The 49,544-nt window shown below is 43.4% G+C and carries 49 protein-coding genes and 1 tRNA gene (1 of these 50 only partly in view); 42 read left to right on the forward strand and 8 right to left on the reverse strand.

Translation table 11 applies throughout. From position 1 onward, the window contains the following. From LZG73_RS20515 to LZG73_RS20535, 5 genes are all read left to right on the forward strand, one after another. Positions 1 to 1,585 carry the 3' end of a DUF2126 domain-containing protein gene (locus LZG73_RS20515; RefSeq protein ID WP_233854117.1) on the forward strand. Its footprint begins 1,844 nt before the window's first position, so 1,585 of the gene's 3,429 nt are visible here — the last part of the coding sequence; its start codon lies beyond the left edge, outside the window; the stop codon is at positions 1,583 to 1,585. Between the two features lie 28 nt (positions 1,586 to 1,613). Next, a complete protein-coding gene (locus LZG73_RS20520; protein ID WP_233854118.1) occupies positions 1,614 to 4,169 on the forward strand; it encodes a circularly permuted type 2 ATP-grasp protein in 2,556 nt (851 codons plus the stop codon). Continuing rightward, complete coding sequence (locus LZG73_RS20525) at positions 4,159 to 5,034, forward strand: transglutaminase family protein (protein ID WP_233854119.1); 876 nt, start codon at positions 4,159 to 4,161, stop codon at positions 5,032 to 5,034. Before LZG73_RS20520 ends, LZG73_RS20525 begins: the two co-directional genes overlap by 11 nt. 173 nt (positions 5,035 to 5,207) lie before the next feature. Further along, positions 5,208 to 6,188, forward strand: coding sequence for a pyruvate dehydrogenase complex E1 component subunit beta (locus LZG73_RS20530; protein ID WP_233854120.1), 981 nt, complete (start codon positions 5,208 to 5,210; stop codon positions 6,186 to 6,188). Positions 6,189 to 6,380: 192 nt separating this feature from the next. Beyond that, entirely contained in the window at positions 6,381 to 6,767 is a 387-nt protein-coding gene (locus LZG73_RS20535; RefSeq protein ID WP_233854227.1) for a TraR/DksA C4-type zinc finger protein, read from the forward strand. A gap of 57 nt (positions 6,768 to 6,824) precedes the next feature. Here LZG73_RS20535 and LZG73_RS20540 read toward each other — a convergent pair whose 3' ends face one another. After that, positions 6,825 to 8,048 carry an exonuclease subunit SbcD gene (locus LZG73_RS20540; RefSeq protein WP_233854124.1) on the reverse strand — a complete coding sequence of 408 codons (1,224 nt, stop codon included), beginning with the start codon at positions 8,046 to 8,048 and terminating at the stop codon, positions 6,825 to 6,827. 118 nt (positions 8,049 to 8,166) lie between these two features. Here LZG73_RS20540 and LZG73_RS20545 point away from each other — a divergent pair, with 118 nt between their 5' ends. Further along, positions 8,167 to 8,919, forward strand: coding sequence for a polysaccharide deacetylase family protein (locus tag LZG73_RS20545; protein WP_233854131.1), 753 nt, complete (start codon positions 8,167 to 8,169; stop codon positions 8,917 to 8,919). A gap of 3 nt (positions 8,920 to 8,922) precedes the next feature. On the opposite strand, the gene LZG73_RS20550 is transcribed toward LZG73_RS20545, so the two are convergent. From LZG73_RS20550 to LZG73_RS20565, 4 genes are all read right to left on the reverse strand, one after another. Next, positions 8,923 to 10,059, reverse strand: a complete 1,137-nt coding sequence (locus LZG73_RS20550; protein WP_233854133.1) for an acyltransferase — start codon at positions 10,057 to 10,059, stop codon at positions 8,923 to 8,925. Continuing rightward, positions 10,038 to 10,559 carry an HAD family hydrolase gene (locus LZG73_RS20555; protein ID WP_233854135.1) on the reverse strand — a complete coding sequence of 174 codons (522 nt, stop codon included), beginning with the start codon at positions 10,557 to 10,559 and terminating at the stop codon, positions 10,038 to 10,040. Before LZG73_RS20555 ends, LZG73_RS20550 begins: the two co-directional genes overlap by 22 nt. A 64-nt stretch (positions 10,560 to 10,623) precedes the next feature. Next, the gene (locus LZG73_RS20560) at positions 10,624 to 11,427 is read right to left on the reverse strand and encodes a Rossmann-like and DUF2520 domain-containing protein (protein WP_233854140.1); all 804 of its coding nucleotides are present in this window, start codon (positions 11,425 to 11,427) and stop codon (positions 10,624 to 10,626) included. Between the two features lie 52 nt (positions 11,428 to 11,479). Further along, positions 11,480 to 12,208: a DUF1080 domain-containing protein gene (locus tag LZG73_RS20565; RefSeq protein WP_233854142.1), complete on the reverse strand. Its 729-nt coding sequence runs from the start codon at positions 12,206 to 12,208 to the stop codon at positions 11,480 to 11,482. A gap of 138 nt (positions 12,209 to 12,346) precedes the next feature. Here LZG73_RS20565 and LZG73_RS20570 point away from each other — a divergent pair, with 138 nt between their 5' ends. From LZG73_RS20570 to ftsZ, 14 genes are all read left to right on the forward strand, one after another. Beyond that, entirely contained in the window at positions 12,347 to 13,051 is a 705-nt protein-coding gene (locus tag LZG73_RS20570; RefSeq protein WP_233854144.1) for a hypothetical protein, read from the forward strand. 164 nt (positions 13,052 to 13,215) lie between these two features. Beyond that, a complete protein-coding gene (rplM, locus tag LZG73_RS20575) occupies positions 13,216 to 13,659 on the forward strand; it encodes a 50S ribosomal protein L13 (RefSeq protein WP_233854153.1) in 444 nt (147 codons plus the stop codon). 3 nt (positions 13,660 to 13,662) lie between these two features. Continuing rightward, positions 13,663 to 14,049 carry a 30S ribosomal protein S9 gene (gene rpsI, locus LZG73_RS20580; RefSeq protein ID WP_233854155.1) on the forward strand — a complete coding sequence of 129 codons (387 nt, stop codon included), beginning with the start codon at positions 13,663 to 13,665 and terminating at the stop codon, positions 14,047 to 14,049. A gap of 158 nt (positions 14,050 to 14,207) precedes the next feature. Next, a complete protein-coding gene (gene rpsB, locus LZG73_RS20585; RefSeq protein WP_233854157.1) occupies positions 14,208 to 15,038 on the forward strand; it encodes a 30S ribosomal protein S2 in 831 nt (276 codons plus the stop codon). A gap of 184 nt (positions 15,039 to 15,222) precedes the next feature. Continuing rightward, positions 15,223 to 16,059, forward strand: coding sequence for a translation elongation factor Ts (tsf, locus tag LZG73_RS20590; RefSeq protein WP_233854159.1), 837 nt, complete (start codon positions 15,223 to 15,225; stop codon positions 16,057 to 16,059). A 135-nt stretch (positions 16,060 to 16,194) separates the two neighbouring features. Then, positions 16,195 to 16,791: an RNA polymerase sigma factor gene (locus tag LZG73_RS20595; protein WP_233854161.1), complete on the forward strand. Its 597-nt coding sequence runs from the start codon at positions 16,195 to 16,197 to the stop codon at positions 16,789 to 16,791. A gap of 83 nt (positions 16,792 to 16,874) precedes the next feature. Further along, entirely contained in the window at positions 16,875 to 17,207 is a 333-nt protein-coding gene (gene mscL / locus LZG73_RS20600; RefSeq protein ID WP_233854169.1) for a large-conductance mechanosensitive channel protein MscL, read from the forward strand. Positions 17,208 to 17,356: 149 nt separating this feature from the next. After that, a complete protein-coding gene (gene murD / locus LZG73_RS20605) occupies positions 17,357 to 18,706 on the forward strand; it encodes a UDP-N-acetylmuramoyl-L-alanine--D-glutamate ligase (protein ID WP_233854170.1) in 1,350 nt (449 codons plus the stop codon). Positions 18,707 to 18,730: 24 nt separating this feature from the next. Next, entirely contained in the window at positions 18,731 to 19,885 is a 1,155-nt protein-coding gene (locus LZG73_RS20610) for an FtsW/RodA/SpoVE family cell cycle protein (RefSeq protein WP_233854171.1), read from the forward strand. A 1-nt stretch (position 19,886) separates the two neighbouring features. Continuing rightward, positions 19,887 to 20,984, forward strand: a complete 1,098-nt coding sequence (gene murG, locus LZG73_RS20615; RefSeq protein WP_233854173.1) for an undecaprenyldiphospho-muramoylpentapeptide beta-N-acetylglucosaminyltransferase — start codon at positions 19,887 to 19,889, stop codon at positions 20,982 to 20,984. Positions 20,985 to 21,017: 33 nt separating this feature from the next. Beyond that, positions 21,018 to 22,409 (forward strand): UDP-N-acetylmuramate--L-alanine ligase, encoded by a 1,392-nt coding sequence (gene murC, locus LZG73_RS20620; protein WP_233854175.1) that lies wholly within the window; start codon positions 21,018 to 21,020, stop codon positions 22,407 to 22,409. A gap of 25 nt (positions 22,410 to 22,434) precedes the next feature. Further along, positions 22,435 to 23,211 carry a cell division protein FtsQ/DivIB gene (locus tag LZG73_RS20625; protein WP_233854177.1) on the forward strand — a complete coding sequence of 259 codons (777 nt, stop codon included), beginning with the start codon at positions 22,435 to 22,437 and terminating at the stop codon, positions 23,209 to 23,211. Between the two features lie 15 nt (positions 23,212 to 23,226). After that, the gene (gene ftsA / locus LZG73_RS20630) at positions 23,227 to 24,582 is read left to right on the forward strand and encodes a cell division protein FtsA (protein WP_233854179.1); all 1,356 of its coding nucleotides are present in this window, start codon (positions 23,227 to 23,229) and stop codon (positions 24,580 to 24,582) included. Positions 24,583 to 24,619: 37 nt separating this feature from the next. After that, a complete protein-coding gene (gene ftsZ / locus LZG73_RS20635) occupies positions 24,620 to 26,050 on the forward strand; it encodes a cell division protein FtsZ (RefSeq protein ID WP_233854181.1) in 1,431 nt (476 codons plus the stop codon). Positions 26,051 to 26,084: 34 nt separating this feature from the next. Here the strand turns inward: ftsZ and LZG73_RS20640 are convergent, their stop codons facing one another. Continuing rightward, complete coding sequence (locus LZG73_RS20640; protein ID WP_255697311.1) at positions 26,085 to 26,627, reverse strand: NADPH-dependent FMN reductase; 543 nt, start codon at positions 26,625 to 26,627, stop codon at positions 26,085 to 26,087. Positions 26,628 to 26,867: 240 nt separating this feature from the next. Between LZG73_RS20640 and accD the strand changes: the two genes are divergently transcribed. Then, positions 26,868 to 27,710, forward strand: a complete 843-nt coding sequence (accD, locus tag LZG73_RS20645; RefSeq protein ID WP_233854182.1) for an acetyl-CoA carboxylase, carboxyltransferase subunit beta — start codon at positions 26,868 to 26,870, stop codon at positions 27,708 to 27,710. 1 nt (position 27,711) lies between these two features. Further along, a complete protein-coding gene (locus LZG73_RS20650) occupies positions 27,712 to 28,689 on the forward strand; it encodes a radical SAM protein (RefSeq protein ID WP_233854183.1) in 978 nt (325 codons plus the stop codon). 1 nt (position 28,690) lies between these two features. Here the strand turns inward: LZG73_RS20650 and LZG73_RS20655 are convergent, their stop codons facing one another. After that, positions 28,691 to 29,170, reverse strand: coding sequence for a nuclear transport factor 2 family protein (locus LZG73_RS20655; RefSeq protein ID WP_233854184.1), 480 nt, complete (start codon positions 29,168 to 29,170; stop codon positions 28,691 to 28,693). A 61-nt stretch (positions 29,171 to 29,231) separates the two neighbouring features. On the opposite strand from LZG73_RS20655, the gene smpB reads away from it, so the two are divergent. From smpB to LZG73_RS20755, 20 genes are all read left to right on the forward strand, one after another. Further along, positions 29,232 to 29,690: an SsrA-binding protein SmpB gene (gene smpB, locus LZG73_RS20660; protein WP_233854187.1), complete on the forward strand. Its 459-nt coding sequence runs from the start codon at positions 29,232 to 29,234 to the stop codon at positions 29,688 to 29,690. A 77-nt stretch (positions 29,691 to 29,767) separates the two neighbouring features. Further along, entirely contained in the window at positions 29,768 to 30,277 is a 510-nt protein-coding gene (locus LZG73_RS20665) for an HNH endonuclease (protein ID WP_233854189.1), read from the forward strand. A 198-nt stretch (positions 30,278 to 30,475) separates the two neighbouring features. Next, a complete protein-coding gene (rpsA, locus tag LZG73_RS20670; protein WP_233854190.1) occupies positions 30,476 to 32,302 on the forward strand; it encodes a 30S ribosomal protein S1 in 1,827 nt (608 codons plus the stop codon). Between the two features lie 82 nt (positions 32,303 to 32,384). Next, positions 32,385 to 32,455 (forward strand) — tRNA-Cys (locus tag LZG73_RS20675). Between the two features lie 275 nt (positions 32,456 to 32,730). Next, positions 32,731 to 34,029 carry a c-type cytochrome gene (locus tag LZG73_RS20680; RefSeq protein WP_233854191.1) on the forward strand — a complete coding sequence of 433 codons (1,299 nt, stop codon included), beginning with the start codon at positions 32,731 to 32,733 and terminating at the stop codon, positions 34,027 to 34,029. Between the two features lie 47 nt (positions 34,030 to 34,076). Beyond that, complete coding sequence (locus LZG73_RS20685) at positions 34,077 to 37,151, forward strand: TAT-variant-translocated molybdopterin oxidoreductase (RefSeq protein WP_233854199.1); 3,075 nt, start codon at positions 34,077 to 34,079, stop codon at positions 37,149 to 37,151. Positions 37,152 to 37,201: 50 nt separating this feature from the next. Next, entirely contained in the window at positions 37,202 to 38,635 is a 1,434-nt protein-coding gene (gene nrfD / locus LZG73_RS20690) for an NrfD/PsrC family molybdoenzyme membrane anchor subunit (RefSeq protein WP_233854201.1), read from the forward strand. 32 nt (positions 38,636 to 38,667) lie between these two features. Then, positions 38,668 to 39,198, forward strand: coding sequence for a DUF3341 domain-containing protein (locus LZG73_RS20695; RefSeq protein WP_233854203.1), 531 nt, complete (start codon positions 38,668 to 38,670; stop codon positions 39,196 to 39,198). Beyond that, positions 39,198 to 39,824 (forward strand): cytochrome c, encoded by a 627-nt coding sequence (locus LZG73_RS20700; protein ID WP_233854205.1) that lies wholly within the window; start codon positions 39,198 to 39,200, stop codon positions 39,822 to 39,824. Before LZG73_RS20695 ends, LZG73_RS20700 begins: the two co-directional genes overlap by 1 nt. 33 nt (positions 39,825 to 39,857) lie before the next feature. Continuing rightward, on the forward strand, positions 39,858 to 41,213 hold the full coding sequence (locus tag LZG73_RS20705) for a quinol:cytochrome C oxidoreductase (protein WP_233854206.1): 1,356 nt from the start codon (positions 39,858 to 39,860) through the stop codon (positions 41,211 to 41,213). A gap of 21 nt (positions 41,214 to 41,234) precedes the next feature. Next, positions 41,235 to 42,338 (forward strand): cytochrome c oxidase subunit II, encoded by a 1,104-nt coding sequence (locus LZG73_RS20710; RefSeq protein WP_233854207.1) that lies wholly within the window; start codon positions 41,235 to 41,237, stop codon positions 42,336 to 42,338. 27 nt (positions 42,339 to 42,365) lie between these two features. Further along, positions 42,366 to 44,246 carry a cbb3-type cytochrome c oxidase subunit I gene (locus LZG73_RS20715; protein WP_233854208.1) on the forward strand — a complete coding sequence of 627 codons (1,881 nt, stop codon included), beginning with the start codon at positions 42,366 to 42,368 and terminating at the stop codon, positions 44,244 to 44,246. Further along, a complete protein-coding gene (locus tag LZG73_RS20720) occupies positions 44,224 to 45,249 on the forward strand; it encodes a heme A synthase (protein WP_233854209.1) in 1,026 nt (341 codons plus the stop codon). The genes LZG73_RS20715 and LZG73_RS20720 overlap by 23 nt, the downstream gene beginning before the upstream one ends. Positions 45,250 to 45,264: 15 nt before the next feature. Next, the gene (cyoE, locus tag LZG73_RS20725) at positions 45,265 to 46,158 is read left to right on the forward strand and encodes a heme o synthase (RefSeq protein WP_233854210.1); all 894 of its coding nucleotides are present in this window, start codon (positions 45,265 to 45,267) and stop codon (positions 46,156 to 46,158) included. A gap of 19 nt (positions 46,159 to 46,177) precedes the next feature. Continuing rightward, a complete protein-coding gene (locus LZG73_RS20730) occupies positions 46,178 to 46,765 on the forward strand; it encodes a cytochrome c oxidase subunit 3 (protein ID WP_233854211.1) in 588 nt (195 codons plus the stop codon). Positions 46,766 to 46,775: 10 nt separating this feature from the next. Next, a complete protein-coding gene (locus LZG73_RS20735) occupies positions 46,776 to 47,546 on the forward strand; it encodes a cytochrome c oxidase subunit 3 (protein ID WP_233854213.1) in 771 nt (256 codons plus the stop codon). A 29-nt stretch (positions 47,547 to 47,575) separates the two neighbouring features. Beyond that, entirely contained in the window at positions 47,576 to 47,905 is a 330-nt protein-coding gene (locus LZG73_RS20740) for a cytochrome C oxidase subunit IV family protein (protein ID WP_233854215.1), read from the forward strand. Between the two features lie 9 nt (positions 47,906 to 47,914). Beyond that, positions 47,915 to 48,541, forward strand: a complete 627-nt coding sequence (locus tag LZG73_RS20745; RefSeq protein WP_233854216.1) for a hypothetical protein — start codon at positions 47,915 to 47,917, stop codon at positions 48,539 to 48,541. 1 nt (position 48,542) lies between these two features. Then, complete coding sequence (locus tag LZG73_RS20750) at positions 48,543 to 49,082, forward strand: DUF420 domain-containing protein (protein WP_233854218.1); 540 nt, start codon at positions 48,543 to 48,545, stop codon at positions 49,080 to 49,082. Beyond that, on the forward strand, positions 49,079 to 49,360 hold the full coding sequence (locus LZG73_RS20755; protein WP_233854220.1) for a hypothetical protein: 282 nt from the start codon (positions 49,079 to 49,081) through the stop codon (positions 49,358 to 49,360). The genes LZG73_RS20750 and LZG73_RS20755 overlap by 4 nt, the downstream gene beginning before the upstream one ends. 74 nt (positions 49,361 to 49,434) lie before the next feature. Here LZG73_RS20755 and LZG73_RS20760 read toward each other — a convergent pair. Further along, positions 49,435 to 49,544: IS3 family transposase (locus tag LZG73_RS20760; RefSeq protein ID WP_233854229.1), on the reverse strand; the 110-nt coding region annotated here is incomplete at its 5' end.

The raw sequence follows: 49,544 nt of genomic DNA on the forward strand, positions 1-49,544 counted from the left end.
AACGGCGCTTTGCGTAGAAGAGCGCGATGGCATTATATATGTCTATCTGCCGCCAACCGATTATCTGGAACATTATCTGGACTTGATGACGTCAATTGAAGCAACTGCCGAAAAACTCAAAATGCCGGTTCGGATAGAAGGTTATGCAGCGCCAACCGATTCTCGGGTTCAAAAACTGATCGTTACGCCGGATCCAGGCGTAATTGAGGTGAACATTCATCCTGCAAAAAACTGGCAAGAGTTGGTTGATAATGTAAGTGCACTATATGAAGAGGCTTTCTTTTCAAGATTGGGCACCGATAAATTCATGGTTGACGGCCGTCACACCGGAACAGGCGGCGGGAACCACGTCACCATTGGCGGTGCTAAACCTGCGGACAGTCCAATTTTGCGTCGTCCCGATCTGCTAAGGAGTTTATTGACTTACTGGCAGCATCACCCGGCATTGAGTTACCTTTTTGCCGGTCCATTCATTGGTCCTACAAGCCAGGCACCACGCATTGACGAGGGGCGGGATGAAAAGCTTTATGAGGTTGAAATTGCTTTTGACCAAATTCCCGAAGGCGAGGAAGTGCCATTCTGGATGGTGGACCGCATTTTCAGGAATTTGCTGGTGGATATCACGGGCAACACGCACCGCTCCGAATTTTGCATGGACAAGCTTTATTCTCCCGATTCTGCAACGGGACAATTGGGGATTCTGGAATTCCGCGCATTCGATATGCCGCCGCACAAGCACATGAACCTTGTTCAAACATTGCTTGTCCGTGCATTGATCGCCAAATTTTGGAAACAACCTTATAAGCATAAATTGATCCGCTGGGGAACAGAATTGCACGACCGCTTCCTGCTGCCGCATTTCGCTTATTTGGATATGGTGGACGTTGTGAATGACCTGAAAGATGCGGGTTATAACTTCGATATTTCATGGTTTGATCCGTTCTTCGAGTTTCGCTTTCCGCATTATGGAGGCATTACAGTCGACAACATTCAGCTCGATCTGCGACTGGGCATTGAACCGTGGCATGTTTTGGGAGAAGAATTGTCTAACAGCGGCACGGCCCGTTTTGTGGATTCTTCATTAGAACGATTGCAGGTGAAGATCAGCGGATTTATCGAAGGAAGGCACATTCTGGTTTGCAATGGCTGCCGCGTTCCTTTGCGAAGCTCGGGGATTAAAGGGGAATTCGTATCAGGAATTCGCTACAAAGCCTGGAACCCGCCTTCCGCATTGCACCCGACAATCGGGGCTGATGCGCCGCTGGTTTTTGACATTGTTGACACGTGGAATAACCGTATCTTGGGTGGTTGCACTTATTTCGTTTCTCACCCTGGCGGGCGCAGTTTTGACACTTATCCTGTGAATAGTTTCGAGGCAGAATCGCGTAAAATAAGTCTTTTCCAGGGTTTCGGACACACGCCTTCTGCCAAGCAGGAAGTGCCTATCTTGGAAAAAAACACAGGAAGCGTTTCGCGGTTTATCGCTGAGACTAAAAAGGAGATGAAAAGTGACACGCCGATAGAATTAATCAATCCCGAGTATCCAAATACGCTGGATTTGCGTAAATACTGGAAATCGAAATAGATTTCCTGACAAACCTACTGATTGAATTATGCTTACCGAGGCTTCCGTGAATCTTTTACAATCCTATCAAAGCGGGCTCAGCTCTTACGACGAAGTGCTGGATTTGAATGGGAAAATAAAGCCGTATTGGAAAGCGCTTTTTTCGAATTTGGAAAAACTGGGGCTCGACGAAATGAAAAGCCGCAACCAGGAAGTGATCAGCAAACTCCGTGAAAATGGGGTTACTTACAATGTTTACGGAACGCCAGACGGCTTAAACCGTCCCTGGCAACTCGATCCGATTCCTTTTCTGATTGAACAAAAAGAATGGAAAGGCATAGCAAAAGGCTTACAGCAGCGCGCAATCCTGCTCGATTTGGTCTTAAAAGATCTTTACGGGCCAAGAAATCTGGTTAAGGACGGGATCATTCCCGCAGAACTGGTTTTTGATAACACCGGATTTTTTCGTCCATGCATGGACATTAAGCTTCCTGCCAATAAACAACTCACCATGTTCGCCGCCGACATGTCGCGCGGGCCTGACGGGCAAATGTGGATTGTAGACAACCGGACACAGGCGCCCTCGGGATCGGGTTATACATTGGAAAACCGTGTGGTGATGAGTAAGCTCCTTCCCGAACTTGCTGAGGGAATGTATGTTAGCAAATTGTCGCCGTATTTCAACAGTCTGCAAAACACCGTTTTAAAAATATCGGATAAAAGCAAAGAAGCCCCCAACATTGTCTATCTGACGCCCGGGCCAAATAACGAAGCATACTTTGAACACGCATATCTGGCTTCCTATCTTGGTTACACGCTTGCCCAGGGCGACGACCTGCTTGTGCGCAATGGTTGCGTATGGCTGAAATCCATTGACGGTCTCCAGAAAGTTGACGTGATCATTCGCCGCATTGACGATGACTGGTGCGATCCATTGGAATTGCGTGAAGATTCTCGGTTAGGCGTTCCGGGATTGTTGCAGGCGATTCGGCTGGGGAATGTGCAGGTGCTGAACCCGCCGGGAACAAGTGTTCTGGAAAACCATGCTTTTCATGCCTTTATGGGCAACATTAGCAATTATTTTTTGGGTGAAAAGCTGCTGATGCCTTCCGTTGCAACCTGGTGGTGCGGGCATGTGAAGGAATTGAGATATGTTCTGGATCACATGGACGAGCTTATCATTAAAAAGGCAAACCGAAAAACGCGGTTTAAATCCATTTATGGCAGGCTGCTGAGCTCTTCTGAAAAAGAAGAGCTGAAACAAATGATCATGCACCGGCCGCACGAGTTCATTGCGCAGCAGGAAGTGAGCTTGTCAACGACACCGTCCTTTGTAAATGGCAACATTGAGCCGCGTTATGCAGCTTTGCGTGCTTTCATGGTTGCCGACGAAAACGGTTATCACGTGATGCAAGGCGGGTTAACGAGAAGTTCTGCGGTCAAGGATCGGTTTGTTATTTCAAATCAGAATGGCGGCTTATCGAAAGACACCTGGATTGTGTCTGATAAAACGGAGGAAATTCAGGAAAAGATTGTGTTAACATCGCCGATTTCGGTGAATAAGCACGTTTCGTTGCCGAGCCGCAGTGCTGAAAATCTCTTCTGGATCGGTCGTTATTGCGAGCGGACGATGGCGGTGATCAAGTTTATGAACATTACGATCAATGTCCTTAACCTCGACAGAAACTTTGGAGGCTCGGCTAAGCAGGAGCACATTAAGATCTTGCTGCAATCGCTCACGCATCTTTCGTCAACTTATCCCGGCTTTTTAGACGAGGAAGATCCTTTGTCAGATCCTTATCATGAGATTATTGACCTGATTTCCAATACAAGTCGACCCGGAACGATCGCAACAAATATCGGCTCGTTTCTGAATGCAGTAGGAGCGGTGAGGAACCAGTGGGACCAGGAAATCTGGCGCATTGTCGATCTCATTGACAATGGTTATCACGAGATCCGCAATGCCTCGTCTATGCATAACAACAACATTCAAAAGACGCTGGACGGGCTTTTTAATAACATGTTTACATTTTTGGGTGTGATCGCCGAAAGCATGCCGCGGGACAACAGTTTCTTATTACTTGAAACGGGAAAACTGATAGAACGAATTTTGTCAAGGGTAAGCGTTATCCAGTCCAATTTTGGTGTAAAAAATGCGCCGGGTGTTGAAAATGAATTGATAGAGGCGACTTTGATCAATCATCACTTACTGGTGAATTATCGTCAGATATATAAGTCGCATTTGAGCGTGGAAGCAATGCTGGATATGGTTTTATTGGAAAAAACATTGCCTTACTCGCTCGTTTATATGCTCGATGAACTTAAAAGTAACATTGGCAGATTGCCGGTTACGACCAGAGGCGAAAGGCTTAACGAAGCGCAGAAATATATTTTAAAAGCATCAACATTGATCAAGCTTGCCAATGTGCAGGATTTGAGCAAATGCAATGCGTCATCTGAAAGAGCAGAATTATTCGACCTGCTTTCAGAAATCTCAAAGCTGATCAGTTCAGTTTCCGTAAACCTGACCAACATGTATTTCAGCCACACGCTGATGCAACATTCCTTTTACGAACCTGTGGATTACGACACCGATGAAGTATAATCTGATCCACAAAACCGAATACAAATATGCGGAGGCTGTGAACAATTATCACAGTTTGCTATGTCTTGCACCGCGGTCTCTATCCAACCAGCTTTGCCGGAATTTCTCGATCAAAGTCTCTCCCGAACCGTCACAGATCATTGCGCGAACGGATTTTTACGGCAATACAACGCATTATTTTTCGCTCCATTCACCGCATAAAACGCTCACCGTGCTCACAACAGCGACTGTTGAACGGCTTGTTGATGCGACCGGATCATTGTTTTCACCTTCGGACATCAGCTGCCAAAATGCGCGGGAACGTTTAACAGGCGACCGGGCGCTCAAAATATCGCTGCTCGAATTCATGCTGCCAAGTCCTTCGGTTAAGTGGGATCAGGAAATCAGAAATTATGCAGCCGATTGTTTTCAGGAAAACCTGCCGCTTTATGACTGCGTGGCAGCATTATGCCGCAAGATTTACACCGAATTTGATTTCGTCCCGGATTTTACAACCGTGAATACGCCGATTAGGGAGGTGCTTGCAGCGAAAAAGGGCGTTTGTCAGGATTTTTCACACTTAGCCATCGCTTGCATCCGCAGTTTTGGTTTTGCAGCAAGATATGTCAGCGGATATTTGGAAACATTGCCTCCGCCTGGGAAACGCAAGCTGCAAGGCTCAGATGCATCGCACGCGTGGATTTCAGTTTACATTCCCGACTACGGCTGGTGCGATTTTGACCCGACTAATAACATTGTTCCCGGCGAACGGCACATTGTCACCGCCTGGGGCCGCGATTACAGTGATGTGCCACCATTGAAAGGCATCATTTTCAGTTATGGAAAGCACACGCTGACAGTTGAAGTGGATGTGATTCCGGTGTGAAGAATACTTCGGATAAAGAATTTGAGAATTGGCCTCCTTTCTCTAATTTTACCAGATCATTTTGAGATAAGTATACCAAACGTCTTTTAATGTAACCGATGAGCGTGAATCCAGGACAAAGATTGGATTGGCGATGGTTTCCTTCTAAGAATTAAATAATTATAAAATTACGAATGAAAGAATTAGCATTCAGAGATGCCATTCGCGACGCCATGTCGGAAGAGATGCGCCTTGACAAGAGTATTTTTCTAATGGGAGAGGAAGTTGCGGAATACAACGGAGCCTATAAAGCAAGTCAGGGAATGTTGGACGAATTCGGTCCTGAGCGCGTAATCGACACGCCTATTGCCGAGCTTGGTTTTGCAGGGATCGCAGTAGGAGCAGCCGGAAACGGACTTCGCCCCATCGTTGAATTCATGACTTTCAACTTTTCTCTGGTTGCAATTGATCAGATCATCAACAGCGCTGCCAAAATCCTTTCCATGTCTGGCGGGCAATACGGCTGTCCAATCGTTTTCCGCGGACCAACCGGGAACGCAGGACAATTGGGCGCACAACATTCTCAAAACTTCGAGAACTGGTTTGCCAACACGCCTGGTTTAAAAGTGGTTGTTCCTTCTAATCCATATGACGCAAAAGGGCTCCTGAAATCATCTATCCGTGACAATAATCCGGTTATTTTCATGGAATCTGAGGTGATGTATGGCGATAAGATGCAGGTTCCGGAGGAAGAATATCTGATTCCATTGGGCAAGGCAGATGTAAAACGTCAGGGAAAAGATGTTACCATCGTTTCTTTTGGTAAAATGATCCCGCGCGTTGTTATGCCTGCCGTTCTGCAATTGGAAAAAGAGGGCATTGATGTGGAAGTTGTGGATTTGAGAACAGTCCGTCCGATTGACTATGCGACTGTCATTGAATCCGTTAAGAAAACCAACCGCTGCGTTGTTGTAGAAGAAGCCTGGCCATTGGCATCCATTTCAACTGAAATTACATATCACATTCAGCGTCACGCATTTGACTATATGGATGCACCGGTAATTCGCATTACAAACCGCGATGTACCGCTTCCATATGCACCCACATTGATTGAGGAGATCTTGCCAAGCTCCAAGCGCGTAATTGAAGCTGTAAAGTCGGTGCTTTACAAATAATGAACTGACAATATTGACAAAGCCATTTCCTTCCCCGGGTAGTGGCTTTGTTGGTTAAGATGCCCGATGTCACCTAAGTTAAATTTTTTCGACAGGAAGCTTGTTGTAGTTTAAATAATTCCAAAATAGGCAGATTACTAGTACTTTTGTACTTGAAAACGCTCCTTAATATAGATTTACAAATCAATTAAGATTATGCAAGAAGAACGCACAAGATATTCCGAGGAAGAACTTAGGGAATTTGAAGAGCTCATTCGTGGAAAGCTGGAAGCAACAATGAGTGAGTTAAATTATATCAAAGGAGGTTTAAGCAAGAAGAACGACAGCGGCACGGACATCACAGCCGGTTCAGCCAAACTTGTAGAAGACGGCGCAGACGCAAGCGAGCGCGAAAACCTGAGCCAATTGGCAGCCAGATTGCAGAAATATTCCATCCAATTGGAAAATGCCCTGGTTCGCATTAAAAACGGCACTTACGGCATCTGCATCGACACCGGAAAACTAATTCCAAAAGAAAGACTAAGAATCGTCCCCCATACACAACAAACGATTGAAGCGAAGCTGAGAAGAGCGAGTTGAAATGCAGAATTACATAATTAACGACAAGTGATCGAAGGATTGCTTGTCGTTTTTTTGTTACCCTTCATCCTCCGTTCCTAAAACCTCTCTAAAAACTTCCATTAATCCATCGGACGGCTCCTGCCCTTTGTTTTTTGTTTTGAAATATTCCTGAAAGAGCTTTTCCATGCTGAGCGAGAGGTCGATTTCGGTATTGGCGGTCGAGAGTTCGCTTTTTTTAATTTGTGGAATGATCTGAATGATGCCTGAATGTGCTTCGTTAAGGCGCTTCTTGTCTGTGGCTTCCAGATAATTATCGGAAACGATTGTCAGTTCGATGAGATCCTCTTTGTGCTCGGCGAGCCATTCTATCGCTTTGTCAATGTCGTTGAAGCTTTTTCTGCGCAGTTTTTTACCGTTTTTAAGTTCAATCGGCCGAAAAGAAACCAATTTGCCAGCTTCTGCTTCGATCAAAACCACATATTTCGTCTGGTTCGACTCTGAAAAGCTGTAAGCAAGCGGGCTGCTCGAATAAACTGAGGGCGCAGGATTTTTGTCCACAACATGATAACGGTGCAAATGTCCGAGCGCAATGTAATGCACCTTACTTGGGAAATTTTCAGTGTAAATAGCCTGCGCGCCGCCGATGTGCAGGATTGGACGCTCTTCTTCGGGCTCTTCGGGCATAGGGCCGCCTTTTTGCATGACAAACAAATGTGCCATTAAAAGGTTGAATCCTTTATCATCCAGATATTGGTCTGCCAGATCCTGCCAGTGTTTTTGCAAGTGAATGCGGAGCGCTTCTTCGGAATCTTCAACGTCCAAAAATGTCTTCAAACGCTGCTCATTGGCATAAGGCGTATGCAAAATGCGGAGTGGAAAACTTGCATTCGGGAGTTCTATTTCAATAAATCCTTTTGCCGTACGCAAGATTTCAACTTTTGCCTGCGTGCAAAATTGAGAGATTTCCGTGTTTGGAAAACCTACAAATATAATCCCGCAAACTTTCGCCAATGCATCCGGCACCTGGATCCGCTCGGGGGAATCATGGTTTCCTGCAATGGCAATGACGGCTCTGCTTCCGTTGGCAGACAAGCGGTGCAATGTGCTGTATAAGAGTTCGGTGGCTTCGGACGATGGATTGAAATTATCGAAAAGATCACCCGCTATGACAACTGCATCAACATGCTCGTTTTCCGCAATTTGACAGATTTCTTGCAGCACAAGCCGTTGCTCTTCAAGTCTGGAATAATTATCCAGCTTTTTGCCAATGTGCCAGTCAGCGGTGTGGAGGATTTTCATTTTGTGTGATTAATTTAGCGAAAATAACACTTTCATCCGGTAAGTATTGAAATATTCAGCCTCGGCAATTTTGAGTCATTTTCTTCATAAAAGCATTTTTCTATTGGTTGGAATGCTCATGATTCATTGCCAACCGGATGCAGAAACGCAACAAAAAGCAGGCTTAGCAATCTCTTTTGACGATCATTTCATTGACGAATGGTTTGCATTGAGGCCAATGTTTAATCAATATGGTGCCAAAGTTACTTTCTTCATCACCTGTCCGGACAGTCTTTCCGCAGACGAGGTTGCCAAACTCAGACAACTGCAAAGCGACGGACACGAGATCGGTTTCCACGGAACAATTCACGGCAAGTCAACCGAGCTGATCATAGCCGGACCCGATGAATATAAGAAAATAGAATTAACACCAGGCATGTCCAATATGGCGAAGGCGGGTTTCAAACCCACATCTTACGCACATCCGGGCGGCAACCACAACGAGCAAGTCGACTCGGTTTTACGGGCCAATGGTTTCAAAATCCTGCGTGACGTCTCGATTTCGAAGCGTAAATTCAAGGGATTTCAAATGTATGCGCTCGCTCCTCGCTTAATGCCTTGGATTTATTACTCGTTTGATAATGAACGTATTGTTGACGCGCTGCTTATTGACGAAGATGCGGGACTGACAACTGTCGCAATGAACGAGGCATTGGCAAAAGCGACAAGTACAAACAAAGCGCTAATGCTTTTCGGCCATGAACCCTTGTATGGAAAGCCGAAAAATGGTGAATACGGCTTTTATGTGCCGTTTTTGGAAAAAATATTAAGAGAGGCAAAGCGGCAAAATTTGAAATTCTATACCATGTCCGAGCTGCCGGAAATTAACTGACATTTATCGCCCGAAACGCTTGTCTTTGTAGGCTAGCAATGGCTTTTCAAAATAGGAATAGGAAAGCGACGCAACAGCGACAGACCCAACAAAGGTCAAAATGTATAAGCCCAACTGATACGAATCGCCACTCCATGCGGGAAAATATTTATTTAAAATATTGATTATCAAAACAATTACGACAACGTGGTAAATGTAAAGTCCATAGGAGATTTTTCCTAAATGGTTCATCACAGCATTATCCAGGCTTATAATTGAATTGGGATTGCAGGATACATTCAGAATAAAAAAGGCGAAGAAAACCGCATAAATTTCTAAAAAGCCGTAAAAATGAATGCCTGAAAAGAACAATGCGAGAAGCAACGTGTACACGACCACTTGCAGATCTTTCCTGAATATGATTTGCAGAATGTGCGTTTTTTGTTTGTAAACCAGCCACGCGCACAGTCCGCCCAATGCCATGGTTTGAATGCGAAATTGTCCCACAAATGTGCCGATCATTTCTTTTCGCGTCGCCTCATCAACATTGACATAATGCAGTCCGATGAATAAAAGTGCAGCCGTTATACCCAGAAAAAGCAATATGATCGGAATGCGTTTTTTTGGATATTTGATCAGCCAGGGCCAGAGATAATAAAATTGCTCTTCCACGCCGATTGACCAGGTTTGCGCGCACCAGTAAGGCAGGTCATAAAGGACAAAAGCAAAATTGGGCAACACCAGCAAAAGCAGCGTAAGTCGCTCTGTTGCATGCACGGAAAGCTTTTCAGCCGTTCCGGGATAATTTAAAATTTCAATGTGTGGAAATACAAAAAAGGAAAGTCCTATGATCAGAAAGTAAATGGGCCAGATCCGAAAAACCCTGCGCAGATAGAATTTCTTGGCGTCAACATCTCCAAAGCGCCCACGCTCTTCAAGCAATAAATAAGTAATTAGAAAGCCGCTTAACACGAAAAAAAGTCCCACGCCAAGTCGGCCGGCGTGCTGAATAATGGAATGTTCGTAAAGATTTGCGATTCCCAATGCATGCTTCGCTTGTTCCAAATGGTGAAAAACGACCAAAAGGGCTGCTATGCACCGGATTCCATTGAGATTTGGGAAATATCTTTTTTGACCGATCATTGAAACCACGACATCCATTTGCCCTGCGCCTTCATTACTTGTTCAATCAAATCGCGCACAGCGCCGTAGCCGCCTATTTTCGGGGAAATGTAATCTGATATGGCAAGAATTTCATCCACCGAATCTGCCGGACAAGCGCTCAGAACGTTGGTGCGCATGACTTCATAATCAGGCAAATCATCGCCCATATACACAATTTCGTCCTCGGTGAGATTGGTTTCAGCAATGTATTTTTTAAAAATCGGCAGTTTCCCGTCCGGTGAAGTGCCAATAAAAATATCCGTTACACCCAGATATTCAAGGCGCTTGCGCACACCCAGCTGATTTTGCGCAGAAATAATTGCTACGCGATATCCCATTCTGACTGCCCGGTTGATCCCGTAACCATCTTTTACATTGAAACTTCGTGGCTGCTCACCGCTTTCCAGCGCAATTACACTGCCGTCAGTCATGACGCCGTCAATGTCAAAAATGAATGTGGTTATGCGTTTTAGGCGCTCATTTACTGCTGGATCCATGAAAATCAGAATAATGAAGTTCGCAAATATAGCCTAACTTTTCAGGAGACAGCGCCGGTTAGCATTATTTTGAAATATAGAAGTTGCGGATTTTGTCGGTTAGCAGTCGGTAAATTTCCGTCCAATCCTCATTGGTTTCCTGCAAATATTCCAAATGCCGGTTTGTCGTTTTCCAATCGCCGCGCCGCGCCGGACCGGTTTGTCCAAGGGAGGGATCATTAGAAAGCAGCGCTTTGTAAATGGTGGTTTGGATCAGCGGTTTTAACAAATCAAAATTTAGCTGTTCGCGTTCCAGCATGTTTTGAGAAACAGTAAGCATATAATTGGTAAAATTGCTCGCAAAAACCGCCGCCACGTGCAGGATAAACCGCTCGTCCGAATCCATCCGGCTGACATTGTCGCTAATGCTCTGCGCAAGCTGAATAAGCTTATTTTCAATCAGTTCGTTTTTTGATTCGATACAAAAAGGCAATTCCTTATAATCCATTTCAACTCCTTTTGTAAAAGTTTGAAGCGGATAAAAGACGCCGGTGTGCACATATACGTCGCTATAAATCTCAACCAGGTTTTGAAATTCGGCCAAAGATCTTGTGCCAGAAGTGTGGATCAGAATGACGCCTTCCGGAAGCACAATGCGTTCAATGATGCTTTCCAATGCATCGTCAGAAACGGCAATAACAATCACATCTGCCTCGCTATCAGAGAAATTGAGGTCAGGCTGAATGTTGGTGTCGTAAAGGGAAGAAGCAAGTTGACGCGCTTTTTGCGTGTCGCGGCTGTAAACTTCGCAAATCCAATGACCGGCATCTTCGAAAGCCTGCGCAAGATGCCAGGCCACATTTCCGGAACCAACAAAGGAGATTTTCATGCAGCAAACGTTATAACCGCCCTAAGTTATGGCATAAAGTTAATTTCGCAAATCAATTGACAACCGGGGCAGTTTGAGCTTCACTCGTAACGCCACCGGGCAATTCCATGATGCGCATGTTACGAAAATGGATTTCGGCGCCTTCCGCCTCGAGGCAGATGTAGCCTTTTTTCCTTTCTGAATTTCTCAAACCATTCACAAACTTGCCATTAACCGAGAGTTTAACTGTTCCATCCACGCACACCACGACATATTTATTCCATTCGCCTTTGCCCTTCGCGCGCTTTTCGATCGACTTACTTCTTGGGCCGCGCGGATTATCCGGAACGGCCGTTAAGCCCATGGTCGGGAAGAGTTCTCCGTGCACATAATCCTCCGTTGCATTGTGTTGTCTTGCATAATCGAGTTCAAGCATCTGCACTTCAATGGCTTTTGTGAGCGGATCGTGCTCCTGCGGCGTGCCTTCGCTCCAGATGAAGATTCCGGAATTGCCGCCCGCTTCCATATGCTTCCATTCCACTTCCAAAATGAAATTCTCATATTGCCGATCCGAGCGCATGACGCCAATGGGTTTTCCTGAACAAATCAATGTGCCGTTTTTCACTTTCCAGGTTTCCTTGGAAGTGTTTACATCCACCCAGCCTTTTAGATTTTTTCCGTTAAAAAGGGGCCTGAAAGCCAATGTTTCCGGTTCTTGAGCATGACTTTTGAAAAACAAAAGGAGAACCAGCAAAAGGGCTGTTATCACTGAAAAGAACAAGCGCGCAGATTTGTCTTTCATAGGACGAATGTTAAATCGTGGATGAAACAGGGTTGGGAATGCTGCAATATCGCAATTCTTCGGGCTCCATAACTATCTTTGCCGAAGTCCACTTTTCACAACCAATTCTCACACTAATCACATCAAAAAATGCTTCGAATGAAACGGCTCTACGCACTTGTGGTTGCAGCAACACTTTTTATGGCTGTAAAAGGATATGGTCAAACGCAATCTCAGGCAAGCGCAGCTATTGACGTAGGAACGGGTTTTAGCAATGATAATTCCTGGGCTCCGTCGGTGTTATATTATGAACAGGTGAGCTTGAACCGGGCGCCATGGTTTAGGTTTGGATTGGGAATCAGGGCCTGGGGATATTATGCAGACCGTACGAACCTTTACACCCGGACCGATTCTCCGCAGGATTATCTTGAATATGATAAGGTTTCGGTAAATGGGTTGAGTTTTGTGGTCGGTGCGAATCTTCGGTTTTGGAAAATTGATCTGGGTGTAAATACGGATCTTATTGGCGCATCTTTTGGCTCAAAACGCAGTGGGTTTTATGAGAAAAGCACCAACACACCCGGGGTTGGGGCACCTAATTATAATAAGTGGCTGAAAACTTCTCCGGTCATATTCAATGCAGTGCCGCTGTTTGTAGAAAATTACAATGGACAATCGGAAGCTTATGCGCGGATTTATATAGGCAGGCGCATTGGTGTGAAAATTGGTTATTTATATGGTCACGTCGCTTATCGCACGAGAAACAAAAACGACAGCAAGGTTTTCCTGGATAACAATCAGCGACGCATTTCACAGAACTACGGTGTGCCGTATGCAGCCGTGAGTTTTCCCCTATTTCAGTGACCATTGCCCAATTTTGAATATGTGCTGATAACCCGCAGCAGCGCGAAATTCAAAAACATACTTGTTATTCAATTTGTTAAACTCTATATTTGCACTCCCATTTTGCGATGGGACTGTCTTGTTACAGTGTAATTTATTGAAAATCAATTAAAATTTTGTTAATCGTGGATACGTTAAGCTACAAAACCATCTCGGCGAACAAAAACACAGTGAACAAGGAGTGGGTTGTTGTGGATGCTCAGGATGCAATTTTAGGCCGTTTGGCTAGCGAAGTTGCTAAAATTATCAGAGGCAAACACAAAGCAAGCTACACTCCTCATGTGGACTGTGGTGATAATGTTATCATTATCAACGCCGATAAAATTAAGTTGACAGGAAAGAAGATGTCGGACAAAATTTATGTTCGCCATACCGGATATCCAGGAGGTCAGCGTTTTCAAACTCCCCGTGAGTTGCTCGAAAAACACCCAGAGCGTGTAATCGAGAAAGCCGTAAGAGGCATGCTTCCAAAGAACCGTTTGGGACGTCGTTTGTTTACTAATCTGTTTGTTTACGCTAAGCCGGAACATCCGCACAGCGCGCAGCAACCAAAAGAAATCCAGTTGTAATTCATGGAAGTTATCAACACAATAGGTAGAAGAAAAACAGCCGTGGCTCGTATTTATATGTCGCCAGGAAAAGGAGACATTAAGGTTAACGGACGCGACTACAAGGAATATTTTCCTTTTGAAGTGCACCAAATCGTTCTTCAGCAGCCTTTTGCTGTTATCAGCGGAGGCAATGGTTATGATCTTAAAGTGAATGTAAGAGGTGGCGGAATCACTGGTCAGGCGGAAGCAATCCGTATGGCTATTTCCCGTGCACTTTGCGAATATAATGGAGAGTTCCGTGGCGCTTTGAAAAAAGAAGGATTCCTTACCCGTGACCCTCGTATGGTTGAGCGTAAGAAATACGGACGCGCTAAGGCTCGTAAGAAATTCCAGTTCTCGAAACGTTAAGAGTTCAGGGTTTAGAGTCCATAAGTTTAAAGTTCAATATTCTTTTAACTCTAAACTCATAAACTTTAAACTAAAAAAGGTCCAGGCAGTACTTATCGTGCCCGATGTGCTGTGCTGCGTAATCTAAAAATCATTTTATTTTTAAAACATTATCTGTAATGGCACAAATAGAATATAAGGAATTATTGGATGCAGGTGTCCATTTTGGTCACCTTACCCGCAAGTGGGATCCACGTATGGCTCCATACATCTTTATGGAGAAGAACGGGATCCACATCATTGACCTGAACAAAACTTTGAGCTGCGTCGATCAGGCGGAAGCCGCATTGAAGCAGATCGTTCGTTCAGGACGTAAGATCATGTTTGTTGCTACTAAAAAACAAGCACAGGAAATCGTAACGGAAGAGGCGAAACGCCTTAAAATGCCTTACGTAACTGATCGCTGGTTGGGTGGTATGCTTACAAACTTCGGCACAATTCGCAAGTCTTTGAAAAAAATGCAGACTCTTGAGAAGATGCTAAAAGACGAAACCACGGTTAGCAATATTGCGAAAAGAGAACGCCTGATGCTTACACGTGAAAAGGATAAATTGGAAAGAGTGTTGGGTGGTGTAGCTGACCTAACGCGCCTTCCTGCTGCCCTTTTCATCGTTGATGTAAAACGCGAGCACATTGCAGTTTCAGAAGCAAAAAGATTGAACATCCCCATTTTTGCAATCTGTGACACAAACTCAAACCCAGAACTGGTTGACTTCCCGATTCCAAGTAATGATGATGCTTACAAAGCCATCTCATTAATCACTTTGGCAATTGGAAAAGCAATTGAAGAAGGTTTGATGGAACGCAAACAAGATAAAGACGATCAGCGCCTTGTAGAGGAAGAAGAAGCAAAACGTCAGGTTGACAAAGGCAATGAAGAAGCTGCACCCGCAGCGCCTCGCGCCGAAGTTGCCACAGAGACTAGTGCCGCTGAAAGTGATGAAGCGTAATCAGGGCAATAAGGAATAGGTTTCTGACCTTTCCTGTCTGAACAGATAAAGTAGCCCATGGCCTAATTGCTATGGGCTACAGTTTTTTAAAATTCAATCGGAACCGGATTTGTTAACGATTTCATCATTCAAAAGTAACAGCCGTTTCCACTCAAATCAGTAATAATTAATACTAAAATAAATCATGGCAATTACCGCACAAGATGTAAACAAACTCCGCCAAATGACTGGCGCAGGCATGATGGATTGTAAAAAAGCACTTCAGGAAGCTGATGGTGATTTTGACAAAGCCGTTGATATTCTTCGTAAACAAGGTCAGAAAGTAGCAGCCAAACGTGCTGATAATGCTGTTTCAGAAGGCACAGTGGTTGTAAAAATCAGCGCTGACGGAACAAACGGAAAGCTGATCGCATTTGCTTGCGAAACTGAACCAGTTTCCAATGTAGAGGATTTCAAAAATCTGGCGCAAAGCATTTTGGACAAAGCAGTTGCAGACAACATTGCTGATAAAGATGCATTGCTTTCAGCAACATTGCCTGATGGCCGCCCAGTGAGCGAGCACATTGTTGACCTTGTTGGTAAATTGGGTGAGAAGCTTGAAATCACTGCTTACGAAAATGTAACAGCTGATCAGGTTGTTCCTTACATTCACTCCAATGGCAAATTGGGCGTTCTTGTAGCGTTTGAAGGCGTTAACGGAACGGATGTTAATGAGCTTGGAAAAGATGTTGCCATGCAAATCGCGGCCATGAAGCCAATCGCTTTGGACAAAGACGAAGTGGATTCTGCAACCGTTGAGCGTGAAATCGAAGTGGGTAAAGAACAAGCAAGAGCGGAAGGCAAACCAGAAGCAATGCTGGAAAAAATTGCGCAGGGTAAATTGCAGAAATTCTATAAAGACAACACGTTGCTTAACCAGGAATTCGTAAAGGATTCTTCGCTAACAATTCGCCAGTTATTAGAGAAAACTGCGAAAGGATTAACTGTAAAATCTTTCAAAAGAGTTGCAATAGGCGCTTAAAAAGCACTTTTCTTAAAATAATGTCGACAACGCCTGGTATGTATTTGTATACCAGGCGTTGTTTTTTAATATTTACAAAAAATTGATTAATCTATTAATTTTTTGGACACACATTATAAGTGATATTGCATTAAAATGATTGAAGGAATCGCTGATTGTGCATGGCATAATTGCACAGACGAGAAATTGGTTAAGCTCTTTTTAAAAACCGGTGAAAACCGATATTTTGAAATTCTTTACGATCGATATTCCTTTAAAGTTTTTCAAAAGTGCTTTACAATCACACGTGACGCAGGCATTGCCGAAGACCTTACCCACGACATTTTTCTTAAACTGGTTAATAAGCTCGATACATTTAAGAAAGATGCGAAATTCTCCACCTGGCTGTTTTCTGTTACTTACAACCATTGCATGGACCTAATTCGGTCCAACAAGAAAAAAATAGTTACCATTCACCGAGAAAGTGCTGACGGGATTGACCACATGAACCTGGACGAAATGTTCGGCGTGGAAGAGGTTAATACAAAGATTTTGAGGCTCGCGCTCGAACGTTTGAATCCCGAAGAAAAGACATTGCTTTATATGAAGTATATGGATGACCGGAGCATTCGTTATATTGCAGGATCAGCTCAATTGACCGAAAGTGCAGTGAAAATGAGGCTTATGCGCTCCCGTGAAAAGTTGCGGCGAGCATATCTGGAAATTGCGTATTTGGCTAAGCTGCGCAAATAGCTTTATATTTTGGAAAGCAACCCCGATGTAATGCAATCGTGGGATGTATATTTTTTGATTCAAGTAACTAACCTCAACTTCTTATGCTTCAGGAATTCAAAACGTTCATTGCCAAAGGAAACGTCCTTGATTTGGCTGTCGGTGTCGTAATTGGTGCTTCATTTGCAAAAATAACCACTTCACTTGTCGAAGACATTATTAATCCCATTTTAGGTTTGCTGATCGGTGGAGTTGATTTCACCCAGCTTAAAATTGTATTGAAAGAAGCAGTTGGAAAAACGCCGGAAGTTGCCATTAAATATGGCAATTTCATCCAGGTGCTTATTCAATTCCTGATCATTGCATGGGTGATTTTCATGGTTGTTAAGCTGGCCAATCGGCTGAGAATTTCAGAATCCCTGGCTGCCAAAGAATAACAAATGCTGATAGAATAATTTTGACAACGAGATACAACTAATGTGTCTCGTTTTTTATTGCACTTATTAATTCAATAGGCAAAAATCTTTTCTGGAAAAGATTTACCTTCGTGTTCAATGCTGTTTGTTCAACGTTTAAAAGAAGTCTTGTGCAAAAAAAGGTCGTTATTTTGGGTGGAGGAGAAAGCGGCACGGGAGCCGCAATCCTAGCCAAATCCAAAGGTTTTGATGTTTTTCTATCAGATCGGGGCCAATTAAATCAAAAGTACATTGACATTCTTAACAGAGAAAATATTCCTTTTGAACAGGGAGCACATTCCGAAGAAACAATTTTAGACAGCGTGCTTGTCATTAAAAGTCCCGGAATTCCTGACACCGTCCCGCTGGTGGTCGCACTAAAAGAAAAAGGCATTCCCGTTATTTCTGAAATTGAATTTGCGTCCAGCTTCACCGATGCACAACTGATTGCAATTACAGGCAGCAATGGAAAAACCACTACGACGCTGCTCACTTATCATTTGCTTAAAAATGCAGGATTGAATGTAGGGCTGGCCGGAAATATCGGTGATAGCTTTGCATGGCAAGTTGCCGAGAAGCATTTTGATTATTATGTTTTGGAAATAAGCAGTTTTCAGTTGGATAACATCATTGATTTTCATCCCAACATTGCTGTTTTACTCAACATCACGCCTGATCATCTAGACCGTTACGCTTACAACTTCCAGAATTACATTGATTCAAAATTTAATATCATACAAAATCAGACCGAAAATGATCATTTCATCTTCTTCGAGGATAGCGAAGTGATTATGTCGGAATTGTCAAAGCGGAATGTTGATTCGAAAAAAGTTCGCATTTCACTCACGAATGAGCCTGAGAACGGAGCTTATTTGAAAGGCAATAAGTTGGTGTCTAATGTTGGCACAAATGCATTTGAGCAACCCTTTGATGAGTTGCCAATAAAGGGCCCGCATAATGCGATTAATGCAATGGCCGCCATCGCGGTTGCACAACTTGTTGGCCTGAATGCACAGCAAATCAGTGAGGGATTGAAATCTTTCACCAACGCCCCGCACCGCCTAGAGCAAGTGCAAGTAATTGATGAAGTAACTTACATTAACGACTCCAAAGCAACCAATGTCGATTCGGTTTTTTATGCATTGGGAAGCTTCGATCAACCTGTTGTTTTGATAGCTGGTGGCGTTGATAAAGGCAATGATTACAGCCAAATAGAATCGCTGGTGCGTAATAAAGTGAAGGCATTAATAGTTTTAAGCAAGGATATTGAAAAGTTAGTAAGTTATTTTTCGGGCATTGTTCCGCAAATATATACGACTCAGGACGTTCAGGATGCTGTTAATAAGGCGCAGGAGTGGAGTGTTCCGGGTGATGTGGTGCTGCTTTCTCCGGCCTGTGCAAGTTTTGATTTATTCAAAAATTACGAGGACCGGGGCGAAAAATTCAAAGCGGCGGTCAGAAATCTTACCAGTCAAAATTAGTCAATCATTACTTCGGTCATCAATATGGATTTCTTGTTAAAATCAAGAGAAGACACGCAGGCATGGTTCAGTAAAAATCTCAAGGGCGACCCATGGATTTGGGGCATTTGCATTGTAATGCTTCTGTGGAGCATTGTGGTCGTGTACAGCGCGAGTGTAAAGGACGCTTACAGTCAAATGGACGGCAACACCGAATATTATCTTTACAAACACGTTTTGTTGTGCTTCCTCTCGCTGATGGTCATGTATTTTGTCCATCGCATTCCTTATATCAAATTTGTCTACGTCACCCGCCTCGCGGTTTGGAGCTCCATATTGCTGCTGATTTTCACCATGTTTTTCGGAACATCTGTCAATGATGCGGCTCGGTGGATAGAAATTCCAGTAATTGGCCAGCGTTTTCAGCCATCCGAATGGGCGAAAGTCGCACTGATTGCGCACTTATCACTCATTTTGGCAAGACACATCAAAGGCGGCTGGAACACACGTGAGCTTTTTATGGAGCCGCTGGCATTAGTCGGTGTGGTTTGCGGACTGATTTTTACAAGCAATGTGTCAACCGCTGTAATGCTTGCTGGGATTTGCTTTCTGTTAATGTTCGTAGGAAAAGTGCCCTTGCATTATTTGATCTTCACCGCAATGGGGCTTGTCTTTTTTGGCACGATTGCCATTTTGCTCAATTCTACACAACGGTCCGGAACGGCGCAGAACAGGATCTCCGCTTTTTTTGATAAGGACATTGTGGTTTACCAATCGCAGCAATCCTATATGGCCATGGCGAGAGGCGGACTTTATGGAGAAGGTGTTGCCAAAAGCCGCCAGCGACGGTTTCTTCCCGAGCCGCAAAAAGACTTCATATTCGCTGTTGCCGTGGAAGAATATGGCACATTGGGCGGAACAATCCTGATTATTCTTTATCTCATTCTTTTATACAGAGGCTTAAAAGCCATTGAGGCAACCAAACGGCCTTTCGGGGGATTGCTTTCGGCGGGCCTGACATTTATCGTCGTCAGCCAGGCATTTTCGGCTATGGCGGTTACGGTTGGTTTGGTGCCGGTTACAGGGCAAACATTGCCATTTTTTAGTCAGGGCGGGACTTCTTTGCTCTTTACCGGCATTGCAATGGGCATGATCCTCAGCGTAAGCCGCGGCGAAACAGTGGAAGAGAAAAGAATTTAGGATGTCGAAAAAAGTGATTATAAGTGGCGGAGGAACCGGGGGGCACATTTATCCCGCGATTGCAATTGCCAATGCTTTACAGAAAAACGATCCGGACCTCGAAGTCCTGTTTGTTGGCGCTTTGGGTAAAATGGAAATGGAAAAAGTGCCGCGTGCGGGTTATGAAATTGTTGGTCTGCCCATCGCAGGCATTCAGCGCAAATTGTCGCTGGATAACCTGTTGCTGCCCTTCAAACTCATTAACAGTTTGTCAAAAGCAAAAGCGATCATCGCTGATTTCAAACCAGATGCCGCGGTTGGAGTTGGTGGATTTGCAAGTGGTCCTTTGTTAATGATGGCTTCATTGGCCGGAATCCCAACATTGATCCAGGAGCAAAATTCCTATGCTGGGATTACAAATAAGTTTCTTGCCAAAAAAGCAAAGAAGATTTGCGTTGCTTATCCTGGAATGGAGTCGTTTTTTCCAAAAGACAAGATTGTCATCCTGGGAAATCCGGTCCGGAGCGACATTGTGGACGTTTCGGCCAGGAATAAAGAGGCGCTCATTGAGTTTGGATTAAATGGCGCTGCCAAAACTTTGTTCGTGATGGGCGGAAGTTTGGGCGCGAGGTCAATCAATGAAAGCATTAATGCAGGACTCGAACGCTTGCTGGAAGCGGGTTATCAGGTCTTGTGGCAAACCGGAAAAAGTTACATTGATACAGCCAAACAAACCATTGCGGCGCTTGGAACGGACAAGGTTAAGGCCTTCGACTTCATTTATACGATGGATTTGGCCTATGCAGTCGCAAATGTGGTGATTTCAAGGGCGGGCGCATTGTCCGTTTCAGAACTTTGTCTGGCTGCGAAACCTTCCATTCTGGTTCCCTATCCGGCTGCGTCCGAAGATCACCAGACCAAAAACGCTTTGACATTGGTGGAGCAGGATGCTGCATTGATGATCAAAGATTCGGAAACGGGTGAGAAACTCGTTACTGAGGCACTTGCGCTTTTGCAGGACATTGGAAGACAGGAAAACCTAAAAGCCAATATCCGCAAACTGGCCAGGCCCAATGCCGCCGATGATATAGCAGCAGAAGTTTTGAAATTGATTAAGTAAATATACTCAGGACAAGATCTTATGTCATCATCTATGACAAATTGGAAATTCATATATTTTGTTGGAATCGGCGGCATAGGCATGAGCGCATTGGCAAGATGGTTTGCTGCAAATGGATTTGCTGTGGCGGGTTACGATAAAACTTCAACAACATTGGTGCAAAAACTAGTGGAGGAAGGCATTCCGGTTACATTAGAAGATGAGATTGAAAGCATTCCCGCCGAGTTTCTGAAAGAGCCAAACGACACGCTTGTGATTTATACGCCAGCTGTTCCTGTGCAGCACAAGCAAATGCATTATTTCCGGGATCAAAATTTCCTGATTCTGAAAAGGTCACAGGTTTTGGGTTTGTTGACAAAAAATTTAAGAACAATCGGCGTTGCAGGAACGCATGGGAAAACAACAACTTCCTCGATTGTCGCGCATATACTAAGGCATGCGAACGTTAATAGCACCGCTTTTTTGGGCGGAATTACCCAAAATTATGGAACAAATTTGCTTCTGAACGAGCCGACGGATAATCTGGAAGCGGTTTTTTGTGTGGTTGAAGCAGACGAGTTCGACCGGTCGTTTCTAACACTTTTTCCGGAGATCGCGATTGTAACTTCCACGGACGCGGACCATTTGGACATTTACGGAGCGCACGAGGCAGTGCTAGAATCGTTCAGAGATTATGTAAGTCAAATTGATGACGACGGCGTGCTTTTCATGCGCGACGGACTCGGACTTGCTGCGGCCACCAAGGCAAAAGTTTTGACTTATTCACTGAAAACAGGAGCTTATCATTCCGACAACATTCGGATTGCCAATGCACGTTTCGTCTTTGATCTAATCCATCCTGATGGAAAAATTGAAGCGATTGCAATGAAAATCCCGGGTTATCATAACATTGAAAACGCCGTTGCGGCCAGCGCTGTGGCTTTGTATGTGGGCGTGAGTGAAGAGAAAATTAAAGAAGCATTGGAAAATTATGGCGGTGTGAAGCGGAGGTTTGAATATCAGGTTGAGGAAGAAGGACATATTTACATTGACGATTATGCGCATCATCCTACTGAAATTGAAGCATTCCTTTCTTCGGTGAAGGGATTATATCCAGGAAGACACATTACAGCCATTTTTCAGCCACATTTGTTCTCCCGGACGCGCGATTTTGCAGATGGTTTTGCAGAGAGTCTTTCGCTGGCCGACAGGCTTTTGCTATTGGAAATTTATCCGGCCAGAGAGTTGCCGATTGAAGGCGTGACTTCTGAAATGCTGATCGAAAAGGTGACTTTGGAAGACAAGCAGCTTGTTGCTAAGGATAAAGTACTGAGCGTTTTAGCTGGTTTAAATACGGATATTGTGGTCACAATCGGGGCGGGAGACATCGATACGCTGGTGGAGCCGATCAAGCACTTATTGCATATTCCAATTGTGAATAATTAGTCAAAGCATTTTTAATATTACTAAGATGTTACGTAAATTTGACTATCCATGGCTTTTGTTGAAACGCAGTTTGTGGCTCATTTTGCCGATTGCCGGGATAGGCATGGCCGAAAGTAAGCTTGGTAATCAGCGTTGTACGAATCTGGTAATTTCGATTCAAGGAGATTCAGGCACGCGATTTCTTAATCAAATGGATATCAGGATGCTCGTCACTGAAAACGGCGGAGATCCTTTGTTGGGAAGCAGATTGAGTGATGTTGCCCTGCATAACCTTGAAGATCGGGTTCGCAGGAACAAGCTTATCAGGAAATGCCAGGTTTATCGTGACCTGAAAGGCAATGTTGTGGTGGAAGTTGAACAGGAAAAGCCATTGGCCAGATGGATCAACACTTCCGAAAATGGCGAGATGCGCAATTCATCCGGATACTATATCAGTGATGAGGGCGTTTTTTTTCCATTGTCTGACAGTTATTCCGCGAGAGCATTGCTTGTTTCCGGTTCATTTTTTAATGAAGCAGAAACATTGAAGACAACAAAAGGGGCATCTATGATGGAGTTTTTAAAGTTTCTGAACACAGATCCCTTTTGGAAAGCGCAAGTGGCACAGCTGAATGCAGATAAAGATGGTGAAATCTCGCTAATGACAGTTTTAGGAGACCAGCGAATTGAATTTGGAACAGCAGAAAATTATGAGTCTAAGTTCGAAAAGCTTAAAATGTTCTATAACAGGGTGTTGAGCCAAGATTGGAGCAGATATAAGAAAATTAGTATTAAGTATCAGAATCAAATAGTTTGTGAATAATAATTCACCATTAGCATGGCACACGATAAAATTGTAGTAGGAGTTGATATTGGGAGCACGAAAATTACCGTGGTTGCAGCACAGGGAGCCGCATCAGGTTCCCGGAAAAACAACATTGAGATATTAGGTTTTAGCGAAGTTCCGGTGCCTTCTGGCGCAGTTGTGAACGGAGCTGTTGAAAATATAAAACAAGTTGGAAGTGCAATCCGTGAGGCATTATCCGAAGCCTCATCTCGCTCAGATCTCGACATTGCAGTCGTGAATGTAAGCTTTGGAGGCACGCAGGTTAAGGTTACCAAACAAAGCGATGGCGTGATCAGGCCATCCGCATCATCGGGAGAGGAAGTTACGCAACGCGATGTGGATCAGTTGGTTGACGACATGTATCGCGCGAAAATTGAGCCTAATTACGATGTGCTGCATGTTTTACCAATGGAATTTGTAGTTGATAATTCCATGAATGTTCGTGAGCCGGTTGGCAGAACGGGCATTAAATTAGGCGGCAATTTCCTCATTGTTTCCGCAAACAGCCAGTCAATCTTACGCACCAACAAAAGTTTGGCCGACGCAGACCAAAATTTGAAGTGCGACAAAATGATCTTCGCTCCCCTGGCAACAAGCCTCGCAGTTTTAAATGAGAACGAAATGAAAGCCGGCATCGCGCTGGTGGACATTGGAGATCACACCACAGATCTTGTTATATATCACGACAGCATTATCCGCCACATTGCAACCTTCCCGATCGGCGGCCGACACATAACAAGTGACCTGGCAATAGGCTGCGGCATTCAGATTGAAAATGCGGAAAGGTTGAAACACGAATACGGCGTTGCCATCGCTGCCGACGTTCCCCTTAACATTGAAATCTTTGTCAATTTCCTTGCAGGACGTGCTCCAAAGCAGGTTTTAAAAAGAAATGTTGCATTAATTATTGAGGAAAGGCTGAAAGAAATTGCTGCAATGGTCTATGCAGAAGTGATCAAGTCAGGATATCTGGACAAGCTGATCGGAGGCCTTGTGCTTACGGGAGGTTCGGCAAATATTGACGAGATAGAAAAGCTTTTTGAAAAAGTCACTAACCTGTCCGTCCGCGTTGGATTTCCGGAAAATCTGGAAAGAACTGCCAAAGCGGATGCCGTGAGCAATTCTTCTTACAGCACAGCAATCGGTTTGGCCTGGGCCGGACTAAAAAACATTGATCCAAGGGTTAAATCCATATGCAAACCAACTTCCTCTTTCAATACAGGGGCTGTTGTACAAAGAGAAAAACCGAAACCAGTCACAAAAGAGCCGGCAAAAAAGAATGGCACTTTTTGGGACAGTTTCAACAGCATTATTGGTAAAAAAGATGATAGTCTGGATGACTATTGATTAAGCAAAGCAGTTACACGCGTTAACCTCGGAAAATATGAATAAAAGCTTGTTGCAATCTTTAGACCAAGACTACATTGTTAATGAAATCATAAAAGATCAGCCCACTGGTGAACGCCAGGAGGAGCCAGCGATCATTAAAGTGATTGGCGTTGGAGGTGGAGGAAGTAATGCGGTGAATTACATGTTTGAAAGAAAAATCAAAGATGTTGAATTCGCAGTTTGTAATACGGATCGCCAGGCTCTGGCCAACAGTCCGGTGCCGGTAAAAATCCAGCTTGGTGCTACATTAACCCAAGGTTTGGGAGCCGGAACGGATGCCACAAAGGGAAAAGAGGCAGCCCTCGAAACCATTGAAGAAATCAAAAATTTGCTCGGCGGATCTACACAAATGGTGTTTATCACCGCTGGTATGGGCGGTGGAACAGGAACCGGTGCAGCTCCCGTAATTGCGCAACTTGCCAAGGAAATGGGCAAGCTGACCGTTGCAGTTGTGACAGCGCCATACACCTGGGAAGGACTCGATAAAAAAGAGCAGGCACTGGAAGGGATTGAGCAATTGAAAGAATACAGCGACACCGTGCTTGTGGTGTTAAATGATAAGCTTGAAGAACTTTACGAAGACATGACGCTGACGCAGGCTTTCGCCGAGGCGGACGGAATTCTTTTGAATGCAGTGAAAAGTATTTCCGAAATAATCACGACAAACGGGAATATCAACACGGATTTTAAGGACGTTGAAAAAGTGTTAAAAAACGCTGGGCAGTCAGTAATGGGAACTTCTGAGGCAACCGGAGCCGACCGCGCTTCAATGGCTATTAAAGAGGCCTTGGATTCGCCGTTATTGAATGATAGAGACATTCGTGGGGCAAAACGCATTCTTGTGACGCTTGCCACTAGCAAGAAAAAAGAGGCAACGATGAAGGAGCAACGCGAAATCTGGCGTTATGTTCTTTCGCAAGTTGGTGGAGAAGCGCGTATGTTCAAACTGGGAACGATTACAGACGATTCATTGGGTGACAAGCTGCGGGTAACGATTGTAGCCGCAGGTTTTGATAGCATTGAATCACCCATTCCAGGAATAGAATTACGCAGTGGATTGAAAGGTAAATTGGTTGAGCCAGCGCCTGTTGTCGCACCAAAAATAGAAGTGATTGCGGAGCCGGTTCAGGAAATTGTTTATACAAGCGAACTGGAAGAAAGCACGCCAACAGGCCCAATTGACCTGATTCTTGACAACGAAATTATCTCAGACGGATATAAACAACTGCCCATTACGGACATTGAAGGAAATAATGACTGGGACAACCAGGAGATCGGAAAACTTGAACTAATGATTGCGTCGTTCAAAGACGGGCTCGTGAAGTTTACTGATCTTGAAGGGCCAGCTTTCCGCCGAAGTCATGTGGAGCTCTGGAAACGCCCGGCGATTCCGGCCACCGAAATGGAACAGCATTGGTTGAAATAAGCATTGAAAAGGGAGCGAAAGCTCCCTTTTTTCGTTAGAAATGGATCATTTGTCCAGCCTGCAATTCCAGCAACTCTTTATACAAGGCATTGGTGATTACATTTTCACTATAATGAGCGCGGATCTGTCCAAGCTTGACGCGCAAAGCCAGCGTATTCATGCCCAAATAGCTGAAAACGTCATTGACGTGACTCAACGCCAAAGCAGCGCCTTGCATATTTGAAGATAGGCCCACCAGTGCGGCTTTTTTATTAGTGAAACTGTTGGGATAAGGAAGCCCATCAATGAATGCCTTGAGCACACCAGGATACGATCCATTGTATTCCGGGACGATAAACACAAACTTGTCGGTTTGTTCAAGCAAGGCTTTCAAATTATTAAATTGCTCGTTTTTGCCACTATTTTCATACATCGCGGAAACAGTGAAATCATTGGGCAAATTGATCAGATCCAGGATCAGGTTTGGTGCATTCAGGTTGTTCAGAATCTCCTGATAATATTCTGCAATCTTGCGTGACATCGAATTGGGCCTGTTTGTGCCAACGATAATTACAATGGGAGAAGAGGATGTTGTCATTGAAAAACAAAAATGAAATTGCCGGACTAATGCAGTCGGGTTAATAATCGTCTGGTTTATTAACAAATTAAGAACAAAATTGTTCAAGAAGCGTCGGAAAGCGCAACGCGAATTGAAGAAGGCTCCGCAGATCGTTTTATTATACACAACATTTATTGCTATATTTGAGCCCAATATTCATCACGAAAAGCAGTTAAAAATCTGATATTCAGGTTTTTATGTATTAACTCACGTAAAAATATGTCCTGGTTTATTCGCAAAGAGAAAGGTATTAATACACCCACTGAAATGAAGCGTGAAGCTCCGGATGGGTTATGGTATCAATGTTCCAATTGCAAGAAAATTACGCCTACCAGAGAACATAAGCAGAATGCATTCACTTGCCCGCATTGCAACTATCATGAGAAAGTGGGTTCTGATGTCTATTTCAGCTTGCTTTTTGATGATAACGAATTTATCGAGCTGGATGAAAATCTAACTTCCGGCGATCCCCTTCATTTTGTTGATACAAAAGCATATCCCGACCGCATTAAATCGACAATGCAGAAGACTGGATTAAAGGACGCAGTTCGCACTGGTCATGGGAAAATGAATGGCCTGGATATTGTAATCGCTTGTATGGATTTCAACTTCATCGGCGGATCAATGGGCTCGGTTGTGGGAGAGAAAATCGCCCGTGCCATCAGTTATGCGTTAGAAAATAAGCATCCGTTTTTAATGATCTCAAAGTCGGGTGGAGCGCGTATGATGGAAGCAGGTTTTTCTTTAATGCAAATGGCAAAAACTTCCGCGCGTCTGGCTCAGTTATCCGAAGCCAAAGTGCCATACATTTCGCTTTTGACAGATCCTACAACAGGTGGCGTTACGGCTTCCTATGCAATGCTGGGTGATTTCAACATTTCCGAGCCAGAAGCATTGATCGGTTTCGCAGGACCCCGTGTTATCCGTGAAACGATTGGTAAAGATTTGCCAAAAGGATTTCAAAGTGCTGAATTCGTTCTAGAACACGGATTTCTAGATTTCATCGTGGATAGGAAGGATTTGAAAGATAAATTAACAAGTCTCCTCAACATGCTCAGTTGATATGCGTTTGATCTCCCATCCGGTTCTTTGCAACTATTACGTGACTTATCGCTGCAATGCATCATGTAGTTTTTGCGACATTTGGGAGAAGCCTTCGCCTTACATTACGGTTGAAAATCTAAGAGAAAATTTAAGGGATTTAAAAAAGCTAGGCGTTAAAGTCATTGATTTTACCGGAGGCGAACCATTGCTGCACAGGCAGTTGGATCTGCTTTTGAAAGAAGCCAAAGACCACGGCATGATCACAACCGTGACAAGCAATGGTTTGCTTTATCCTAAACAGGCGGAAAAACTCCGCGGCCTCGTTGACATGCTCCATTTTTCCCTTGACTCTCCTGATCGGGACGAGCATGATCAATCCAGAGGAGTCAAATGTTTTGATAAAGTAATGGAATCCATTGCTGTGGCAAAAGCGCTAGGGGAGCGTCCTGACATCATTTTCACTGTTTTTGAAGATAATGTGCATAAGATACGGCAGCTTTGGGAAGAGGTTTGTGTGCCTAACGATCTTGTCCTGATTCTGAATCCGGTTTTTGAATACAATAATGTCGGTTCAAATCTTTCGAAAGAGGCTTTGAATGAACTGACGTGGTGGGGAAAGCAAAAGAATGTTTATCTCAACGATGCATTTATCCAACTAAGGCTGGACGGAGGAAATCATGTTAACGATCCCATTTGCAAAGCGGCAAGCACGACGATCGTCATTTCGCCGGAAAATAAATTGGTTTTGCCATGTTATCATTTAGGTTTGAAAGACTTTCCTATTGAAGGAAATCTTTTCGAATTGTATCATTCTGACGAAGTGCAAAAACTCGTCGCGCTGGAAGGTAAATTGCCCGCCTGCGAAGGCTGCGCGATCAATTGTTACATGCAGCCTTCTTTTGCAGTCGAAGTGAATAAATATTGGTGGAAAGCTCTTCCCAGCACCATTAAATACAACCGCATCAAAGGCACCTGGAAGCAAATGGTCGGGTTTTAAACTATAAGCAGCCCTCTTTTCTGCGTGTGTCAGTAATCGAACTGATCTTCCATCCTGTGCTTATTTTGATCAGTGTAAACACATTCACGCCGCAATGTGAAAACTTCTCGCCCAGAAAGAATTTATATGGCGCCCATACAATCGCCATCGGCCCATCCACCGTTATTTTGACGTCATAAATCTGTTCGTCCCACTTTTGTTCGTGCGGTTTTCCCACAGCTTTGACAAAACCATTGATGGATTCCGTTTTCATTGCAATTGAATCAGACGGATTTTGTGGAACAGACATCATAGAGCTCCCAACTGCGAAGGCGCTGCGGACCATTGAAGAATCTCCGGCGCGCATGCCATCAAATAACGTGTTGACTGTCTGCATAATGCCGGGATCATATTTTTGGCAAAAGGCGCTTGATGTGCAAAAAGCGAAGGAAAAGATCAGTAGAGAGAGCCGGATATGATTGGAGGTGATGGCGATTTTCATTAATTGGTATAGTTTTAACAAAAGCTTAATTTTGAGCCCGTTTTGAATTTGAGAATTAATTATGTCGGAAAAAATAGTTAAAAAAGTAGATATTAAAAATCGCAAGGCCTCATTCGAATATTTCTTCATTGAAGAGTTTACGGCTGGCATGGCATTGACGGGGACAGAAATAAAGTCAATCAGACAAGGCAAGGTGAATTTTCAGGATGCATATTGTCTGTTTATGGACGGAGAGTTGTTTATCAGAAGTTTACACATTTCCCCATACACGGAAGGCACACATTACAACCACGATCCGATGCGGGATCGCAAATTGCTAATTACTAAAAGAGAAAAGAAAAAGTTGGTGGAAAATCTGAAAGATCAGGGTCTGACGATCATTCCGGTAAGATTGTTTACGAGCGAGCGCGGACTTGCAAAATTGCACATTGCTTTGGCAAAAGGTAAAAAACTATACGACAAGCGGGATACGATCAAGGAAAGGGATGTGAAGCGCGAAACGGATCGGATGAATTTTTAGCATATTTTTTGAATTTCCCGGCGCGATTTTTAAGGTAAAAATTCATATATTGTCAGAATTAAATACCTCAAGGGCTCATGGGTAAAGTACTGGTTCTTAATCAAGATTATAGTGCGTTAAGTGTTTGCACAGTTCCAAAGGCATTTTTGTTAGTGTATATGAACAAGGCCGAAATGCTGGCCGAATCACCACGTCATTATCTCCGAACGGTTAACGACAAATATCCCATGCCCGTCGTGATCCGCCTGAACCGTTACATTCACATTCCGTATCGCGGTGTTGTAATGACAAGGCAAAATCTTTTCAAGCGGGACAGTAATCGATGTCAGTATTGCGGCACACACGATAACCTCACATTGGACCATGTTATCCCAAAATCCAGAGGCGGCAAAACAACCTGGGATAATCTCGCCACCGCTTGCAAACGCTGTAATTCACGAAAAGGCGATCACACTCCAGAAGAAGTTGGAATGCCACTCCGCCAGCGTCCGTTTCGTCCCTCTTTTTTGATGTTTATCAGAGATTTTTCCGGCCTGGCCGATGATGAATGGCTTCCCTATCTGGGCGTAAAGGAACGGACTTACTAATTATGGTTCCTCACTTCGTAGCCTTCACTTCCCTTAAATATCCTTTTTCTTCTGATTTTCAAATATAAATCCTGGCATCCTGGGAAGTTATTTTGAAAACGCGTACTTTTGCGCTCTATTTTTCCAAAAACACTTGTTTAACTAATTTTCAGCTATTTAGCTCGGAAGCTGATGTACACAGAGCAATAATTCCTATTTATGTCTAAGGAAATTCAACATCAACCACTTCCTGATTTCGATTGGGATAAAGCAGCAGACAAAGGTTTCGGCACGGGTTACTCAACTGCAGACCGCGATCGTTTCGAACAAATGTATGAGACTACAATTTCTCCTGTTCAGGAAAAAGAAGTAGTAAAAGGTATTGTAGTTGGTATTACAGATCGGGAAGTAATCCTTAACATCGGTTTCAAATCTGATGGTATCGTTTCTTCCAATGAATTCCGCGATTTGCCAGGAATGAAAATTGGCGACGAAGTGGAAGTTTACGTAGAAAACCAGGAAGACGCTCAGGGTCAGCTTGTTCTTTCACGCAAAAAAGCAAAAGTTATTACTGCATGGGATAACATTCAGAAATCGTTTGACGAGGATGTGGTTATCGATGCTAACGTGAAAAGAAGAACTAAGGGTGGTCTTATTGTTGATATATTCGGCATCGAGGCTTTCTTGCCAGGTTCACAAATCGATGTTAAACCGATCCGCGATTTCGACATTTTTGTTGGAAAACGTATGGAGGTTAAAGTTGTTAAGATCAATTATGCTAATGATAACGTAGTTGTTTCGCACAAAATATTGATCGAAAAAGATCTTGAAGCACAGCGTCAGCAAATCTTGAATAACCTTGAAAAAGGACAAGTTCTGGAAGGCGTTATCAAGAACATGACAAACTTCGGTGTGTTCATTGACCTTGGTGGTGTAGATGGTCTTCTTCACATTACAGATATTTCATGGGGTCGTATCAACCACCCATCTGACTTGCTTGCGCTTGATCAGAAATTGAATGTGGTTGTTTTGGATTTCGATGAAGAGAAAAAACGTATCTCTCTTGGCTTGAAACAACTTCAGTCTCACCCATGGGATTCTCTTGCAGAAGAAATCCAGGTTGGATCGAAGGTTACAGGTCGTATCGTTAATGTTGCTGATTACGGCGCATTCCTTGAAATCAAACCAGGTGTTGAAGGTTTGATCCACGTTTCTGAAATGTCATGGTCTCAGCACCTGCGCAATCCTCAGGAATTTATGACTGTAAATGATGAGATCAGTGCAGTTGTGTTGACTCTGGATCGCAACGAACGCAAAATGTCTCTTGGAATTAAGCAATTGACAGAAGATCCTTGGACACAAGCTTCTTTGAAAGAGAAATACGCAATCGGAACACGTCACAAAGGTGTGGTTCGTAACCTTACCAACTTCGGCTTGTTCATTGAGCTTGAAGAAGGAATCGACGGTCTTGTACACGTTTCTGACCTTTCATGGACCAAGAAAATCAAACATCCTTCTGACTTCGTTAAAGTAAATGACGAGCTTGAAGTTGTAGTTCTTGAACTTGATGCTGACAACCGTCGTCTGGCTCTTGGTCACAAACAACTTGAAGAAAACCCATGGGATACTTTCGAAAGCATCTTTGAAGTCGGTTCTGTTCATAAATCTACGATCGTTGCTAAAGGTGATAAGTTCGCAACACTTGAACTTCCTTACGGAATTGAAGGCGTTTCAGCTATCAAAAACCTGACGAAAGAAGATGGAACGGTGGCAGAAGTAGGTGAAAGCCTTGACTTTACTGTTCTTGAGTTCTTGAAAGACGAGAAGAAAATCGTTCTTACGCATTCCAAAGTAACCAAAGCAGCGCCTGCTCCAGAAGAGAAGAAAGAAGACCGTCCTACAAAAGCGCAGTCATCTGCTCCTGCGAAAAGCGCTCCTGTTGCTGACTCAACCAAAGAAGGTGAGAAATCTACTTTCGGAGACTTAAGCGTTCTTTCAGCATTGAAAGAGCAAATGGAAGAAAGCGAAAAGAAAGGAAAAAAGTAAACAATATAGCTAAGTAGCGAATTTTTTTGATACTTTTGCACCCGGATTAGCTGCCAGCGCAAGCAGCAGCTAATCCAATTTTGGTTCCGTGGCCGAGTGGCTAGGCAGAGGTCTGCAAAACCTCGTACAGCGGTTCGAATCCGCTCGGAACCTCCCATAGATTGTGTGTATGGCGCCTGCCATGGCACACAAAAAAATACTCAAAAAGTGCCATTTGGAGAAAGCCGAAATGAAGGTTTCCAAATGGCACTTTTTTATTCTAACTTATTGATATTCAGGAGTTATTAGCGAAGAGAAAAACTGAAAAAAATATCGATAAATTAGACAAATTATAAATAAGAAGGGCACCTAAAATATCCCCTAAATACTTTTGTGGATAAAAAATCGTGAGCTAGTTTTGTCTGTTGAAGAATAATGAATAGTTGATTATGAATATACCATTCCGAAAGGACTCTAAGTTTTGTTCCTTCTTTAGTTACTCAAAAACATTTGTAGCTATCGTAATAGCTATCTTATTAAGCATTCCAAGCTTAGTATATGCTCAGGACAGCACGGCTGCTGCTGGGGCTGCACCCGCAGGGGGCGGCGACGCAGCCAAAGGGGAAGCTCTTTTCAAAAATAACTGTGCGCAATGCCATGCTGTTACGGATGAGCGCGTTGTTGGTCCAGGTTTGAAGGGGGCAAGTGCACGTCATGATTTTGCCTGGCTTTCAAAATGGGTACGTAACTCTCAGGCTGTTATCGCTTCAGGTGATCCGTATGCTGTGAAAATCTATAACGAGTACGCTAAGGCTCAAATGACAAGTTTCCCCAACTTATCAGATGATGATATCAAGGGGATTTTTGCATACATAGACCAGGCAGGCGCAGCTGCACCTGCGGCTGCCGCGGCACCTGCTGCTGGCGGAGCTTCTGGTGGAGCAGCATCTGCACAAGGCGGTGGTCCTTCGGATTTGTTTGTGATTGTGCTTGGAGCGCTTGTTGTTGTGATGCTTCTGGTGCTTGGAGTTCTCTTGGTGATCGTTTCATTGCTGTCGAAAGCCGTTAGCGGAGAGCCAGGTGTGGTTGTTGAGAAAGAGGATTTTATGACGCGTCTTGGCAGCTCACTCAAAAGAATTGCCAGTGACCCCGCCATTCGTTCTGCAACGATCTGGATATTTGTTTTACTTGTTTTGAAGGCAACCATTGATGGTGCGTATAGCGTTGGTGTGCAGCAAGGTTATGCTCCAAAACAGCCTATTTCGTTCTCACACAAATTGCACGCAGGCGAGTATAAAATCGATTGTAACTACTGTCACACAGGTGTTAACAGAGGTAAGTCAGCGCACATTCCTTCGGCTAACATTTGTATGAACTGTCACGGAGTTATCAAGAAAGAATCTCCTGAAATTCAAAAGATCTATACTTCGATTGAAAATAACCAGCCAATTGAATGGGTTAGGGTTCACAATCTTCCCGATTTGGCGTATTTTAATCATGCTCAGCACGTTAACGTCGGTGGACTGGAATGTCAGAACTGCCACGGCGAAGTTGAGAAAATGGAAGTTATTCAGCAGCGCTCATCCCTCACAATGGGATGGTGTATTGATTGTCACCGTAAGACTGAGGTCAACACGAAAGACAACAAATACTATGATAAATTAGTACAACTGCATGCTGGTGAAAGTAAGGAAGCACTGAAAGTGGCTGATATTGGTGGGTTGGAATGTTCTAAATGCCATTATTAATCAAAAAACATTAATACCAGAATACAACTCATTGTATTTAATTTTTTATGGAAAATACAAATAAAAGATACTGGAGAGGGCTTGAAGAATTGCGGAATGACGAGTCGTTTGTAAAAAACGCTTCTTCGGAATTCGGTGAAGCGCCTGCTCAAAACCAGTATGAAAATTTGCTTGATGGATCAGGTACTCATAGACGTGACTTTCTTAAGGTTTTAGGTTTTGGTATGGCTGCCGTGTCATTGGCGGCTTGTGAAACTCCCGTTAAAAAAGCAATTCCTTACGTAAATAAGCCTGAGGGTGAATTTCCTACGATTGCAAACTGGTATGCTTCTACTTATATGGAAGGTGGAGACTACGCAAGCATTCTGGTGAAGACGCGCGAAGGGCGTCCGGTTAAAATTGAAGGAAATGCACTTTCGACAATTTCAACGGGAACCAGTGCAAGAGTTCAGGCATCATTGCTTGGGCTTTATGATAACGAAAAATTAAGAGGCCCTAAAAAAGGCGATGATACAAAAGTTAGCTGGGACACAGTTGACAAAGAAATTCAAGACCAACTTAACCAAATTGCTGCCAGTGGAGGCGCCATTCGCATTGTCTCCCCAACAATAGTAAGCCCTTCGACAAAAGCAGTTATTGCAGACTTTACTACGAAATTCCCGACTACGCGCCATATTATGTATGATGCGAATTCGTCATATGCAATTGTAAGGGCTAATGAGCTTTCTTTTGGAAAGGCTGTTTTCCCATCCTATGATTTTAGTAAGGCAAAAGTAATCGTTGGGATCGATGCAGATTTTCTTGGTTCGTGGGTTATGGCGGATGGCTTTGCTAGTCAATATGCTGAAACGCGTCGCCTGAGCAGTGGAAAAGACGGCAAGAAGGAAATGTCGAGGCACTATCAGTTTGAGACAAGACTGTCATTAACTGGTTCTAATGCTGACTATCGCGGAGCGGTTAAGCCATCAGAAATTGGAGCGGTCGTTACAAACTTATACAACAAAGTCGCTTCCAAACTTGGTGGTACGTCAATAACGGCTTCCGCATTACAGGTTCCTAATCTTGATAAAGCTGCTGCTGATCTGATCGCAGCGAAAGGGCAAGCAATTGTAGTTTGCGGAATCAATGATCCTGCGGTGCAAACTGTGGTGAACGGATTGAATGCATTGCTTGGAAGTTACGGGTCCACGATCGATCTGGACACACCATTGAACTTGCGTCAAGGCAATGATGTGCTTATGAATGAGTTCATTGATGAAGTGAAGGGTGGAAAAGTTGCAGGTGTCATCATTTATGGTGCAAATCCTGTTTATGATCATCCTCGTGGTGCTGAACTTGCAGCTGCGCTTCCGAAAGTTAAACTTGGTATTTCATTCAGCCACCGTGCAGACGAGACTTCGTCACTGGTAAAATATATTTGTCCAGCTCCTCATTATTTGGAGTCTTGGAACGATGCCGAGCCAAAAGCTGGATTGTTCAGTTTGGCTCAGCCAACGATTAGCTTGATCTTCAATACACGCCAGGCACAAGCAAGCCTCTTGAAATGGGCGGGCCGACCTTTTGACTTTCATGAATATGTGAAGGCTTATTGGAGAAGCAATGTTTTTGCTCAGGGCGGAACGGGAGATTTTGAAAAGTTCTGGATACAGTCACTGCATGACGGCGTGTTTCAGGGAACGCGTGCCGCAGGCACTGGCGCAACATTCGCAGGAAATATTGCTGAGGCAGCAGCCGCCGTCGGCAGAGGCGCAAAGGCAGGTTCAGGAATCGAATTGGCACTTTACGAAAATGTGGCAATCGGAACTGGTGCATTTGCGAATAACCCTTGGCTGCAAGAGCTTCCTGATCCAGTTACAAAGGCAACTTGGGATAATCACGCATGTGTTTCGCAGAAGACCGCGACCGACCTTGGTGTAGTACAGGGTGATGTAGTGAAAGTCGAAGCAAAAGGTAAATCTGTTGAACTTCCAATTTTGATCCAACCGGGACAACCTAATGGAACCGTTGCAGTATCAATTGGATATGGACGTGAAAAGTCTGGTAAATCTGGTGACGGAGTTGGAAAAAATGTATATCCGTTTGCTACAATCAATGCTGGATTCGTGTCACTTTATCCAGGTGAGGCTACAATTACTAAAACGGGTGAGTTCCGTGAAATAGCGCAGACGCAGACGCACGACACGGTTATGGGTCGTAAGTCTGTTTTGCAAGAAACTATTCTATCTAAATTCCAAAAAGATCCTTTGGCAGGTCGGTTTGTTCCGAAAGTAGAAACTTCAGAAGGAGCGGTTGACGCGACTGATTTAACTTTATGGAATGGACACAAATATAAAAATCACTCGTGGGGAATGGTCATTGACCTTAACTCTTGTGTTGGTTGTGGATCTTGTGTAGTAAGCTGTATTTCGGAAAACAACATTCCGGTTGTTGGAAGACAGGAAGTAATCAATAGACGCGAAATGCACTGGATGCGCATTGACCGCTATTATAGCTCTGATGCAGAAGTTGGCGATTATAAAGCAATGGAAATTGCTTCACAAAATCCGGACGTTACTTTCCAGCCAATGCTTTGCCAGCATTGCAACAATGCTCCTTGCGAAACGGTTTGTCCTGTACTTGCGACAACACATAGCTCTGAAGGCTTGAACCAAATGACTTACAACCGTTGCGTTGGAACACGTTACTGTGCAAATAACTGCCCTTATAAAGTGCGTCGTTTCAACTGGTTCAAATATTTTGATAACGATAATTTTGATTACAACTTCAACAACGATCTTGGCAAAATGGCCATCAATCCTGATGTGACCGTTCGTTCAAGAGGAGTAATCGAGAAATGCTCAATGTGCGTGCAACGCATTCAAGAAGGCAAGCTGACAGCCAGAAAAGAGAGAAGACGCGTTGCTGACGGGGAAATTATAACAGCGTGTGCGCAATCTTGTCCTACAAATGCGATTACGTTTGGAGATATGAACGATCCTGAAAGCAGAATTTCACAAGTGCTTGAAGAAGAAAGAGAAGGGCGTGCATTCCACATGTTGGAAGAAATTAACACCCGTCCTCAGGTTGCATATCTTACGAAGGTTAGAAACAAGGATGTAGAGACCAGCAAGCAGCCGGCATAAATTGCATAGTTAAGTTTTAAGAAGGTTAAATCATTATAAATCATAGTAGTATGCATGTTACTTCACCCGTAAGAGAACCGCTGATCCAAGGTGGGAAAACGTACGCAGACGTGACGGAAGACATATGCCGACATGTAGAAGGGCCCCCAACCAAAGAATGGAAAATTGCTTTCGGGATTTCCCTAATTGTTTTGGCTTATGGGTCTGTTTGTCTTGCTTGGACCTGGTGGGAAGGGCTTGGTGTATGGGGTCTGAACAAAACAGTGGGCTGGGCATGGGATATCACAAACTTTGTATGGTGGGTTGGTATCGGTCACGCGGGAACGCTGATCTCTGCGATCTTACTTTTATTCCGCCAAAAATGGAGAACGTCCATTAACCGTGCAGCAGAAGCAATGACGATTTTTGCGGTTATCTGTGCAGCCTCATTTATTCTAATGCACATGGGTCGTCCTTGGCTTGCATATTGGGCGCTTCCTTTACCAAACGCATTCGGGTCGTTATGGGTTAACTTCAACTCACCACTTGTATGGGACGTATTTGCTATTAGTACATATTTCTCCGTTTCATTAGTGTTTTGGTACATTGGTCTTATCCCGGATCTTGCAACAATTCGTGACCGCGCAACAAGCAAAATTTCTCGGTTGATGTATGGCACTTTTGCGATGGGTTGGGATGGTTCAGCAAAAACTTGGGCCAGATATGAATACATCAGCTTAATTCTTGCGGGTTTATCTACGCCACTTGTGCTTTCGGTTCACACAATTGTAAGTATGGACTTTGCAACGTCTGTTATACCAGGATGGCATACGACGATTTTCCCTCCTTATTTCGTTGCTGGTGCTATTTTCTCTGGATTTGCAATGGTGCAAAACTTGATGTTGATCACGCGAGTTGTATATCGTCTTGAAGATTACATTACACTAGAACACATTGAAACCATGAACAAGGTTATCACCCTGACTGGTTCTGTTGTAGGTGTCGCATATATCACTGAGTTCTTTATAGCCTGGTATTCAGGCGTAGAATACGAATATTATGCATTCTTTAACCGTATGACCGGTCCTTATTGGTGGGCATATTGGGCGATGATGACTTGTAATGTGATTTCTCCACAGTTGTTCTGGTCTAGGAAACTACGAAGAAGCATCACTTTCACGTTCTTCATTTCAGTGGTAGTTAATATTGGTATGTGGTTTGAGCGTTTTGTTATCATTGTGACTTCTCTTCACCGTGACTATATTCCTTCAAGCTGGGCGATGTTCTCGCCGACTCGTTATGACATTGGTGACTACATTTTCTCATTTGGTTTATTCTTTACCTTATTCTTGCTGTTCTCCAAATATTTACCAGTAGTGAATATGGCCGAGGTTAAAGCTGTGATTCGTTCGACCTCCGCTCAGTTGCCGGGAAAAATTGCAGGTGTTGCAAAAGTTAGGCAGCGTGGAACGGCAGAACCGGCTTTTGACAAAGACAAAGAATAATTGACTGACAGTATTTTAATACAAGTAATAATATGGCAGAGATATCTGGTAAATATTTGGTCGGAGTTTATGACGATGATGATACTGTTCTTCACGCAGTTCCCAAGCTTAGGAAGGCAGGAGTAAAAATTAAAGAAGTGTATTCTCCTTTTCCGATACACGGATTGGATGAAGCCTTGGGTCACCCAAGAACAAGAATCGGGATTGCCGCATTTATGTTCGGTGTTACAGGATGCTGCGTTGCCTTAACATTGATGATTTGGACAATGGGAATTGACTGGCCAATGATTGTGGGAGGTAAGGACCCAATTTCAATTCCAAATTACATTCCGATCACATTTGAGCTTACCGTGTTGTTTACTGCCTTTGGTATGGTTACGACATTCTTTATTTCAAATGGCCTGGGACCCGGCACGCACTTTCATCCAAGATTCGATGTACGTTCCACTGATAACAAATTTGTAATGGCAATTGAGTTAGGTCGCAATTCCATGACAGAAGATGAGATCTCACGCGCATTGAGAGATAGCGGTGCTGAGGAAGTCAACGTAAAGCAATTTTAATGGAGTTTAAAAAAATGAGATTTAACGATTTATATAAATATCTGTTGGTTGCTGCCGTAATGCTTACAGCCGCGGCCGGTTGCACGAGGGATTCAAACGATCCAGGAAAGGAGTTTGCTCCCAATATGTACCTTCCTGTTGGTTACGAACCTTACAAGCAAGATAAAGCCAACCCGATTAATCCAATGGGATTGACCATGAGACTTCCGGTTGCTGGAACAGTTGCCAGACGTAATTATCAGACATCGTTTGGTGAGAATAAGGATTCAGTTAGCACAGATTTGATGGTTTATAACATTCCGGCGGATAGCATTTCAATTGCTGAACGTGATCTAAAAAACCCAATTCCTGCAAATGACAATACATTAGCAGAGGGCAAAGTGTTATATGACAGATATTGCCAGCATTGCCATGGCGCCACTGGTGCCGGTGATGGTAAGGTTGGAGCGATGTACAAAGGGGTTCCTAACTACGCGAGCGATGCTTACAAAAATTTAAATGAAGGTCATATTTTTCACGTGATTACACATGGAAAAGGTCGTATGTGGCCACACGGATCTCAGATAAATCCTGAAGAGCGCTGGAAGATTGTGCATTACGTGCAAAAATTGCAGAAGGGAGCTTAATTACTTTTTGATAACAGAGAAATAAATTAAATAATGGCATCAGCACATTCGATTCCTTCTATTGAAGAACGGTTTGAATTTACATCGGGGGCTAAAAGGAATTTACTCATTGGCGGAGGCGTGGGCGTTGCCCTGATTTTATTAGGTGCTTACTTGGCAGCTAACGGCGGCGGAGGACATGAAGTTGCGGCACATGGTGCTGAACAGGCAGCTGCGGCAGTTGGACATGGTGCGGCGGAACACGGTGCTGCGGCAGGACACGAGGCAGCCGCTGGACATGAAGGTGCTAGTTGGGTAAAGCGTATTTGGGTAAACCTTTGGGTTAATTCAGTATATTTTACTGGTCTCGCAGTTATCGGAATGTTCTTCATATCATACAATTATCTGGCTCAGGCAGGTTGGTCAGCTGTATTCAAAAGAGTGCCGGAAGCATTGCCAGCATTTTTACCGTTCACGGGAATTGTAATGTTGCTTACCTTTTTCTTCGGTGGACATGAGCTTTTTCACTGGACGCACGAAGGTCTTTATGAAGTTGGTGGGCCAGAATATGACCCGATCATTGCCGGAAAGCGTGGCTTTTTAAATACACCATTCTTTGTCTTTCGTTTGGTATTTTACTTTGTTGTTTGGTATGGCCTTTGGAGAGTGATCCGTAACCTTTCTTTACAAGAGGATGAGATTGGCGGAACCGAGTTTTACGAAAAGTCGATTCGTTTCGGAACAGCGTTTCTAGTAGTTTTTGGTGTAACATCATCAACATCAGCCTGGGACTTTGTAATGTCAATTGACACACACTGGTTTAGCACAATGTTTGGTTGGTATACACTTGCTAGCTGGCACGTAGCTGGTTTAGCTGTGATTACGTTGACAATTGTAATGTTGAGAGAAAGAGGTTACCTAAGGGCAGTGAATTCTAGTCATTTGCGTGACTTAGGTAAATTCGTTTTCGCATTCAGTATTTTTTGGACCTATGTATGGTTTGCGCAGTTCCTTCTTATCTATTACGCTAACTTACCGGAGGAGACGATTTATTATCTCGAAAGATTTAGGGGACATGGTGGCTTCTTCAAAGTACCGTTCTTTATAACATTGTTCTTAAATTTCTTTTTTCCATTCCTTGTCCTGATGACAAGAGATGCAAAGTTTACACATTCAATTCTTAAAGTGGCTTGCTGGAGTGTGATCATTGGTCATTATATGGATTTTTATACCAATATAATGCCGGGTACGCTAGGGGCAAGTGCAGGGTTCGGTCCGTTGGAATGGGGATTTTTCCTTCTATTTATTTGTGCGTTCGGTTATTCAATTGCAAGTCAGTTAGAGAAGGCGAATTTGATACCAAGAAACCACCCAATGTTGGAGGAATCATTGCATCACGATATCGCCTAATTGCAAAACCAGTTTATCATTATGTATATCATTATCGCATTAGTTGCTCTTGTATTTCTGGTCATCACAGGTGTTGTGATTTCCAGGCTTCAGAATGTGCTTAAAAACGTCAATAACTCCGACTCACCAGATGCGGAGCCATCGGGAAATAAGTGGAACGGTGCCATGTTTATCGTTGTATTAATTGTTGGAGCGATAACAATTACCTGGTCTTATCTTCACGCGAGGGAGTTTTTCCTGCCAGAGGCATCTTCGATTCATGGTCGCAGGACTGACGATCTTTTTTGGTTTTCAATGGGTATTTTGACAATTCCGTTTATCATTGTCAATTTCCTTATCTTCTTCTTTGCCTGGAAATATCAGCACAAGAAAAATCATCGTGCATCTTTCTATCCTGACAACCACAGATTAGAGTTGATCTGGACAATCGTTCCAGCTATCGTAATGGCTCTTCTTGTATTTACAGGTTGGAAAGCTTGGTCTGATATCACATCGGATGCGCCGCGTGATGCAGAGGTTATTGAAATCACCGGCAAGCAGTTTAACTGGATTGCGCGTTATTCTGGATCTGCTGATAACAAACTTGGGGATTACAATTACAAGTTGATTGATGCGCAGAACGAGGTCGGTATCGATTTGTCAGATGAGAATTCGTTTGACGACTTTACCAATCCTAGTGAAATGCACATTCCTGTTAACCGTCCCGTTTTGTTGAGAATTCGTGCAAGGGATGTATTGCACAGCGTTTTCATTCCACATATGAGAGTGAAGATGGATGCGGTCCCGGGTATGCCGACTAAGTTTTGGTTTGTTGCTGATAAAACAACAGCCGATATGCGTGCAGAAACGGGCAATGCTAATTTTGATTATGAAATTGCTTGTACAGAAGTTTGCGGCCAGGGACACTTTTCTATGAAGATGAGGCTGATCGTTGAGGATGAAGCTTCTTATAAAAAGTGGTGTGCTGAGCAAGCAACTTTCTTGCAGACATACCCAGAGTATCTTGCAAAAGTGCCTGAGAATTTGAAGGCAAAGGCAATGAAATTTTTACCTGCGGAAGCAGCTACTCCCGCAGACAGTTCAACTACTTCTGCCGGTGCAGGAAGCAGCACAAGTTTACGCTAGTTATTTAAATTAAATATTTAAAAGTATATGTCAGCTATTGAAGGATTGGAGACGGCTCATCACCACGACACTGAGCATGAGCACCACCACGAAGCACAAAACTTTTGGCAGAAATATATATTTTGTGAAGATCACAAGGTCATAGCAAAACAGTATCTGATCACCGGCATTATGTGGGCGGTAATTGGAATTTCTATGTCAATCGTTTTTCGTATTCAACTAGGTTTGCCTGACTCAAATTTGTCATGGCTTAAACCGGTTTTGGGTGGATGGATTAGCGATGCAGGTAAACTAGACCCTAATTTCTACCTTGCTTTGGTTACAATGCATGGTACGATCATGGTGTTTTTTGTACTGACGGCAGGTTTGAGCGGTACGTTTAGTAACTTTTTGATTCCGCTTCAAATTGGAGCGCGTGATATGGCATCAGGTTTTATGAACATGTTGTCGTATTGGTTTTTCTTCCTTGCGAGTGTTATCATGTTTGCATCACTTTTCTTGCAAACTGGTCCAGCAGCGGGTGGTTGGGTAATTTACCCGCCATTGAGCGCACTTCCACAAGCGCACCCGGGATCAGGAATGGGTATGACGCTTTGGTTGGCAAGTATGGCACTTTTCATTGTTTCGCAGCTTTTAGGTGGTATTAACTACATTACAACTGTCATTAACCTGCGTACGAGGGGAATGTCATTCGACCGTCTTCCACTTACGATCTGGTCGTTTTTAATTACAGCGGTTTTAGGGCTGATCTCTTTCCCTGTTCTTTTGTCGTCTGTATTGCTTTTGATCTTTGACCGTCACTTTGGAACAAGTTTCTATTTGTCGGATATTTATATTAATGGGGAAGCTTTGCCGAATGTAGGCGGTAGCCCAATTTTGTTCCAGCATTTGTTCTGGTTTTTAGGTCACCCGGAGGTTTACATTGTGCTGTTGCCAGGACTTGGAATTACATCAGAAGTTATCGCAACAAATTCACGCAAGCCGATTTTTGGTTACCGAGCGATGATCGCTTCAATGTTGGGTATCGCATTCCTTGCATTTATAGTTTGGGCTCACCATATGTTTGTAACGGGTATGAATCCATTTTTGGGATCCGTATTCATGTTCCTGACATTGATTATTGCGGTTCCATCAGCTGTGAAAGGCTTTAACTACATTACGACGCTCTGGAAAGGAAATATCGTTTTTACTCCCGGGATGTTATTCTCGATTGGTTTGGTTTCACTCTTTGTATCAGGTGGTTTGACAGGAATTATTCTTGGAAACAGCGCGCTTGACATTCAGCTTCATGATACTTATTTCGTAGTTGCCCACTTTCACCTTGTAATGGGTGCGGCCTCAGCTTTCGGACTTTTTGCAGGAGTTTATCACTGGTTCCCTAAAATGTTTGGTAGAATGATGAATACGACATTAGGTCAAATTCACTTCTGGTTGACATTTATCGGCATTTACCTTGTGTTCATTCCAATGCACTATGTTGGTATCGCTGGGTTCCCACGCAGATATTACCAGTTTACGAGCTACGACTTTACGCATAAATTCATGGACATGAACATGTTCATATCGATAGCAGCAATCTTGTCATTCCTTGCACAATTCATTTTCCTATGGAACTTCTTTTATAGCATCTTCAAAGGAAGAAGAGCGCCGCAAAATCCATGGAGATCAAATACATTGGAATGGACTGCACCGGTTAACCCTGGTCACGGTAACTGGGTTGGAGAGATTCCAGCAGTTTATCGTTGGTCTTATGATTATAGCAAGCCAGGAGCGAAAGAAGATTTTATTCCGCAAAACATTCCATATTCTCAAACGCTGGAATCTAACTTCCCTCATGAAAATGAGTTGATTGCCAACGAAAAGGCGATCGAGTCCCAAAACTATAATGACCAGTTCAACGCACATTGACGTCAAAGCCAATCGCCGTTTCCGGCGATTGGCTTTGAACACTGTCATTGTCCTATATTTTTTAATTATCGCTGGCGGGGTTGTCAGGAGCACGGGCGCAGGAATGGGATGTCCTGACTGGCCCAAATGCTTTGGAAGCTGGGTGCCGCCGACCAATATCTCGCAGTTACCAGCTAATTACAAGGAGCTTTACGGAGCCAAATTGAAAGGTGAGGTCGAATTTAATCCTGTGAAAACGTGGATTGAATATGTTAACAGACTTTTGGGTGCTTTTACAGGAGTGATGATTTTTTTTACGCTCTTGGCTTCCATTCCTTTTCTGAAATCCAATAACAAGCGAATCTTTTATCTAAGCCTATCTGCATTCATCCTTGTAGGATTGCAGGGTTGGTTAGGAGCGAAGGTTGTTTCATTTGAGCTGTTACCAATTGTTGTAACGCTTCACATGTTAGTTGCGATTGTCATTGTCTTTCTGCTCTTGTATCTGTTCACCTGGTCAGCTTATGCTGGGAACGTGTTACGGCTGAGCGACTCCGGAAAGCAGGCTTTAAGCGGAATTGGAATTATCGTAATGACATTATCGCTTGTGCAGATTTTGCTGGGAACGCAAGTAAGAGAAGCAATTGACGAAGTCATCGTAAGATTAGGTTACGGCGCAAGGGGTGAATGGATTGATCAGCTAGGGACTAATTTTTACATACACAGATCCTTTTCAATCATACTTTTCGGGGTAAATCTGTATTGGATAGACAAGATCAGAAAGACAGAAGGAACCGCTACAATTGCCGGAAAAATCGCGACTGCTTGTTTTTGGATATTGATAGCAGAAATCGGGACGGGAATTTTAATGACTTATTTCGGAGTTCCGCCATTTGCGCAGCCTTTACATCTTACCTTTGCCATATTGTTAATTGGTCTTCAATTTGTAATCTGGCTGTTAGTTAATGGGAAGCAGTTTTTGAATGTGCCGGAAGAGGTCAGGTTGGAGCATAATCGGGTTTAGAAAAATACACGAGTAATGATAGCAGCAGAGGAAAGCATAAGTGGCGTTGGGAGAATAAAAGAGAGAATCGGCGTTTTATTTGAGTTATTGAAATTTCGATTGGCCTCACTGATCGCGTTTTCAGGTGCAATGGGATATTGTCTTGGAGCCAAGCAAGTGGAGACAGGCAAATTGATTTTGTTTATTATTGCGTCAATCGGGATAACAGGTGCGGCCAATATCATCAATCAAATCCTTGAAAAGGATCTTGACAAGATGATGAAGAGAACAGCGAATCGGCCTTTGCCTAGCGGACGGATTTCCGTCGATATGGCCATTGTATGGGCTGTTTTCCTTGGGTTGGTTTCGATGGTCATTTTTGTGTTCGTCTTCAATTTGAGCACAGGTCTAATATCGCTGTTGTCGTTGGTGCTTTATGGATTTGTATACACACCATTAAAGCGCGTCGGTCCGATAGCCGTATTTGTTGGAGCGTTTCCAGGAGCATTTCCGCCGATGATCGGTTGGGTAGCGGCGACAAATCATTTTGGACTGGAACCTGGGATTTTGTTTGCAATCCAGTTCTTCTGGCAGTTCCCCCATTTTTGGGCAATTGCATGGGTCCTTGATGAGGATTATAAGCGGGCAGGTTTCAAGTTGTTGCCTGCAAATGGGCTTAAAGATCTTGATACGACATTGCAAATTATGATCTATACAGTCTTTTTGTTGCCTATCGGTTGGCTGCCGTATGAGCTGGGTATGACAGGCATTAATTCAGCTTTTGTTGCAACGGTGTTTGGTGTTTTGTTTTTAGCGCAAACATTTCATTTAATGCGTAAATGCACTGATAAGACCGCGCGCCAGTTGATGTTTGGATCGTTCATCTATTTGCCGATCGTGCAAATAGCGTTTTTGTTGGATAAGTTGTGAAATTGAAATTTGAGTGAAAATGGAAAGCGTTCAGCAGTATAAAGTAGAAAGGGAGCCGCAGGAAACATTGGCAATGGATCCAAAGAAATTCATTCTGTGGCTATTTTTGGTTAGTATTATCATGTTATTTGCTTCTCAAACAAGTGCATATCTTGTAAGAAGAGCGGAAGGAAATTGGTTGGAGTTTGAAATGCCAAAGATTTTCTGGTATAGTACGGCAGTGCTATTGGTAAGCAGCGCAGCCATGCAATGGGCTTATTTTTCGGCAAAAAAAGATTTGTTCAAACAATTGAAAATAGCAATTTCTATTACTTTTGCACTTGGACTTGTGTTCCTTTGGATGCAATTTGAGGGCTGGAAACAGCTGGTTGCAATGAATGTGTACTTCGTTGGAAATCCGTCGGGTTCGTTTTTTTACGTCTTTACAGGGTTGCACGGATTTCACATTATCAGCGGGTTAATTGTTTTACTCTTTTCATTGACGGCAGCATTCAATTTGCGGGTTCATGGAAAAAATCTGAGACGTATTCAGATCTGCGCAACTTACTGGCATTTTTTAGATATACTCTGGTTATACCTTTTTGTTTTTTTACTGACTTTTAATTAATATTTTTTCAATGGCTGCAAATGTAACAACACCTGGCGCTATAGAACCCAAATTGTGGATGGGGGGAATTGAGCCTATGAAAGCGAGTTATGGTAAACTGATGATGTGGTTTTTCCTTATCTCAGACACCTTTACTTTCTCAGCGCTTCTGGTTGCTTACGGCACCGCAAGATTCAGTTTTCCCGCGTTTTCGGGAGAAGTGGCTGATTTTACATTTTCAAACATGTATTGGCCAATTCCTGAAAAGGTTTACGAGGCCGTTCCTTTCCTGCACGGAATATCATTGCCGCTGGTTTTTGTTGGTATCATGACCTTCATTTTGATCGCCAGCAGCGTTACAATGGTTCTTGCAGTTGAAGCTGGGCACCGTATGGATCGCGCAAATGTTGAAAAATATATGCTTTGGACCATTCTTGGTGGATTTACATTCTTAGGATGCCAGGCTTGGGAGTGGGCTCACTTTATTCACGGATCCGAATCAGGGTCTGTTATGAAAGTAATTCAGGATGGTGCTTGGGTTAATAAAACTGTATTTGGAGCGAATTTGACGGAAAACCAATATGGTCCTCCCGCATTTGCTGACTTCTTTTTCTTTATTACAGGCTTCCACGGAACGCACGTTTTTAGCGGTGTTATTCTGAATATTCTAATTTTCTTCCGCACAGCAACAGGATTTTACGATAAAAGAGGAAGCTACGAAATGGTTGAAAAAGTCGGACTTTACTGGCACTTTGTAGACTTGGTGTGGGTGTTTGTGTTCACATTCTTTTATCTGGTTTAAATCATTCCATAATATTAATTCCTAATCAAATGTCGGAAGTACACCATATTCATAACCAAGATCCGAACGCAGGAGCGGAGCAACGCAAGGCAATCTGGAAGACATTCTGGATTCTCCTAATCCTTACCGCAGTCGAATTCCTTATCGCGTTCACAGTTCCCCACGGAATTCTGAAAATCACAATTTTCATTGTAATGACCATTGTGAAAGCATTTTATATCGTGGGAGAATTTATGCACTTAAAGCATGAGACAAAATCACTGATTTGGTCAATTCTCGTTCCTGTAATTTTCGTCGCCTGGTTGATCTTGGCTTTGATGTTGGAAGGAAATGCGATATTTGAAGCCGTATTTGATTAATCATTAAGCATGAAGAATTTTCCCAAAGCCGGATTACTGATCGTAACATTAGTAATACCGGCTTTGATTTTTGTAATGCTCAAATTGTTTGCAACTAACCATTATGACCTTCCTTATTTCAACCCGCAGGTTAATGCTAATGGAACGGTTGAGGTTGCAAATGGAGACACTGTTTTTCAGAAAACGACAGCACTAAACTTCGCATCGGGAAAACTGCCGTTAACAAGTATTTCACTTATCAGCTTTTTGCCAAAATACTGCGGAGACACATGTCAGCTAGTATTGGCAAATCTCGATCGAATGTATGCAATGCGAAGCGAGTCGGAAAAACTGAACATTGTAACGCTTTCTGAGGACAGTTTGGCAAAGTCTCCTGATTATCCCGAGGAGATGGGAAAAGATGGATGGCAGATAATCAATGTTACAAATTCGGAGGCGGCAAAGTCTTTGGCTTACGAACCTCCCTATATGAAAGATGATCGCGAACTTTATCCGTGGGAAAGCAGGTTAATGTTGATAGACAGCAAAGGTTATACAAGAGGTTATTACAACGGAGCAGATCCCGAAGAAATTGATCGCTTAATGGCAGAAGTCAAGATCTTAAATTACGAAAACAAGGCAAGTGCCAATCAATAATATGGCAACATTAATTTTAGAGAAAAAACCCAAATACGAGCGCATCATCAACATTCTGGCGATAGCAATTCCTGTTGCAGTTGCCGTTCTGCTGGGCATTCGTCAAAAGATCGATTTAGGAGCGTGGACAAAAGGTTTGCCACATGTCATCGGCGTTATTAATACACTTACGGCGATTTTGCTGATTGCGGGTTATTATTTTGTCAAGAACAATAATCTTACTGGGCACCGTCGAGCCATGACATGCGCGTTTTTGCTTGGAGCTATATTTTTAGTCTGCTACATTTTATATCACATTTCTAACGAGTCGACGCCATTTGGCGGTCAGGGGGTTATAAGGCCTGCTTATTACTTTTTATTGATTTCGCACATCACATTGTCAATTGTGGTCGTTTGGTTTGTGCTGCGTGCCGTTTATTTTGGTTATACCAATCAAATAGCGTCACACAGAAAAGCAGTGAAATGGGCATTGCCAATCTGGCTTTATGTCAGCATTAGCGGTGTGGTGGTTTACTTGATGATTAGTCCTTATTATTCATGAAAAAATTCGCAGTTATAATAGGCTTAATGCTTTCGTTCTTGCTTACGGGAGCAGACACATGGGCTCAATGCGCAATGTGCCGTGGCTCTGTTGAAAGTTCGATGGGAAATGGGAGAAACAATGTTGGTGTAGGCCTTAACACGGGTATTATGTTTCTTTTTGTAATGCCCTATTTGCTTGTCGCAGTCATTGGTTATTTGTGGTATCGCAACAGCAGAAAAGCACTTCAAGAACGGCAGTTTGTCGCTTCACGTGTGAAGCAGGCTTTTCAAGGCTGAAAGAAAATTGATTTAGAAATTGCAAAAGCGAAACTTATGTGGACTGAACCCCAAAAGTTGGACGAGTTTAAGAATTAACGATTAGTGTAATGAGCTCGGTATTGTACCGGGCTCATTCCGTTTAAATTCAGCTTTATGCGATCGTTGTTATAATAGGTAATGTATGCTTTTATTTCTTTTTTAA

It is taken from the genome of Dyadobacter sp. CY326, assembly GCF_021390515.1.
In the GTDB taxonomy this organism is placed as follows: domain Bacteria; phylum Bacteroidota; class Bacteroidia; order Cytophagales; family Spirosomataceae; genus Dyadobacter.

Excerpts from the sequence above, each read along its gene's own strand:
- LZG73_RS20700 (WP_233854205.1), top strand. The coding sequence starts at position 39,198 with ATGGAGTTTAAAAAAATGAGATTTAACGATTTATATAAATATCTGTTG.
- LZG73_RS20655 (WP_233854184.1), bottom strand. The coding sequence starts at position 29,170 with ATGAAAATCGCCATCACCTCCAATCATATCCGGCTCTCTCTACTGATC.
- accD (WP_233854182.1), top strand. The coding sequence starts at position 26,868 with ATGTCCTGGTTTATTCGCAAAGAGAAAGGTATTAATACACCCACTGAA.
- LZG73_RS20565 (WP_233854142.1), bottom strand. The coding sequence starts at position 12,208 with ATGAAAGACAAATCTGCGCGCTTGTTCTTTTCAGTGATAACAGCCCTT.
- LZG73_RS20755 (WP_233854220.1), top strand. The coding sequence starts at position 49,079 with ATGAAAAAATTCGCAGTTATAATAGGCTTAATGCTTTCGTTCTTGCTT.
- LZG73_RS20560 (WP_233854140.1), bottom strand. The coding sequence starts at position 11,427 with ATGAAAATCTCCTTTGTTGGTTCCGGAAATGTGGCCTGGCATCTTGCG.
- LZG73_RS20680 (WP_233854191.1), top strand. The coding sequence starts at position 32,731 with ATGAATATACCATTCCGAAAGGACTCTAAGTTTTGTTCCTTCTTTAGT.
- LZG73_RS20720 (WP_233854209.1), top strand. The coding sequence starts at position 44,224 with ATGACCAGTTCAACGCACATTGACGTCAAAGCCAATCGCCGTTTCCGG.
- tsf (WP_233854159.1), top strand. The coding sequence starts at position 15,223 with ATGGCAATTACCGCACAAGATGTAAACAAACTCCGCCAAATGACTGGC.
- LZG73_RS20550 (WP_233854133.1), bottom strand. The coding sequence starts at position 10,059 with ATGGATGTCGTGGTTTCAATGATCGGTCAAAAAAGATATTTCCCAAAT.
- LZG73_RS20735 (WP_233854213.1), top strand. The coding sequence starts at position 46,776 with ATGGCTGCAAATGTAACAACACCTGGCGCTATAGAACCCAAATTGTGG.
- rpsA (WP_233854190.1), top strand. The coding sequence starts at position 30,476 with ATGTCTAAGGAAATTCAACATCAACCACTTCCTGATTTCGATTGGGAT.
- rpsI (WP_233854155.1), top strand. The coding sequence starts at position 13,663 with ATGGAAGTTATCAACACAATAGGTAGAAGAAAAACAGCCGTGGCTCGT.
- LZG73_RS20525 (WP_233854119.1), top strand. The coding sequence starts at position 4,159 with ATGAAGTATAATCTGATCCACAAAACCGAATACAAATATGCGGAGGCT.
- LZG73_RS20685 (WP_233854199.1), top strand. The coding sequence starts at position 34,077 with ATGGAAAATACAAATAAAAGATACTGGAGAGGGCTTGAAGAATTGCGG.
- LZG73_RS20520 (WP_233854118.1), top strand. The coding sequence starts at position 1,614 with ATGCTTACCGAGGCTTCCGTGAATCTTTTACAATCCTATCAAAGCGGG.
- ftsZ (WP_233854181.1), top strand. The coding sequence starts at position 24,620 with ATGAATAAAAGCTTGTTGCAATCTTTAGACCAAGACTACATTGTTAAT.
- LZG73_RS20625 (WP_233854177.1), top strand. The coding sequence starts at position 22,435 with ATGTTACGTAAATTTGACTATCCATGGCTTTTGTTGAAACGCAGTTTG.
- LZG73_RS20740 (WP_233854215.1), top strand. The coding sequence starts at position 47,576 with ATGTCGGAAGTACACCATATTCATAACCAAGATCCGAACGCAGGAGCG.
- LZG73_RS20705 (WP_233854206.1), top strand. The coding sequence starts at position 39,858 with ATGGCATCAGCACATTCGATTCCTTCTATTGAAGAACGGTTTGAATTT.
- ftsA (WP_233854179.1), top strand. The coding sequence starts at position 23,227 with ATGGCACACGATAAAATTGTAGTAGGAGTTGATATTGGGAGCACGAAA.
- LZG73_RS20555 (WP_233854135.1), bottom strand. The coding sequence starts at position 10,559 with ATGGATCCAGCAGTAAATGAGCGCCTAAAACGCATAACCACATTCATT.
- LZG73_RS20595 (WP_233854161.1), top strand. The coding sequence starts at position 16,195 with ATGATTGAAGGAATCGCTGATTGTGCATGGCATAATTGCACAGACGAG.
- LZG73_RS20530 (WP_233854120.1), top strand. The coding sequence starts at position 5,208 with ATGAAAGAATTAGCATTCAGAGATGCCATTCGCGACGCCATGTCGGAA.
- LZG73_RS20695 (WP_233854203.1), top strand. The coding sequence starts at position 38,668 with ATGGCAGAGATATCTGGTAAATATTTGGTCGGAGTTTATGACGATGAT.
- rpsB (WP_233854157.1), top strand. The coding sequence starts at position 14,208 with ATGGCACAAATAGAATATAAGGAATTATTGGATGCAGGTGTCCATTTT.
- LZG73_RS20730 (WP_233854211.1), top strand. The coding sequence starts at position 46,178 with ATGGAAAGCGTTCAGCAGTATAAAGTAGAAAGGGAGCCGCAGGAAACA.
- LZG73_RS20540 (WP_233854124.1), bottom strand. The coding sequence starts at position 8,048 with ATGAAAATCCTCCACACCGCTGACTGGCACATTGGCAAAAAGCTGGAT.
- LZG73_RS20665 (WP_233854189.1), top strand. The coding sequence starts at position 29,768 with ATGGGTAAAGTACTGGTTCTTAATCAAGATTATAGTGCGTTAAGTGTT.
- LZG73_RS20710 (WP_233854207.1), top strand. The coding sequence starts at position 41,235 with ATGTATATCATTATCGCATTAGTTGCTCTTGTATTTCTGGTCATCACA.
- mscL (WP_233854169.1), top strand. The coding sequence starts at position 16,875 with ATGCTTCAGGAATTCAAAACGTTCATTGCCAAAGGAAACGTCCTTGAT.
- smpB (WP_233854187.1), top strand. The coding sequence starts at position 29,232 with ATGTCGGAAAAAATAGTTAAAAAAGTAGATATTAAAAATCGCAAGGCC.
- nrfD (WP_233854201.1), top strand. The coding sequence starts at position 37,202 with ATGCATGTTACTTCACCCGTAAGAGAACCGCTGATCCAAGGTGGGAAA.
- LZG73_RS20545 (WP_233854131.1), top strand. The coding sequence starts at position 8,167 with ATGATTCATTGCCAACCGGATGCAGAAACGCAACAAAAAGCAGGCTTA.
- LZG73_RS20750 (WP_233854218.1), top strand. The coding sequence starts at position 48,543 with ATGGCAACATTAATTTTAGAGAAAAAACCCAAATACGAGCGCATCATC.
- LZG73_RS20570 (WP_233854144.1), top strand. The coding sequence starts at position 12,347 with ATGAAACGGCTCTACGCACTTGTGGTTGCAGCAACACTTTTTATGGCT.
- LZG73_RS20610 (WP_233854171.1), top strand. The coding sequence starts at position 18,731 with ATGGATTTCTTGTTAAAATCAAGAGAAGACACGCAGGCATGGTTCAGT.
- cyoE (WP_233854210.1), top strand. The coding sequence starts at position 45,265 with ATGATAGCAGCAGAGGAAAGCATAAGTGGCGTTGGGAGAATAAAAGAG.
- murG (WP_233854173.1), top strand. The coding sequence starts at position 19,887 with ATGTCGAAAAAAGTGATTATAAGTGGCGGAGGAACCGGGGGGCACATT.
- murC (WP_233854175.1), top strand. The coding sequence starts at position 21,018 with ATGACAAATTGGAAATTCATATATTTTGTTGGAATCGGCGGCATAGGC.
- LZG73_RS20715 (WP_233854208.1), top strand. The coding sequence starts at position 42,366 with ATGTCAGCTATTGAAGGATTGGAGACGGCTCATCACCACGACACTGAG.
- LZG73_RS20650 (WP_233854183.1), top strand. The coding sequence starts at position 27,712 with ATGCGTTTGATCTCCCATCCGGTTCTTTGCAACTATTACGTGACTTAT.
- LZG73_RS20640 (WP_255697311.1), bottom strand. The coding sequence starts at position 26,627 with ATGACAACATCCTCTTCTCCCATTGTAATTATCGTTGGCACAAACAGG.
- LZG73_RS20745 (WP_233854216.1), top strand. The coding sequence starts at position 47,915 with ATGAAGAATTTTCCCAAAGCCGGATTACTGATCGTAACATTAGTAATA.